Genomic DNA, 57,671 nt, shown 5'->3' with positions numbered 1-57,671 from the left:
CTTCGACCGCGCGCAAGCCGGGATTGCCCTCAGTCGCGTCCTGCACCAGCGTGTCGAGTTGCGGGTCGTTCCATTGACGCCACCAGCCGCCCGCCGGCCATTTCGCGTCGGCTTGCGTGGCGCGCAGCGCGGCGCCTGGATCGAGCGTGGTCGGGTCGATCATCGATTCGTGCGTGTGAATCCCTCCGCTCGTGATGCAGGCCGAGAGCAACAGCGCAGAGGCGAGCGCGGCGGAAAGCGCCCGACAGGTTGCGCGCACAGGCAAGGCCAGACAAGGCGCTTTCATACCTGCACCTCCGGCTTTTGCCACAGCGTCAGGGTCTCGTCACGCAGCGTCAGTTCGGTGAAATGCAGCAGCGCCCGCATCCGGTAGCGCGTGAGCGTCATTGCGTCCACCGCGATGTTTTCGCCGAGCGGCAGCATGTCCAGCGCGCGCCGCGTCGCTGTCAGCGCGCCCTCGGCGGCCTGCGGCGTGGCCGCCGTGAACACCTCGGCGAGCGCCGCCAGCCAGGCGTCCTGCTCCGCGGGCCAGCCCGTCGGCAACGCCGCGCCGAGTTCGTGCGTATCGAGACGCATCTGGATCATCGAACGGCCGATCTCCAGCGCGGCGAACGCCCAGCCGATCAGATGATCGCGATTCACGCGCGCGTCGGCCGGTGCCGACGCGATCTGCAGGATGAAATCCCGCAGGCTCAGTTCGAATGCGTACAGCAGGTCGTCGAGGTCGGCCTCGCGCGCGTCGTGCGTAATCAGTCCACGAATCTGCTTCATGTACTGCGCCGAGATCCAGTCGCCCGCGCGCGGCACGAGAACCGAGAACGCGACGGCGGCCACCGCGATACCGCACAGCAGCGCAAAGCCGGTGTCGAGATACGCGCTCGGGTTGTAGACCGTCGGATTGGTGATGCCGACAGTGAAACAGAAATAGAGGCTGAAGCCGAGCCCCAGAATCGCCGTCTTCGCGAACGTGTTCATATAACTGCCGACCATCACGACGATCGCCATCGACGCAGCCAGCAATTCGAACGTATCGATACGCGGCAGAATGAAGAAATTTAGCGCGAAACCGGCGAGCCAGCCACCGAGGCAACCGCCGAAAATCTGCCAGCTCGCGACCGCGGGATTGGGCGCGAGCGCGAACAGCGCACTCGTAATCGCCACCGCGACGATCGCGGTCGCACCGCCCACCCAGCCTGACGCGATCCACGCCGCACCGACCACGAGCACGGCCACCGCCGCGCGCGCGCCAGCAATCGTCGCGGACGTGCGGTTGGCGCTCGCGCGCGTTCGGCCGATGCGGCTGATCGCCTGAAGCACCGATTGCGGCCACGGCAGACGGCCGACCGTGCGTGCGTCCACGTAGCTTCGGCACATCACCCGCAGATCGGCGATCGAAAAGAACAGCGCGGCACCTGTGGTCGCAACGAACTGACGCTGATGCGGCGAGAGATCCGCAAGGGATTGCAGCAGGCGGCCCAGGTGCGCGGGCAAATCCCGCTCGAAAGCGCCGAGTTGGCGCGACAAAGTCCCGACCTGTTCCGTCGTGATTAGCCCCGATTGCGCCTCGTTCGGCACAATGGCGAGCAAGCCGTCGATCATTTCATCGGCTGCGGCGAGCGCGCGCGGATCGGCTTCGGCGGCGACCCTTGCCTTCAATTGATGCAGCGCATGAATCCACGTGACGGTGTCGAGAAAGCTCCGGTCGAGGTCGAGATAGACATGGTTGTGCAAACGGATCGACGGGTCCTCGAACACCGCCCCGCTGCGCAGACTTTCGACGCCGACTCGCTCGCGAATCAGAACGAGAAACGTGTCGAAACCAGCGACGCTCGTCGCACGGTCGAGCATCGTGTGCATCGCATTCAACAGGTCCGTGAAATTCTTGCGACTCGACGCATAGAGCTCAGGCACGACCGAGCGTGGGAACACCACCGCACTGATCACGCATGCACATGCCACGCCGATCACGACCTCGCTGACGGTGAACACGACGTTGTCGTAGACGCCGTAGGGATTGGACCAGACCGGTATCGCCGTGATCGCCGTGCCGTACCCGGTCAGCACGAAACCGTACGACTGGAAACTGCGGTAGTACGAGGCGCCGAACACACACACGCCGATCCATACGGCCAGTACGCCGAGAAATAGCAGCGGCTGCTGAGGAAAAAACGTGATGAGCAATAGCCCTGCGAAGCTGCCGCACACCATGCCCAGCCCACGATAGAAACCACGCGCGATCACCATGCCGCTTTGCTGATGCATCATCACGATGACGCAGGAGACCATCGCCGTGGCCGGCGTGCGCACTTCGAGGCGCATGCAGAGGCCCATCGCGAGCGTCATCGCGATCGCCACCTTCGCGATATGCCGGAAGCGTGGGCCATCGTCCATCCAGTAGGTCTTGAGCTCCTCCCGCCATCGAGGCAGGGCGGCGCTGCTGGCATCTGCTTGCGGGGTCATAGGGTTCTCGTCTGTCGCTCGTCATGCACTCGTGGGCAGACACGCAGGCACCCTGGCCTCGTGATTACCGCGCTATTTGCTAGGTATAGTCTGCGACAGGAGGAATGGCCGGCTTTGCGGATTCGCACGCTTTTTGCACATGCGCTGGGTGGTGAATGTAGTTGATGCGCCGCCTGCGAGCGCCGTTCGGGCGGGCGCCCGGGATTCCGGGCGCCCTGACATGCCGCAACCGTCCTCGCGCGGTTAGCGCAAGTTGGTGCGCGCCAGTTCGACGATCTCGTCGCCGCGTCCGTTGAGGATCGCGCGCAGCATATAGAGGCTGAAGCCCTTGGCCTGGGCGAGTTCGACGGAGGGCGGCATCGCGAGCTCGTGCTTGGACGTGACGACGTCCACGAGCGCCGGGCCAGGATGGTCGAACGCCTGCTTCAGCGCAGCCGCCACATCTTCCGATTCCTCGACGCGGATGCCGAAAATGCCCGCGCCCTTCGCGATTGCCGCGAAGTCAGTCTTGGCGAGATCGACGTTGCTGTCGAGGTAGCCACCCGCCTTTAACTCCATCGAGACGAAGCCGAGCAGGCTGTTGTTGAAGCAACTGCGCCCCTGCGCATGCCGGAGTGCGCCGAGGCTGGTCGCCGCGCGCAACTGAAACGAACGGCATCCTTGCACGAGCGCCCAGTCCAGCGCCGCGACAGACAGGCGTCTGCGTGCCGCACCACCATCCTGGACAACCCGTCGCGACGCGCGTTTCACACGCACTGCGCCAGCGAACGATACCGCCGCGTCGCCTAGCCAGACCAGGCTAATCTTTGTATGATGCGTCCCAATATACTGGGTACTCAACAAGCCATGCCGAGAAAAGTACGGACGGTCGAGACAGCGCAGAGCGAGATGCATGAGCACGAGAAGCCCGTCACGCGCCGGCTCGCGCCTGAAGTACGGGAACGCCAGATCGTGCTGAAGGCGGTCGACCATTTCGCCACGCATGGCTTTTCCGGCAGCACCCGCGAACTCGCGCGCCAGCTCGGCGTGACACAGCCGCTTCTGTACCGCTACTTTCCCAGCAAGGAAGCATTGATCGACCGTGTGTACGAAGAGGTCTATCAATGGGACTCGAGTTGGGAACGCCTGATCAGGGACCGCTCGGTTCCAATCCAGGAACGTATGGTCAGGTTCTACTCGTCGTATTCCGAGGTGATCTTGCGACGCGAGTGGATCCGGATCTTCATCTTCGCCGGCTTGACGCGTGAAGGCATCAACTCCAAATATCTGGCTCGGCTGCGTGAGCGCGTCTTTCTGCCGGTCATGGCGGAAATCCGCTCGGCCTACGAGCTGCCCGCGCCCACCGGCGCGAAACAACGCGAAATCGATCTGGAGCTGATCTGGAGTCTGCACGCGAGCATCTTCTATCTCGGCGTGCGAAAATGGATCTACGGCCTGCCGGTGACGGACGACATCGAAGACCACATCGCCCGTCAGGTCGACGCATTTCTCAACGGCGTGCCCGCCGCGCTCGGGCACGCTTCGAAAGAGTTCGCCCGCGCGAAAACCAGCTCCAGGGCCTGACTCCGGCCCACCGCGCGGTCCGCATGGCTGCCCGCGCCGGACTCCGCGCCACACCTCGTAGCAACGCCGGCCAGCGGGCCGGCCGTCCCTTTCCGCTCTCATTGCACTCGTGCCGCCCGCGTATTTCAGGGTAAACACCTGCGATACGCCGCTTTCTCCTGCTCGTGCATTCACCTACAATTTATCCATCGATCACTAATCGATCGATAAATAGCAGGAGTCGAAGATGCCCGTTACAAAACTTGCCCACTACTCGATTCGCACCACCGATCTCGAGCAATCCTGCCGCTTCTACGAGCGGATCCTCGGTTTCAGGCAGGGCTACCGTCCGCCCTTCGACTTTCCGGGCGCATGGCTCTACAAAGGCGGCGATGAAGCCGACTTCGGCACGGTCCATATCATCGGTACCGATCCGAACAATCCCGCCGGACTCACCGCATATCTGGGCGACAAGACGTTGCCCACGAGCGGAACCGGCACCGTCGACCACATCGCGTTTCTCGCCACCGGCGTCGAAGCAATGTGGGACACACTGAAGGCCGCAGGCATCGCCTGGCGCGATCGCACGGTGCCGAGCCTCGGCCTGCATCAGGTGTTTATCGAAGACCCGTCCGGCGTGACCGTCGAACTCAACTTCCCCGCCGAAGAAATCAGCCGCCACACCGAAGCACAAGCGGCCATCGCACAATCCGCCATCAACGCAGGAGAATGACCATGACCCAAAGTTCTGCGCGTAAAAGGGCGATCATCGTCGGCGGTTCGCTGGGCGGGCTGTTCGTGGCCAATCTGCTGGTGCGCAACGACTGGGACGTCGACGTGTTCGAACGCGTTCCGGATGAACTGGCCGGGCGCGGCGCCGGCATTGTCACGCACCCCGAACTATTCGAAGCACTCGCGGCAGCCGGTATCGAATGTGACGACTCGATCGGCGTCAAGGTGCAGTCGCGCGTGACCTTCGCCCAGAACGGCGACGTGCTGTCCGAGCGCGATCTGCCGCAAACGCTGACCGCGTGGGGCAAGATGTACCACGTCTTGCGCGCCGCGCTTCCGGATGTTCATTACCACGCTGGGGGCACGGTCGCCTCGGTGCAGGACGGTCCCGATCAGGCGGTCGTCACGCTCGGCGACGGTACGGTACTGCATGCCGACATCGTGATTGCGGCAGATGGTTTCAAGTCGTCGATTCGTGAGCGTTTTCTGCCTGACGTCAGGCTTCAATACGCCGGTTATATCGCATGGCGTGGCCTCGTCGACGAAGCCGCGCTGTCGCGCGAAACCCGCGAAGCGCTGTTCGAGAAGTTCGCGTTTTGCCTGCCGCCGCGCGAGCAGATTCTCGGCTATCCGGTTGCCGGCCAGGGCAACAGCACGACGCCGGGCGAGCGCCGCTACAACTTCGTCTGGTATCGCGCGACCAGCGAAGAAATTCAGTTGCCGAACCTGCTGACCGATGCAGCCGGCAAGCGCTGGGTAGGCGGCATTCCGCCCACACTGATTCGCCAGGACGTACTCGCCGACATGGAAGACGCGGCGCTCACGCTACTCGCGCCGCAATTCGGCGAAGTCGTGACCAAGGTCGCGCAACCGCTCTTCCAGCCCATCTTCGATCTCGAAGTACCGCAGATGGCGTTCGGCCGGATCGCCTTGCTTGGCGATGCCGCATTCGTCGCGCGGCCGCATTGCGGCATGGGCGTGACCAAGGCAGCCAGCGACGCCATGGCGCTCGTCAAGGCGCTCAATGCGCACAGCGGCGTGCAGGACGCGCTCTCGGACTACAGCAATGAACGCACCCAGGTGGGCGCAGCAATCGTGCAGCACGCACGCCATCTCGGCGCGTACATGCAGGCGCAATTGAAAAACGAAGTCGACCGTGAAATGGCCGAGCGCTATCGCACGCCGGACGCCGTGATGCGCGAAACCGCGGTACCTGCGCGCTTCTGATATTCATTGCAGTGACGGCAGCTCCGAGCGGCTGTTGCTGCACCAAAGAGAAGCCGTTTCGAAAGGAGACAAAGTGGAACATGGCGCCCCAACCTATTCGATGAGCGCGCAGTACGCCGCCACCGACCCGCCGCCGCCCGCGGCGAATCCACTGCTCGACGATCCGCGCTTTCGCACGCTCGTCCGCAAGCGCCGCACCTTCTCGTGGATCCTCACGGTCCTGATGCTGGCCGTGTACTTCGCCTTCATCCTCACGCTTGCGTTCGCGCCGGGGCTGCTCGGCCGGCCGATTGTCGAAGGTTATCCCGCGACATGGGGCATTCCAGTCGGCTTCGGCATGTTCGTCTTCACGTTCGTGCTGGTCGCGGTTTATGTAGCGCGCGCCAACACCTTGCATGACCACGCCGTGAATGAAATCCGGCAAGGAGTACAGCAATGAAACGACTTTCTCATTCGCGCAGTCCGCTCGTCAGCGCAATGTTGTCTGGCGCTTTCAGCGCGTTCATCGCATTGCCGGCCGCTGCCGCCGAAAGCGCGGCGCCGACGCGCTCGCACAATCCGATCGCAATCGGTATGTTCCTGCTGTTCGTCGCGTCGACGCTGTTCATCACGCGCTGGGCGGCGAAGAAGAACAACAGCGTATCCGACCACTACGCGGCAGGCGGCAAGATCACCGCGTTCCAGAACGGCTGGGCAATCGCGGGTGACTATATGTCCGCTGCATCCCTGCTCGGCATTTCCGCGCTCGTCTTCACGAGCGGCTATGACGGCCTGATTTATTCGATCGGCTTTCTCGCCAGTTGGCCGATCATTCTGTTTCTGATCGCCGAGCCACTGCGCAATCTGGGCCGCTATACGCTCGCCGACGTGGTGTCGTACCGGTTGCAACAACGGCCGATTCGCGCCTTTGCCGCATCGAGTTCGATCGTGATCGTGCTGCTCTATCTGGTCTCGCAGATGGTCGGCGCCGGCAAGCTCGTCGAATTGCTGTTCGGCTTCAACTACACGGCTGCCGTGGTCATGGTCGGCGTGTTGATGGTGGTGTACGTGTTCTTCGGAGGCATGCTCGCCACCACGTGGATCCAGATCATCAAGGCAGCGCTTTTGCTGGCGGGCGCCGCGTTCATGGGATTCATGGTCATGAGCCGCTTCGGCTTCAGCATGAATGCGCTGTTCTCGCAGGCAATTCTCGCGCACCCGAAACATGCGGCGATCATGAGCCCGGGCGGTCTCGTGTCGGATCCGGTGTCCGCTGTCTCGCTCGGTCTCGCGTTGATCTTTGGCACGGCGGGCCTGCCGCACATCCTGATGCGCTTCTTCACGGTGGGCGACGCCAAAGCCGCTCGCAAGAGCATTCTGTACGCAACGGGGATTGTGGGCATCGGCTACGCGCTGATCATCATCATCGGCTTCGGCACGATCGCGCTGGTGGCTACCGATCCGCAATACCACATCGCCTCGGGCGCGGTGATCGGCGGCGTGAACATGGTGGCGATCCATCTGGCGCATGCAGTGGGCGGCAACGTGTTTCTCGGCTTCATCTGCGCAGTGGCGTTCTCGACGATTCTCGCGGTAGTTGCCGGATTGACGCTCGCCGGTTCCTCGGCGGTTTCGCACGATCTGTACGCCAACGTGATCCGGCGCGGCGCCGCCACGGACCGCGAAGAAATGCACGTATCGCGGATCACCACGCTCGTGCTCGGCGTGCTCGCGATTCTGCTGGGCATCGCATTCGAGAAGCAGAACATCGCGTTCATCGTAAGCCTGACTTTCTCGATCGCGGCCAGCTCGAATTTCCCGGTGCTGCTGCTCTCGATCTACTGGCGCGGACTGACCACGCGCGGCGCGGTGATCGGCGGCTCGCTCGGTCTGATCTCGGCGGTGACCTTGACTATCCTCAGCCCGACCGTCTGGGTCCAGGTGCTCGGTCACGCGCATGCGATCTATCCGTACGAATATCCCGCGCTGTTCTCGATGATCGTCGCCTTCGCCGGCGTGGTGTTTTTCTCGATCGCCGACACCTCGGCACGCGCAGCCCGCGAACGTGCGTTGTACGGCAACCAGCTCGTCGACTGCGAACTCGGCATGGTCAAGCACGGCTGACACCCGACATTCGAAACCTATAACGGAGACTGACGCATGGACTGCAGTTGCTGTATTTCACCGAAGCGCCGGCGCTTGCTCCGAACGATGGCCGCACTCGCCGGCGGCCTCGCCTCGGGCGTGCCGGCCACGGCCGCCACCACGAATCCCGCCGCAGGCGTTGCAGGCAAAGCCGGCGCCGCGGGCAAAGGCCGCTCGATCGATATTCACGCGCACTACTACCCCGACAGCTATTGCGAACTGGTGGGCAGCGAAGGCGCAAAGTTCGGCGGCAAATTCACGTGCGACGCAACCAGCTTCAGCTTCCAGACGCCCGCCGGCGGCCTCGGCCCCCTGCCGCTGAAGTTCATCAAGATCGACGAACGGCTCGCCGACATGGACGCCTCCGGTGTCGATATGCAAGCGCTGTCGTTGAGCGTGCCGATGGTGTACTGGGCCGACCGCGCCTTCAATGCAAAACTCGCGAGAACGTGGAACGCGTCGGCATCCGCGATACATGTGCAGTATCCGAACCGTTTCGTCGTGCTGGCCACGCTGCCGATGCTGAACGCGCACGACGCGATCGACGAACTCGAACGCGCATCCGGGTTGCCGGGCGTGCGCGGCGTCTACATGGGGACCAACATCAACAACCGGGATCTCGACGACCCGCTGTTCGAGCCGGTCTTCGCACGCATCGAACAACTGGACCTGCCGGTGTTTCTGCATCCGCAGCAGACGGTCGGCGGCGCGCGACTCGGCGACTACTACCTGAGCAACCTGCTGGGCAATCCGTTCGACACTGCGATTGCCGGCTCGCATCTGATCCTCGGCGGCGTGATGGACAGGCATCCGAAGCTGAACATCACGTTGCCGCACGCCGGCGGCGCATTACCGATCCTGATGGGCCGCATCGACGCAGGCTGGACGGTGCGCCCCGAAACGCGGCGGCTCGCACAGAAGCCGAGTAGTTACCTGCGCCGCTTCAATTACGACACGGTTTCCCATTCCGGTCCCGTGCTCGACTTTCTGATCCAGAACATCGGCATCGACCGGCTGGTGCTCGGCAGCGACTACTGCTTCGACATGGGCTACGAGCAGCCGGTCACTTTCCTCGATCGCCTCGACCTTCCGTCCGAGCAAAAGAATCTGATTCTCGGCGGCAATGCGGCACACCTGCTGAAGATTTAACGCAGATCGCCCGCCCCTGCGACGGCGGGCATCTGTTCGATTACCGAGGCGGGAAACATGGCGGCGGCATTCGCCGGCGTGCTGATTTTATTAATTGTCCTGAGGCGGGATGCACCCGCCAGTTCGTACAGGCATCATTCGGCGGTGACACGCCAAGGTTCGACCCAACGGAAAGCCACCTTCAAAGGCCCACGGCTCGCGCAATCGTTCGGACCGGGTTCGCCATGACGCGTCAACGGCCGGCGTTTTCCTCCTGCCTCCTGCCAACCGTCGCGAACCCCTATACGTGCGGATGAGAAGCGTGAATGCATGAGTGACAGCGCTAGCCCAATGTAGGGCTAGCGCAAGGCCGCCGCGGATCGTATTGTTTCCACATCAGGCAAGACGTGTTGTCGGAATCAACCCGATCAAGAGGTAACAGCGGCTATGGACAGAATCTTCAGCATGCGCGTGTTTTCGCGAGTCGCGGAAACCGGTAATTTCAGCGCAGTTGCCAAACATATGGACTGCAGCGCCGGTAATATTTCACGCGCCGTGGTATCGCTCGAAGAGCATCTCCACACGCGACTCCTGCAGCGCACCACGCGCAGCGTCTCACTCACCGAGTGTGGCGAGCGCTATTACCAGCGCTGCAAGAAAATCCTCGCCGATATCGACGACGCCGATGCGGAAGCGAGCGACGCGCACACGCTGCCGCGCGGCAAATTGCGGGTGCATGCCGTGCCCGACATCGGCCTGAAACAGTTGACGTCCACTATTGTCGAATACCGGCACGCCTTTCCCGCGGTGTCGGTTGATCTGAAACTGCTGCCGCATATGGCGAATCTGATCGAAGACGAGTTCGACGTCTCGATCGTGTCCGCTTCGTCGTTACCGGATTCGCGCAATGTGAGCCGGCTGATCGGCCGGTGCGAGCGTATTCTGGTCGCCGCGCCGGACTACCTCACGCGGCATCCGATCCGCACCATCGCCGATCTGCCGAACCACGCGCTCATGCAAACCAGTTCGTCCTTCGATCCGCCCGCCGAGTGGCCGTCCGAGCTTGCCGGCGATGCCGTGGGTGAAACGGAGCCGGCCGGGCATTTCGTCGTCAACAATATGCAGGCATTGCGGGTTGCCCTGCTGGCGGGCGCCGGCGTGGGCGCCGTGCCGACCTATTCGGTTGTGGACGAACTCAGGGAAGGCAAACTGGTTCAACTGTTTCCAGAGTATCCGCTTCAGACCACCAATGTGTTTGTGGTTTATTCGTCCCGTCAATTCGTCGATGCGAAGATAAAGACCTTCGTTGAATTTCTGGTCGTGGCTCTCAAACAGAAAATCGATTTGCGAATTACGAATCTGGCGCCGGCGGCCGTGCACACACCCGCTCAACTGGCGCTTCAGCCTTGAAGGACAAGGCTCTGCGAAAACCGCCGAGTTAAATTATCGCTTGCAACGTCCAAACCTGAACGAAAATTAATAACCCTCGTAAATAATTTCCGAGATAATCGCGGTACTCCGCTGGTTATTACCATCTCTTGATTTTGGCAACGCGAACGGGCTTGTGAATTTAGCGCGACGACAGAGGTGACGGATCATGTTGAACCTTACAGAAACTTCAAACGGCACGGCCGCCCGAAAGAAAGACTCGCTTGGATGTCTTTCTAATCAGTTGCATAAAGACATTGAACTCGAGGCAGGCGACTTCACGTTTTATCGCAAGTGCCGCCGCGAAGAGAAAACCAGCGAAGTAGCCACGCCCGCCTCCGATCGAGGCTTCCTGATCGGCGTGTCGCTCACTGCCGGCCACCGCCGGCGCATCATGTCAGGCGCACGCTCGGCATTGCACGACTTCGAGAAAGACTCGGTCTACATCCGCAAATTCGAAGAGGACTACCGTGCCGATCTGCACGGCTCATTCGATTTCGTGCTGGTGGAGTTTTCACGCGTCTTTATCGCGAACACCGGCTACGAGCGAAACGGTTCGACCATCAGAGGCTTTTCCACGCGGCCGGGTCACAAGGACGCCATATTCGGCCATCTTGCGCAGGTGCTCGCACTCAAGTGGCCAGACCGGGCCGGCGGCTTTCGAGTCTGCACGAAGCGCGCGGCAAAGACATACTGCTCGCGAAGACCCACGGCAATGTATCACTCGAAGAGATCGCGAGCGCCTGCAATCTGTCGCGCAGCTACTTCAATCGCGCGCTTCGCGAGACCACCCATTGCACGCCGCATCAGTGCTTGCTGGAGCAGCGCATCGAACGCGCACGCCGTCTGCTGCGCACATCCGATTCGTCGTTGTCCGAAATCGCGATCGCATGCGGCTTCACCGATCAAAGCCATTTCACGCGAACCTTCTCGCAACTGGTCGGCACGCCGCCGGGCAACTGGCGCCGGCACGGCGGCAACTGGGTCTCGCACCAGACACGGCTTGAACACGGCGGACTCCAACCACGCCGATAGACTTTCCTGCAAAGCATCGCACTCGACTGCGCGTTTCCGCCGATGGCGACCCGCTTGCAGAGCAGCCTGCAAAGCCCACACGCAAGCGGGCCACGAAACAACGCGAATCACACACGCCGACGACTACCGCAACGGCGCCGCCGGCCTGCTTGGTTACGACTTGATGAACTCCAGCAGGTCCGCGTTCACGCGGTCCGCGTGCGTCGTGCACATACCATGCGGCGCACCTTCGTAAATTTTCAGCTTCGCATTCGGCATGATTTTCGACGACAGTTTGCCGGAGTCGTCGAGCGGCACGATCTGATCGGCGTCGCCTTGCAGCACTAGTGCCGGCACCGTCACCTTCTTCAGATCTTCGTTGAAATCGGTTTCCGAAAACGCCTTGACGTAGTCGTAGAGACCCTTGATCGAACCGAGCATACCGATCTGCCAGAACGAATCGATCGTGCCTTGCGACACCTTTGCATCCGGACGATTGAAACCGTAGAACGGCACGGCCAGATCCTTGAAGAATTGCGAGCGGTTATTCTGCACGCTCTCGCGAATACCGTCGAACACCGAAATCGGCAGACCACCCGGATTCGCTTCCGTCTTCAGCATGATCGGCGGCACTGCCGAGACCAGCACGGCCTGGGCTGCCGAACGCGCTGGTCATCACTCCGCTGTCGGATCAGTCGGTGTTCGTGAAGTCGGCGATCACCGGTGTGGTGCGCGAGGCAATGATCGCGGCGTGCCTCACAGCCGTGATGATCCTGCTGTTTCTGGGCAGCTGGCGCGCCACGCTCATCATCGCCGTGTCGATTCCGCTTGCCGTGCTGACCTCACTGATCGCACTGTCCGCGCTGGGCGAGACCATCAACATCATGACGCTAGGCGGCCTCGCGCTGGCGGTCGGCATTCTCGTCGACGACGCCACCGTGGCGATCGAGAACATTACCCATCACATCGAGAACGGCGAGCCCTTGCACGATGCAATCCTGAATGGATCGGGCGAAATCGCCGTGCCGACCTTCGTGTCGACCTTGTCGATCTGCACCGTGTTCGTGCCGATGTTTCTGCTCTCCGGCGTGGCGCACTATCTGTTCGTGCCGCTCGCCGAGGCGGTGGTGTTCGCGATGTGCGCGTCGTACTTCTTCTCGCGCACACTGATCCCGACCCTCGCGATGTATCTGATGCGCGCGCCATCGAAAGACGTAAAAGCCGCGCAGGGACGCTTCGGCGCGCTCGTCCGGTTTCAGGCGGCCTTCGAACATCGCTTCGAAAAGCCGCGCGGACGGTATCGCAATGTGCTGCAAGGAGCGATTGCTCATCGCGGCCGCTTCATTTGCATTTTCCTCGTGCTGTGTTTCAGCTCGCTCGCGCTGATCCCGTTCGCGGGCCGCGACTTCTTTCCCGCAGTCGACACCGGCGAAATCCGTCTGCATCTGCGCGCGCCCACTGGCACCCGCATCGAACAGACCGTCCGCATTACCGACGAAGTCGAAGCGACGATCGCCAGCGTGATTCCCAAGCAGGATCAGGCGGCAGTGCTCGACAACATCGGCGTGCCGGTGAGCGGCATCAATCTGACCTACGACTCGTCCGACCCGATCGGCCCCGAGGACGCCGACATCATGCTGACGCTGAAACACGGCATCGGCCCGACTTCTGGTTATGTCGCAAAGCTGCGCAACGTGCTGAACGCGTCGTTTCCCGGTGTGACCTTCTCGTTCCTGCCGGCCGATATCGTCAGCCAGATTCTCAACTTCGGCCTGCCCGCGCCAATCGATATCCAGATTGTCGGCAACAAGCTCGACGACAATCGCGTCGTGACGGATCGCCTGCTGGCGAAACCGCGCAGCGTGCGGGGTCTTGTCGATGCACGCATCCAGCAGCCGGGCGACGAACCCGCGATCGACGTCGACGTCGATCGGACGAAGGCCATTCAGGCCGGCCTCACTCAGCGCGACGTCGCGCAGAATCTGCTGATCGCGCTATCTGGCAGCTCGCAAACCACGCCGAACTTCTGGCTCGATCCGAAGAATGGCGTGAGCTATCCGCTGATGGCCGAAGTGCCGCAGTACGACATTCACTCGCTGCAAACCCTCGCGAACATTCCGGTTACGACATTCGGCCTCACTACAGGCGCGCAGAATCTGCTCGGCACGCTCGGCATGATGTCTCGCAGCACGCAGCAGGCCGTCGTCTCGCACTACAACGTGCAACCGGTGCTCGACATCTTCGCTTCGACACAAGGGCGCGATCTGGGCGGCGTCGCAACAGACGTGTCGAAGCTCGTCGACGAAGCGCGTGCGCAATTGCCGCCCGGTTCGTCGATCGTGATTCGCGGCCAGGTGCAGTCAATGAACGAATCATTCGGCGGCCTCGAGGCCGGCCTTGTGTTCGCTATCGCGCTCGTCTATCTGCTGATGGTGGTGAACTTCCAGTCGTGGCTTGACCCGCTGATCATCGTGAGCGGCCTGCCCGGCTCGCTCGCCGGCATCTCGTGGATGCTGTAGTTGTTTACGATGCAGTGCACGTCGAGTTCAGCCGGTACGGCCTTGTCGATTTCGCGCAGAAACGACAGGAACTCCTGATGCCGATGACGCGGCTTGCAGGTGGCGAGCACTGCGCCGTTGAGTACGTTCAGGGCGGCGAACAGCGTGGTGGTGCCGTGACGAACGTAGTCATGGGTAACGCCTTCGACGTAACCGAAACCCATCGGCAGCATGGGTTGCGTACGTTCGAGGGCCTGACACTGGCTCTTCTCGTCCACGCACAGTACCAGCGCGTTCTCCGGTGGGCTCAGGTACAGGCCGACCACGTCGCGCACTTTCTCGATGAAGAATTGATCGGTCGAGAGCTTGAAGCTTTCGCTGCGATGCGGTTGCAGGCCCAGCAGCTTGAAGTAGCGGTGCACACTCGTCGGCGAGATAGCCGTTTCGGCGGCGATCGTGCGCACGCTCCAGTGCGTGGAGCCATCCGCTGGCTTGGTGTGCAGGGTCTTGTGAATCAGTTGAGCCAGGCGCTCATCGTCAATCGTGCGCGGCTTGCCGGGACGCACTTCGTCATGCAGCCCGTTGATGCGATGCTCCAGGAACCGGATACGCCACTTGCCCACCGTGGCACGCGTGATCTGAAGACGCTGGGCAATTGCGCTGTTGGGTTCCCCGGCAGCAGCAGCCAGCACGATGCGCGCACGCGTCACCAGCGCCGCCGAAATCGAGCGCGAACGCGCTATCGAAGTCAGTTGCGAGCGCTCATCTTCACTCAATACCAGGTCGGCCTTCGGTCGTCCCATGGGCATGCTGGTATCTCCCGTTCCGTTGATACCAGCATGCTACGTGAACATAGATTAGTTAACAACAGAACGGGACACTAGGCCGCTGCCGGCAAAGTGAAAACGAACACCGTTCCGCGTGGCTCGCCCGGGCCGGCCGTCAGTGTGCCGCCGTGCGCTTCGATGATGGATCGGCAGATGGCAAGCCCCATTCCCATGCCGGTTTTCTTCGTCGTGAAGAAGGCGTCAAAAATGCGCGATGCGATGTCCGCATTTATCCCGCTGCCGTTGTCTCTCACGGACACGACCACTGAGCCCTGATCGCCGACGTTCGACGTCACGCTGAGCAGCCGCTGCCGCGCATCGAGATGGCCCATCGCATCCGCGGCATTCATGACCAGGTTGAACAACACCTGCTGCAATTGCACCCGGTCGGCCATCACCGAACGGTTGGCGCCCAGATCGATTCGCACCACCAGGCCGCGTTGCTCGATTTCCGCCGCGGCCAGTTCGAAGACCTCGCGCACCACATTGTCGACATAAGTTGGCACGAAGCTCGGCTTGGCTTCCTTCGCGAGAGACTGCAACGCGCGGATGATGTCGCCCGCCCGCTTGCCGTCCTTCACGATATCGCGCAAGCCGTTCAACGCTTCAGGAATGTCCGGCACCGGCCGGTTGAGCCAGCGCACGCCCGCGCTCGCATTCGACACGATCGACGCCAGCGGCTGATTGATTTCGTGCGCGATCGATGCAGCGAGTTCGCCCATCGTCGTCGCACGCGACGCCTTCGCCAGTTCGAGCTTGGCGTTCTGCAACGCCAGTTCGGTAGTATGCCGGTCGGTCACATCCGTTACCACGCCGACAAAGCTGCTCACGCCCGAGGGCTCGCCGAGCACTTCGAGGTGCTTGAGCGTGCCGTCCGGTGAAACGATCCGGAACTTCTGCCTGAATGACGTGCGATTGCGCGCGGCCGGCTCGACGACTTCCTGATAGAGCGCGACGTCTTCGGGATGAATCCGGTCGAGAATCGTCTGGGTGCCGGGGCTGCCGGCGTCCATCGGCAGGTCGAATACGCTGTAAAGCTCCTTCGACCAGTAGCGTTCGGCTGTCAATGTGTTCCAGATGTAGCTGCCCGAGCGGCCGATTCTTTGTCCGAGCGCGAGGGCCTCCTCACTCATGCGCAAGGCCATTTCCGTTTCCTGGCGCCGCTTGTTTTCTTCGAGCAGTTCCGCGTAAAGGCGCGCCGTTTCGAGCGAAATGGCCGCTTGCGAGGCCAGCAATTCGAGCACAGACGTACGGCTTTCCGTGAACACGCCCGCGGTCAGATTGTTCTCCAGATACAACGCGCCGACGGCATTGCCCTGTTTGACGAGCGGCAAGCAGCACACGGAGCGAACCAGGCGTTTCGCAAAGGCTACGTCGAATGAAAAGCGCGGATCGTGTTGCGCATCTTCCACCACGACCGGCTTGCGCGTGCGCAGCGCCGTATAGAACACCGAAGCCGGCAGATCTTCACGCGTGAGCTGGTCGCCGCCCAGCGCCACCTGAACGCCGTGCGGTGCATCCTGCCCGCTCGCTTCGATAACCGGCACATTGCCCTTCAACAGGATCAGCATCCCGCTCTGCGCGCCAGCGTGCACGATGGCCAACGTCACGAGCGTGCGGATGAGTTTGTCGAGCACGATCTCCTCGGAGAGTGCCTGCGACGACTTTAAAGCGGCGACGAGATCGAACCGCTGTTGCGCATCGGCGATCTCGATCGAGGGACGCGACGCGACCGGCTGCTCGAACGACAATTGCGCTGGACGCCCGCTGCGCTCGAGTAGCTCGACTTTGGCCAGCGCGCCCCAACGCATGTAGCTGTCGATCGCGCGACGGCGATGGTGGCGCGCTGCGCTGAAAAGACCATTCGCCTCGCAGCACAGCGACGCCATCTCGTGAGCCAGCGCATTGCTGTGATTGAAGCCGCTTTCGGATGCCACTGCGGCGGCCTGCTCGTACAGCGCCATGGCCGCAAGCGGCGTGCCGTTCAGGCGCGCCACCTCGGCTTCGACCAGCAGCAGTTTGTCGCGGAAGGTCGCCGGGTTGAGTTGCGCCCAGGTCCTCACTCTCGCGAGATGTGGTTCGATCCGCGCGACGGCGTGAGCCGCCTCGCCTTCGGCGGAATAGACCTTCGCGATAGCGAGCGCGGCGTAGAGGTGATAGTCGAGCAGGTGAATGTGCGCGGGCGTCGCCCACTTGAGTTCGCCCGCTTCGGCAAGGCAATACAACGCGTTCTGATAGTCACCGTGAAAGTAGCAGGAAACCCCTTTCAGCAGCCAGATCCAGAAGCGCAGCGTGGTCATCTGCGTGTCGAGCAGGTCGGAGTCGAACGTCATGCGTCCGTCGACCACGACGCCGAAATTGCCAGGCAGCCCGGGGCCGCCCGTCAAACTGTGCACGTAGCGTTTCTGCAGTTCGAGGATGTCTTCCACGTCCTTGAAGCGCACGCGTCTTGCGAACGAGAGGCCGAGATCGATTTCCCTGTCGACCTGCTCCAGTGGCGCACCGATCGTCAGCAGATCGGAGACGATGTGATTGCACGAGTAGCAGCTCATGGTCAGATCGCCGCTGGGGCGCGCCGACTCGAAAGCGTTGCGCGCGCATTCCAGCACGTAGGGCAGCGGCTGGGTCCAGACGGCGATCGTATCGAGCGCAACCAGCGTGCTCGTGACTACCGCGTTGAAACCTCGCGTTTCGACCAGCGTGCGCGCCAGCCGCGAGAATTCGAAGCCTTCCTCATAGCGGCCGAAAAACTCCCCCACGTAGACGCCGAACCACGAAAGACAATGTGCGGAAGCCGCCGTGATGCCGTGATCGATCGTGAGCTGCACCATATGGCACAGATGCAGGAAGCCGAGCCGTTCGTTCACGAACGACGCCGGCGCATAGACGCTTGCCAGCAGGTTCATCTCCGATTCGATCTTCTCGTCACGCAAGATCGGCAGATCCGCGAGCGAGGCGATCGTGCGCGACGCGAGCGAATCATTGAGCCGGCTATACGCGGCCTCGACATCGGCGGCCTCCGGATAGCGCGGCAGGTAGGTGCCGAACAGCTTGACGCCCTCGAGCGCGGTTTCAACCGCGGCTTCGTAGTCCGACAGATGCTGCTGCATGTCGACTTTCAGCTTGTAGACCGATGCGCGCGCAACGATCGAGAGATCCTGGCGCAGCAGCTTCGCGATCTCCGTGGCGGCTGCATCGAAATTCGCGTTCAGGATGTAGCACTGCACCCGCAGCACGCCAATCTCATAGCCGAGCGATTGCGCGTAGTCTTCGCCGCTCGCGTCGAGCAGCTTTTGCGCGACGTCGAGATAGCTCAGCGCGGACTGCATGGCGATCGCTTCTTTCGCGTGACGCGCCGCCTGCAGACAGATTCTCCCGAATGCCTTCGTCTCGCCCGAATCCAGATCGCGCAACGCGCCGGCTGCCTGAGCCCGTTCGATGTGGTGCGCGATGTCGAACGCCGAATTCTGCACGGCCCGCACGCCGAAATCTTCCATCAGAATGCGGGCGATGCGCGCATGCTCGACACCGCGCTCGTCTGCCGGAGTCAACGCGTACGCCGCCTCCTGAATCCGGTCGTGCGCGAAAGCAAAACCCATCCGGTCGGACACGACGAGACCTGCCTTGATCGCCGGATGCAGACGCCGCTCCAATTCCACGCCGCCGGCACGGTCGATCCGTACCAGCGTCGATCTGTCGAGCCGGCGCCCCATGAACGCAAGCAGCTTGAGCATGGCCTGGGCATCCCGAGGCAGGCGCGACAGGCGCGCTACCATCAGGTCGACTACGTTATCGGACGATTCATATTCGCCGATACGATCGATATCCCACGTCCATCTACCGGCCATGCCATCGTAGGCGATCAACTGCTGGTCGGCCAGCGCAAGCAGCAGTTGCTTGACGAAAAACGGATTGCCACCGGTCTTTTCGTGGACGACCGCCGCCAACGGATAGACGTGCGCGGCGTCGCAATGCAGCGCGTCGGCGAGCAAGGACATCACGTTCGCGGTATCGAGTGGCCCCACGGCGAGCGTGGTGACGCGCGCGCCGGTGCTTGGCGGCGACTTGAGAAAGGCCTTGAACTTGGGCGAGCGGTCAACCTCGTTGTCGCGGTAAGCGCAGATCAGCAGCACGTGCCGGATCTCGACGGTCGCCACGAAGTTCGCAATGAAATTCAGCGTGGCGTCGTCGAACCAGTGCACGTCGTCGAAGAACAGGATCAGCGGGTGCGCTTGAGTCGCGAAGACGGACAGCAGACGCGTGATCAGCGCCTGAAAGCGCAGTTGCGCTTCCACCGGCGGCAGATCCGCCACATCGGGCTGCGCGCCGAGCACCAGCTCCAGTTCGGGAATGAAACCCACGATGAGTTTGCCTTGCAGCCCGATCGCTTCGCGCAGTACCTCGCGCCAGCGGTCCAGATCGCTATCGGTCTCGCCGAGAATGCGCTGGAACAGCGAGCGTATCGCCTGCATCAGCGGTGCGTAGGGCGCATTCTGCCCGTACTGTTCGAGCTTGCCCGAAGCGAAGAGCGTGGAGGTCTGCGCGGTAGCGCGGTGCACGCTGCGTACGAGTTCGGATTTTCCCGCGCCCGAATAGCCGGACACGAAGATGAGTTCGGCCGCGCCCTGCATCGCGTTGCGCTCGAAAGCGCCGAGCAGCGCCTTATATTCGACCGCGCGACCGAACAACCGATGCGTGACGGCGAGATTCCTGACGTTGTCTTCCGCGGCGGGTTCAAACGGAACGATGTGCTGCATCTCGTTCCAGTCGGCGAGACAGCGGCGCAGATCGGCCTCGAGGCTCGACGCGCTTTGATAGCGCTCGCCAGGGCTCTTGGCCAGCAGCCGGAGCACGATCGAACCGAGCACCGTGGGCAAGGACGCGCGATATTGCCGTGGATTGGCGGGCTGACGGGCGACATGGTTATAAACCCATTCGACGGCGTCGGCCGCCTCGAAAGGCAACTGGCCGGTCAGCAGTTCGTAGAGAGTGACGCCGAGCGAATAGAGATCGCTGCGCTCGTCGGCTTGACCTTCCGCACGTCGGGCCTGCTCCGGCGACATATAGGCGAGCGTGCCGTACAGCGTGTCCGACGATTCTGTCGAGGGATCGCCGGCCAGGTTGAATGTGTCGCGAAAGCCCAGCAGGCGCACCGTGCCGTCCGTGCCTTCCAGCAGGTTGGACGGCTTGATGTCGCGATGCAGGACGCCACGCGTATGCGCGAGCCGCAAAGCGTGCGCGGCGCCGACCGCGATCCGCAAAAACCGGCTGAGTGAGATCGTGCCGTCAGCCGGCGGCAGAACCAGCGCACCGCCGTTGTCTTCGTACACGAGTATCGGGCCGCGCGCGAGACGCACGAGCGCGAGCGGCCGCACAGCCCACGCCGAATCGAGTTTGTCGGCCGGGGCGAACTCCTGCTGCAAACGCCGGAATACGGCTTCGGAGGGCAGATCGGTGGGCACGGCAACCACCCACGACTGCGCGCCGTCCGGTGTTCTCGCCCGATAGCGCACGATGTTGCCGTCGACCAGCAGCGCTTCGAGCACGAGCTGATCGAACCAGACCTGATCGAAATGCACAGTGGCGCCGGCCTCAGGGGACGCCCCGCGAAATCCCTCGATAAATGCCTCTGTGCTCACTTCGCTTCTCCATGTCGTTCGATGGCAATCGAAATGGAATCGAGTAACACGTCTTCTGCAAAGGGCTTGCGCAGAAAAGCCACGGCGCCGTGCTGCATCGCGCGGCGAACCGTTTCGTCGTCGCCTTGCGCGGACATGAACACGACAGGAATGTGCCGCTGCTTCTCGATCAGTTGACGGTGCACGTCGACTCCTTGCATGCCTCGCATTCTAAAGTCGAGCAATACGCACAGGGCGTCGTCGTCCACGATACGAACAAAGCTCATTGCTACGGTTTTCCCCTTGCGCCAACGTGACGGTTCGGCTCGGTTTCGGACGCGCTTTCTCCACGGCGTCCGGCGCGTCCGGATCCGGCTCATGCCCGGTTTTCTTTGCATGTTAGGTGCCGCTCCCAGCCTGACACTATCACACTTGGGTATAACGCCGTCATGCGGCGCGGCAGACCTGCCGAGCCCTATGTAGGATGGTCCGCTTGCGCCATATCTCTTACTGTGAGGCCGTGACGCGACGGCCCGACACCGGCCCGCACCGCCTTTGGAATCCGCCATACCGGCCAGCCGGCAGGCGTTTTCGCCACAGCAGCGAAGGGAGTCACAGTGGGCAAGATCGAGCGGAAGAAGACAGGGCACGGCAATTTATCCTGGACGGACGTCCGCCTGACCGAGCTGCTCGTGGACGCCCTGGCGCGGCCGCTCGAGGTTCTGCGCCTTTCGGTGATCGACCAGTGCAACTTCCGTTGCACCTACTGCATGCCGAAAGAGGTCTTCAGGCCGGGCTACCCGTTTCTGTCGGCTTCCGAATGGCTGTCGTTCGATCAGATGCATGCGCTGTGCAAGACCTTTACGCAACTGGGCATCGAGAAGATCCGCCTGACCGGTGGCGAACCGCTGCTACGCAAAGGCATCGAACACCTGATCGAGCAGCGGCGCGTAGTTGGGCGCCTTGGTGTGCCAGTAGAGCTGCATCGTCAGACCGCCCGGCCATTGGATCACCGCGTCCTTGCCGATCGGGTCGTCAAACGAATCGACGAGGACATCGGCGCCGGCCGCACGCGCCGCCTTGACCGCCTGATCGATATCGGTGACCAGATAGCCGGTTCGCTCATTGCCGAACGGATATGGAATCGGCGCTTCGAAGCCGAACACCGACAGCATGCCGACCGGCGTTTGCACGTACTGCGAGGCGGTCTTGCTCGGCGTGGGCGTCACCGTAAACACGGCGCGCGGGGACGCCTTGCCGCCGAACGTCGCAAGGAAGCTGTTGACGAACGCGTCGAGGTCCGCCGAGGCGACATACACGTGAGTCGTGTCGTACTGCGGGCCCACGGACACGTCGGGGTGTTTCACCAGCGCGGCCTTGCCGGCCGGCACTTCCGGCGGCCCCGCATCGGCGAATGCGGATGAAACGGGCGCCAACCCGTGCGGAATTCGGGACCCACATGTTCCGCTCCCGAATTCCGCGCGATGTGTTTAATGCGCTGGTTACTTCACCTTAGCCGGCACCGGCGCCAGGATTTCGTGCTGCTGAGCCGTACGCTGAGCCGCCTTGTGCACCATCGTGTACGTGTAGTCCACGCCCATTCCGTACGCGCCGGAGTGTTCCTTGGCGATTTTCATGACCGCGTCGTAGGTCTCTTTGTGCCGCCAGTCGCGTTGCCATTCGAGCAGCACCTGTTGCCACGTGACCGGCACCACGCCGGCCTGAATCATCCGTTGCATCGCGAAGTCGTGAGCTTCCTTCGAGGTGCCGCCCGACGCGTCGGCGACCATGTAGATTTCGTAGTCGCCTTCGTCCATCGCGCACAGCGCGAACGTGTTGTTGCAGACTTCGGTCCAGAGACCCGCCACGACGACCTTCTTGCGGCCGGCGGCAGCCAGCGAGTCACGGACCTTCTGGTCGTCCCACGAATTCATCGACGTGCGGTCGAGCACCTTGTGATCCGGGAACACGTCCAGCAGTTCGGGGTACGTATAGCCCGAGAAGCTTTCCGTTTCCACCGACGTGATCGTGGTCGGAATGTTGAACACCTTCGCAGCCTTCGCGAGACCGACCACGTTGTTTTTCAGCGCCTGGCGGTCCATCGACTGGACACCGAAAGCCATTTGCGGCTGCTGGTCGATAAAAATGATCTGCGAGTTTGCAGGCGTCAGGACTTCGAGTTTCGGATTTGCCATGGCTTTGTGCATCCTAAAGGGCTGGTTAGCATGGGAGGACATGTCGCACTCGCTTGAAGTGCGAGAAAAACTGAGACTCAGTCTATCGACGGTTTTTCCCAGAGTCCTTGTTGAACTCCTTAATCGTTCTTAAAAAAATAACAACCAGGAAATCGGCGGCATGGCGCGTGGCGAACGGCCGCTCAGAACATTTCATATTTTCTGCAGGACTTTATGTGCGCGGCGTTCCTACACTTCAGGTGCCGGATTCGGAAACACCCGTTTCACCGGCTGACACCTCAAAAGGAAAAGCCATGAAAGACGAACTGAACGCAGCAGCACGTCGCGCGGCGCCGCTAAAAACACCGAGTCGCCTGACCGAAGACGCGACACGTGACATCGCCGCCGCGTTGACCACACTGCTAGCCGACGTGTTCGCGATCTATCTGAAGACGAAAAACTTCCATTGGCACATGTCGGGCCCGTACTTCCGCGACTATCACCTGTTGCTCGACGACCAGTCCGAGCAGATCTTCGCGACCACCGATCCGATCGCGGAACGCGCGCGCAAGCTCGGCGGCCGGACGCTGCACTCGACCGGCCAGATCACGAAGCTGCAGCGCATTCTCGACAACAATGCGGAGTTCGTGACGCCAGCTGACATGCTCGCCGAATTGCGTGAGGACAATCTGGCGCTATCCGGCTACATGCGCGAGACGCATTCGCTATGCGACGAATATGGCGATGTCGCCACGGCGAGTCTGCTCGAAAACTGGATCGACGAAGCGGAGAAACGCGTGTGGTTCCTGTTCGAATCCGGGCGGAATGCGTAAAGCTGTATGACCCGGCATCGCGCACGTGGATAGGCGAACGGTAGTGAGACGTGGCACGTGGGCGCGTCGCCGATCACCCTTCGAGCGTGGCGTGAAGCCGCGCTTCGAGAAACTGAATGAGCGCGTGCACTTTTCTGGAGTGACGGCGATTGGGCAGATACGCTGCATAGACGACTGCATCGCCTTGATGAGGACTCGCTTCGAAGTTCTCGAACAGGCGCAACAGGCGGCCCGCACGAATCTCGGCGTCGACGTGCCATTCGGGCAGCAACGCAATGCCGCGTCCCGCCATCACCGCCTCGAGCAGGACGTCGAGACTGTTCGACAACAGATGACCGCGCACCTCGACGCGCTGCGCCACACCTTCGCGCCGGAAGGCCCAGACCTGGCGAGTGCGATAGCCGCCACCGTAAGCGAAGCGAAGACACTCGTGCGCGTCGAGTGCCTGCGGTGTCCGAGGCATGCCGCATCGTTCGAGATAGTCGTGGCTGGCGACGACGTAGCGCGGATTGTCGGCGAGCTTTCTGACGATCAGATTGGCGTCGCGATCTTGCAGGCCGATCCGGATCGCGACGTCGATCCGCTCGAGCGCGAGATCGACGAAGTGATCCGCGACGACAACGTCGAGGAATACACGCGGATTGTCGGAGAGGAAAGCCGCGAGGTGCGGCGCGAGCCGCAAGCGGCTGTAGGTTGACGGCACCGAGATTCTGAGCGAGCCGACCGGCGACGCGCCGCTGTCGAAGACGCTCTCGTCAGCTTCGGCCAGATCGTCGAGCACCTTGCCGATCTGTTCGACGTACGCAATGCCGGCGTCCGTGAGACTGACCTTTCTGGGCGTACGGGTTAGCAGCGCGGTCCCCAGAGAGGCCTCCAGCGCGTCCATCAGTCGTGTGACCGAGGAGGTGGCCACGCCGAGACGTTGTGCGGCCTTTGAAAAGCCGCCGGCGTCAGCTACTTCCAGCAACGTTTTCACGGCAAGGAACTTGTCCATGTTCGGTCTCGGCGATGTTGCAGTTGCAAAGATGGTTGCGATAAACGCAACACGGGGTTGCATTTTATCCCCATTCACCGAGCCTCACGCAACATATAAGCTGCATCCATTAACTAGCGAGGGGTGCAACATGCAAGCCATTCAAGTCGACGTCTATTACGACTTCATTTGTCCGTGGTGCTGGATCGGCCAACGGAATCTCTCCGCGGCGCTCGCGGAATCCGGCGTCGGCGCGGCTGTTTCGATTCGCTATGTGCCGTTCGAATTGAATCCTTCCATGCCCGTCGAAGGCACGGACCGGCGCGCCTATCGAACCCATAAATTCGGCACCTGGGCGCGCTCGCAAGTCATGGATGCGCAGGTGACGGCCGCCGGTCTGACAGCAGGCGCGCCGTTCGACTATGGCAAGGTGCTGCGCACGCCGAATACACGTCTCGCGCACCGTCTGATGCGGTTTGCTCAGAACCGCAAGGAACCGCTTACGACTGCCGCGCTTTATCAAGCCATCTACGCCGCCTATTTTTCCGAAGGCCGCGACATCGGCTCGCTCGACATGCTCGTCGAGATCGCAACCGAACACACGCTCGATGCGGGCGAGGTTCGCGCGTATCTGCTCTCCGCTGCCGGCAATCCGGAGATCGACGCGGCGCGCGAGCAGGCGGACAAGCTCGGAATTCAGGCCGTGCCGACCATGGTGATCGACGGCAAGGCAATCAGCGGCGCGCAGCCGCCCGTCGTGTTTGCCAATGGGCTGCGCGCGGCGGAACAAAGGAATGCAGCATGAGATCGTTCGAAAAACCACGTGCCGTCGTAATCGGCGGCTCGCTCGGCGGACTGTTCTCGGCCACCGCCTTACGCGCAGCCGGCTGGCAGGTCGACGTGTTCGAGAACTCGTCGAATCAGCTCGAAAGCCGCGGCGGCGGCATCGTACTTCAGCCTGACGTGCTGGACGCACTCCGGTTCGCAGGCGTTGTGTTGCCCGATCCGCCCGGCGTGATGTCAGGCGAGCGCATCTATCTGGACCGCGACGACAATCGCGTCGAACAACTGTATATGCCGCAGATGCAGACGTCGTGGAGCCTGCTGTACCGCGCCATGAAAAATGCGCTGCCCGCGGATTGCCTGCACACGGGCGAGACCTTTGTTGATTTCCGCATGGAAGGCGAGCAGATCGTCGCGCTGTTCGAGAGCGGCCGCAGCGAGCAGGCAGATTTGCTGGTCGGCGCCGACGGCATACGTTCGACGCTCAGACGGCGCCTGCTGCCCGAGGTCGTGCCTGCCTACGCGGGCTATGTCGCGTGGCGCGGACTCGTCGAGGAACCGGACTTGCCGTTGCGTGCAGCGAACATACTGCGTGACCGGTTTACTTTTCAGCAAGGCGACGGGCACTCGGCGCTCGCCTATCTGATTCCGGGCGAACACGACTCGAGCGTGCCTGGCGAACGCCGGTGGAACTGGGTGTGGTATCGCAAATACAGCCGCGAACAGCTCGACGAGTTGCTGGTGGACCGCCACGGCGTGGCGCGCGCGTTTTCGTTGCCGCCAGGCGCGACCAAGCGCGCCGACATCGACCAGTTGCGGGATGACGCGCAGGCGCTGCTCGCGCCGACGTTTCGCGCGCTCGTCGATAGCACCGACGATCCGTTCATGCAGCCGATCGTCGACCTGCGAGCGCCGAAGATGGTGTTCGGCCGCGCGGTGCTGCTCGGCGACGCCGCATCGGTTCCGCGTCCGCATACGGCGGGCAGCACGGCGAAGGCCGCGGCCAATGCCCATGCTTTGGCGCTGGCGTTGTCATCGACATGGCAGAACGGCGCAACGATCGATTCAACCCTCAAGCGCTGGGAGAACCAGCAATTGCAACGCGGCCGGCTCATGACCGATCTGGGCATTTCGCTCGGCGGCCGGCTGATGAACATCGCCCGCTGAGCACACATTTTCCGTTTTTTCTTTTAGGGAGTTGCAATGTCAACCCAACCATCCATCACGGCGGGCGGCGCCGGCCATGTCAAGCTGACACGCGGGCTGATCGCTCTGTTCGCATTCTGCTGCGGCGCGATCGTCGCAAACCTGTACTACGCGCAGCCGATCACCGAATTGATCGCGCCGGACATTCACATGTCCGGCGGCACAGCCAGCCTGATCGTTTCGCTGACGCAAATCGGCTATGCGTTCGGCCTGTTCTTCCTCGTGCCGTTGGGCGACCTGCTGGAAAACCGCAAGCTGATGATCATCACCGCGCTGGTCTCGATTGCAAGTCTCGGCGCCGCGACGGTCGTGCATCAGCCGGGCTGGTTCCTCGTGATTTCCTTGCTGATCGGCTTCAGTTCGGTCGCCGTGCAGATTCTGATCCCGCTCGCCGCGCATCTCGCACCCGACGAGTCGCGCGGCAAGGTGGTCGGCACCATCATGAGCGGCCTGCTGCTCGGCATTCTGCTGTCGCGCCCGATCTCCAGCGTGGTGGCCGGCCACTTCGGCTGGCGCGTGGTGTTCGGTGCCGCGACTGTGCTGATGGCCATCGTCACCAGCGTGCTCACGCTGACCATTCCGCGCCGCCAGCCTGATCACCAGGCCACTTACTTCGAACTGATCGGCTCGCTCGGCCATCTGGTCCGCACGATGCCGGTGCTGCGCCACCGCTCGCTGTATCAAGCGCTGATGTTCGCTTCGTTCAGCCTGTTCTGGACCGCGATCCCCATCGAGTTGACCCGGCAGTTCGGGCTCTCGCAAACCGCCATCGGCATCTTCGCGCTGGTCGGGGCGATCGGCGCAACCTCCGCGCCGGTGGCGGGACGTCTGGCCGACGCGGGGCATACGGTGCGCGCGACGCTGATTGCGCTGGTGGTGGGCGCACTCGCTTACACGCCGGCGTTGATCCATCCGGCCTGGGGCGTGATCGGGCTCGTCGCAACCGGCATCGTTCTCGATTTCGCCGTGCAGATGAATATGGTGCTGGGTCAGCGTGAAATCTACGCGCTGCATGCGGCAAGCAGAAACCGCCTGAACGCGTTGTATATGACCAGCATCTTCGTCGGCGGTGCGTTCGGCTCGGCGCTCGCCAGCCCGCTCTACGAACACGGTGGCTGGACGTTGGTCGCGAGCGTCGCGACGGCCTTTCCGATCATTGCACTGATCCACTATCTCGCGATCGGCCGTCCGCACGCCGCACGCATTGCATGACGGCATTTGGGGCAAACCGGGCGGTATGCCCTCCGGATTAACAAGATTTCAGCCTGGTTTCAGGAATTCCCGTGACGGTCACGATACGCTAGCCAGCATCGTCACGCACCTGAACGACGTTCAATCGTTTAAAAAGGAATCACCATGTCGTCTCTTTCCCCTTTGCTCAACGGCTACGATCTGCCTGGACTGCACTTGCCGAACCGCGTCGTGATGGCGCCCATGACCCGCTCGCGCGCACCGTTGCGCGGCCGTCCGACGGAAATGATGGCGCAATACTATGCGCAGCGCGCGTCGGCGGGGCTGATCATTACCGAGGCGACCAATGTGAGTCCTGCCTCGGCGTCCTTCGAGCTCACGCCGGGCATCATCACGGCCGAGCAGATCGAGGGCTGGCGTCACATCACGAGCCAGGTGCATGCAGCCGGCGGCCGCATCTTCATGCAGTTGTGGCATGGCGGGCGCGTCGGTTCGTTCGCACTGCTTGGCGGCGAGGCACCGCTCTCGCCCTCCGGCGTGAATGACGATCTCGACCAGTTGCAGGTGTGGGCGCAATTGCAGAACGGCCAGTACACCAGAATCCACGCCACGCCGTCGCGCGCCATGTCGCTCGGCGAGGTGAAGCTTGCTATCGGCGCGTTCAGACAAGGCGCGGCCAATGCGATTGCCGCCGGCTTCGACGGCGTCGAAGTCCACGCGGCGAACGGCTACTTGCCGCATCAATTCCTGTCACCGACCACCAATACGCGCGACGACCGATACGGTGGCTCGCTAGCGAACCGCGCCAACTTCCTGCGCGACATACTCACGGAGATCGGCTCGGTGGTTTCGCTCGACCGGGTCGGCGTACGCGTTTCGCCGTATGCGCAGTACAACAATGTGCGCGATGCGGATCCGGACGGCACCTACGACTACGTCGGCAAGATGCTCGACGAGTTCGGCGTCGCCTACGTTCACGCGGCGGACACGAACGCCTGGAGCGGCGCACCGGACCTGCCGCGCATCATCGAGCGTATACGCAAGGCGTTCTCCGGCACGCTGATGGTCAACGGCGGCATTGCCATCGACCAGGCCGACCAACTGATCCGCGACGGCCAGGCGGACCTGGTCGCGTTCGCGCGCGCCTATATCGCCAATCCCGACCTCGTCGAGCGCATTGCGACTCACGCGGCGCTCGCGACGCCCAAGGCGGCCGGCTGGTACGGCGGCGACGACGCCGGCTATATCGACTACCCGTTCGACGGCAGCGCCGGCCAGAACGCACAAGCCGTATAAGCACGCGCCGTGCAGGCATGACGCATCTCCCGGCCGCGCGCACAGCCTGTGCGTGCGGATTCTTCGATTCATGACTTCAGTGACAGGTACGTGATGACGCACAAGTCTGGACTGTTGGCGATGGGCGGCGTGATCGTCGTGGCCGCGCTAACCGGCGCGCTGCTGTTGATGTGGAAGCCCGCCATTGCCCCGGTCAATCCTCCGGCGCCTGCGTCGTTCGACACGCGGACGAAGCTCGCGGGCGCGCGCGTGGTGGCGCTCGGCGACTGCATTGTCTGTCACACCGCGAAGGGCGGCAAACCGTTCGCCGGCGGCCTGCCGCTTGCCACGCCGTTCGGCACCATTTACGCGACCAACATCACGCCCGATGTCGAAACGGGCATCGGCAGCTGGTCGCTCGAAGCATTCACGCGAGCTGTGCGTTACGGCGTGGCCCGCGACGGGCACTTGTTGTACCCCGCGTTTCCGTACATTCACTTTACGCGTATGTCCGATCGTGACATTGCCGCGGCCTACGCATACCTGATGACGCGCGAGCCGGTCAACGCGACCACGCCCGCGAACGAGCTAATCTTTCCGCTGAACTTCCGGCCTCTACTGGCCTTCTGGAACGTGTTGTTCCTGCATCCCGGCGAGCAGGTGGCAGGCGCGTCGAAAGACGCCGAGTGGAACCGCGGCAAGTTGCTGGTGGATGGCCTCGGGCACTGCGCGTCGTGTCATTCGCCGCTCAATATGATCGGCGGCGAAAAGTCGGCACACGCATTCGACGGCGGTATCGTCGACGGCTGGGAAGCGCCCGCGCTCAATGCGCTCGGCGCGGCGCCGAAGCCGTGGACCCAGGAACAGCTCGTGACCTATCTGCGCAGCGGCCGCGCCAGCGAACACGGCGCGGCGGCCGGCCCGATGCTGCCCGTCACGCGCGACCTCGCTACCGTGCCTGAAGAGGATGTGCAGGCCATCGCCACCTACATCCTGTCGATTCAGAAGCCGCAGCCGGCCGTCGCCGGTGTGTCGTCCAACGCAGCAGCGCAAGGCGAGAAGTCACCGGAGGCCCAGCGCGGCGCACTGCTGTTCGCGGCATCGTGCGCCCAGTGCCACGGTCCCGCTGCACCGATGCAATCGATTGGCGAGCGCCCCACGCTCGCGTTCAGCACCGCCATCAATGCAGCGACGCCGCGCAACGCGGCTCAGATGATTCTCAGCGGCAACGGCTGGCACGGCGAGGACAGCATGAACTACATGCCGTCCTTCAGCGAAATCTACAGTGACCAGCAGATCGCCGACCTGGTGTCCTATATCCGCGCGACCTATTCGCAGCGCGGCGAGTGGAAGGACGTCGAGGAAACGGTGGTCAAAGTCAGAAAGGAGAATAACGCGCGATGATCAACCTTACCGTCAATGGCGTGCAGCACGTGCTGGATATCGATCCGTCGACGCCACTGCTCTACGCACTGCGCAATGACCTGCACCTGCACGGCGCGAAGTTCGGCTGCGGTCTTGGACAATGCGGCGCGTGCACGGTGATCGTGGGCGACAAGGCTGCATTTTCCTGCCTCATTCCCGTGTCGTCGATCGGCAGCCGCCCCGTGCGCACGATCGAAAGTCTCGGCACGGTCGAACATCCCGGCCCGCTGCAGAAGTCCTTCATCGAACATCAGGCCGTGCAGTGCGGCTATTGCATCGCCGGCATGATCATGCGCGCCCAGGCCCTGCTCGAGCGCAACCCGCGGCCGACCGAGAATGAACTGCGCGAACACATGGAGCCGAATCTTTGCCGTTGCGGCACCCAAATGCGCATCCTCGCTGCGATCCGCGAAGTCGCGCACCTGCCCGCATCCGACGCTACGCCCACCCCGCCTCAAGGCGCGGTGACCCACGGAGGCACGCAATGAGCGTCAACGAAGACGATATTAACGAGGGACGCCGCCGCTTCATGATGTCCGGCGCGCTCGTGGTGAGCTTCAGTCTGTTCCCCGGTATCAAGGCCATGGCGCAGGAGGTGATCGCGGACGAAGGCGCTGCGGTACACGTGGCGAAAGCGACCGAAACGCTCGCGGGCAGTCTGAAGACCAATCCGTTCCTCGATGCATGGATCAAGATCGATCCCGCGGGCAAGGTGACTGTCTACACCGGCAAGGTGGAATTAGGCACCGGGGTACGCACCGCGCTGCTGCAGATCGCAGCCGAGGAGCTGGACATGGCGCCCTCGCTGATCACGTTTTTGACCGCCGATACGGGCGCCTCGCCGGACGAGGGACTCACGGCAGGCAGCCACACCATCGTCGACAGCGGCAGCGCCTTGCTGAACGCGTCTGCCCAGGTCCGCGGCCTGCTCGTCGATGCTGCGGCCAAACATTTCGGTGTCGAGAGCAGCGTGCTGACCGTTCAGGACGCCATCATCAAGGCGCCCGACGGCCGCACGATGACTTACGGTCAGGCGGTCGGCGCGGTGGATCTCCATCGCATGGCGACGCCGGTGTCGCCGTTGAAAGACCCAGCCAGATTCGTGACGATCGGAACGTCATTGCCGCGCCTGGACATCCCGGGCAAGGTGACGGGCGGCCCGAGCTATGTGCAGGACATGTCGATGCCGGGCATGCTGCATGCGCGAGTGGTGCTCCCGCCGGTCTATGCTGCGAAGTTGCTGAAGACCAATACGCCCGACATTCTGAAGATGCCGGGCGTCGTCAAGGTGATCAGGGACGGCAGCATGCTGGCGGTGGTCGCCAAAGGCGAATGGCAAGCGGTGCAGGCGCAGCGCGCGCTGGCCGCGGGAAGTCAGTGGAGCGCCGGACGCACATTGCCCGACCCGGCTGCAGTACACCGCGATCTGAAGACGATTTCCACGCAACACATCGAGATCGCGAATACGCACAATGCGGCCGGCACACCCGCCAAAACGCTGAGCGCGAAGTACACCAAGCGCTACATGATGCACGGTTCGATCGGCCCGTCCTGCTCAGTCGCGCAGTTCAAGGACGGCACCATGACGGTCTGGACGCACTCGCAAGGCGTCTATCCGCTGCGCGATGCGCTCGCCGAAATGCTGTCGCTGCCGAAAGAGAATGTGCGCTGCGTTCATGTCGAAGGATCGGGCTGCTATGGGCACAACGGCGCGGACGACGTAGCATCGCACGCCGCCTTGATCGCCCGCGAGATGGCGGGCCAACCGGTTCGTGTGCAATGGATGCGCGAACAGGAACATACCTGGGATCACTTCACACCCGCGATGGTCACCGAAGTGAGCGCGTCGCTCGACGCGAGCGGCAGCATCGTCAACTGGGACTACGCGCTGTGGAGCAGCTCGCACAACGAGCGGATCGTCAACGCGGGCCGGCTCCTTCCCGCGCGAATGCTGGAGAAACCGTTCGTGCCGGCGCCGTCGGTGCCGATGATGCAGCCCGAAGGCGGCGGCGACCGCAACGCGATTCCGCTGTACGCGTTCCCCAACATGCATGTGATGAACAACTTCTCGCCGACCATGCCGTTGCAAACGTCGGCGATGCGCTCGCTCGGCGCGCACATGAACGTCTTCACGATCGAGACGTTCATGGACGAGTTGGCCGCCGCAGCCGGCGCCGACCCCGTCGCGTTCCGGCTCAAGCATATGCAGGATCCGCGCGCCCGAGACGTGATCCGGCTCGCGGCCGAGAAATTCGGCTGGCCGCGCGCGCCGCGCAAGGCCAATCACGGCGTCGGCTTTGCGTTCGGCAAGTACAAGAACCTGATGTCGTATGTGGCGATGGCCGTGGAGATATCCGTGGTGCCCGAGACGGGCCAGGTGATTCTCGAACACGCCGAAGTCGCGGTTGACGCGGGGCAGATCGTCACCCCCGACGGCATCCGCAACCAGATCGAAGGCGGCGTGATTCAATCCGCAAGTTGGACACTCTATGAAGAATTGCGGTTCGACACATCTCGAATCCGCAGCTTCGACTGGAGCAGCTACCCGATCCTGCGGTATTCCGCCGTGCCGCGCAGTTTGAACGTGCATCTGATCAATCGGCCGGGTGCGCCCTTTCTCGGCGCCGCAGAAGCGTCGATGGGGCCGACCGCCGGCGCGCTCGGCAACGCGTTGTTCGACGCGACCGGAAAGCGCTTGCGCGACATGCCGCTGGGTGGCGATAGCCTGCGCCGGCTGACCGACGTTTAGAGAGCCCGCACGGCGCCGCCTGCAGCAACGGATGAATCTGCCTCGCGGACATAAGCACATGAAGTTTCTACAAGGAGCAAGCCAGTGATCATCGATCTATCGGGCAAGACCGCCATTGTGAGCGCGTCCACCGGGGGTATCGGCATCGCGATCGCTACTGGGATCGCAACGGCCGGCGCGGACACCATTGTCAATGGACGCAAACAGGAAGCGATCTGCATGTAGAGACCACCGCCGTCGGCGTAATGGCCCGGGGCCACCTCCTTCGCGATCCGCAGTGCGCTGAGCCGGTGCAACTGTCGTCCTGACATGATTCCCTCCTACCCACTTACCCATCTTCCTACCCATACTTCGTGTGTAAATTGTGTGGGACCTTACCGGAATCAGCAAGCACGCCGTTACCCATAAACCGCTTTAAAATCAGCGGCCTAGAGGACGTTTTCGGAAGATATCGGAATGCCCGGGAAGGCCTATGGGGCGGAAGGCAGCCGGAGTCGAACCGACCCGAGAGCGTCTGACGCCCTCAACTGGGTTTGAAGCCCAGCCGCACCACCGGATACGAATGCCTTCCTACGGTGATTGAATGACGCGTGCCCGATAGAAACAGACCGCCAGCCAGATCAAGGCAGATCGAGCCAGCGGCTATCCGTGCGCACGAGGTGCAGGCCGCGGTGGAAGCGAGTATACCCAACCCGGTCGAAGAACTCCAAAAGCTGGATCGCGCGTTTTCGGCCAAGCCCGGTCGCGTCGCGAAACGGCGCGGCCGCCACGGTGCCGCCGTTCTTGTGCGCCTCCGCCGCCGCGATCGACGCAAGTTCGCGAATCACCTGCTGGTGATAGAACAGGTCATGCACGACCTGGAACAGCTCGCCCTGACGCGCGAGCTTGCGCAGCAACTGACGCACGCGCTCCTCCGGCACACCGTGCGCGTTCGCGAGCTCGCGCACCCACGGCGGATCGAAACGCCCCGCCTCGATCTCGGGCAGTAGCGTCGCGGCAAGCGCCTGATCGGCAGCGTCGAGCGTCACGGCGTGGCCGGGCAAATGCAGCCACGGTCCGAGTCTGACGAGCTCGCCACGCGCCGCCGCATCGTCGACCAGCGCGCGCCACAGGGCGTCGTCGACCAGTGGCGCCGCGATGCGCCGCAAGCGCGACACGTCCGGGCCGAGTTCGTCGGGCGAGTGCTCGTGATATTGCGCGAGCGCACTCGTCAGGCGCCCCTCGAGCGCGTGCCATGTCGCGTCCGCGACCAGCAGCGCGTCATGGCCCGGCAGTTCGATCGTGCGTGTCGCGGCGGGCAACGCGAGCGCCGCCGCCGGCATCCCCGTGAGGCGCTCCAGCAACGCCCGCGACAAACCGTGCGGCGCGCGCGCGAACAGCGCGTCGAGTGAGCCGGTGTCGAGCAGCGTCTGCATCGCGTCCAGCCAGCCGAAGCGCTCCGGCGAGCGCCGCTTGCGCGCCGGAGCGAACGCATCGAGCACGTGCCCGCCGCCCACCGTGCGATTGGCCTGAGCGTTACGCACGACGAAGCGATCGCCCGGCACCGTGCACAGCGGCAGCTCGAACACGAGTTGCACGCGCGCGCGCTGACCGGGCGCGAGCGTGTCGCCTTCGAGCAGCGCGACATGCGCAACCTGATGCTGCGTGCCGAGATGCACGTGCAGCGGCTCCCAATGTTCGAGCGCGTGCGGCGCGTCGGCGAGCAGCGTCAACGCGACGTCGATGCGCTCGCTCGCTTGCGACAGTCGCGGATCGACGATCCAGTCGCCGCGCTCGATCGCACTTTTCTCGATGCCCGCCAGATTCAGCGCGCAACGCTGGCCGGCGCGACCGGTTTCGGCGGGGCGATTCTGCGCGTGGATGCTGCGCACGCGCACCGATTCGTTTTTCGGCGCGAGCAGCATCGTGTCGCCGACGCTCACGCTGCCCGCCACCACGGTCCCGGTGACGATCGTGCCCTGCCCCGCGAGCGTGAACACGCGATCGACGGCGAGGCGGAACAGGCCGTCGTCGCGCTTCATGCGCCATGCGGCGGCCTGCTCGTGCAGATGCGCGTTCAGCGCGGCGACGCCCGCATCGCCCGCGCGCGTCGCGCAGGTATCGAATACCGGCGCGTCGCGCAGCACGCTGCCAGCGACGAACACACTCACTTCATCGCGCACTTCGCGCAGGCGCTCGTCGTCGACGCGATCCACTTTCGTCAACGCGATTGCGCCGCGCCGGATGCCGAGCAGTTCGACGATCGCCAGATGTTCGCGCGTTTGCGGCATCACGCCGTCATCGGCGGCGATGACGAGCAGCGCGAAGTCGATGCCGCTCGCGCCTGCGGTCATCGTATGCACGAGCTTTTCGTGGCCCGGCACGTCGATCAGACCGAGCACGTCGCCGTTGTCGAGCGGTACGTACGCGTAGCCGAGCTCGATCGAAATGCCGCGCGCTTTTTCTTCCTTGAGCCGGTCCGTGTCGACGCCGGTGAGTGCCTTCACGAGGCTCGTTTTGCCGTGGTCGATATGCCCAGCAGTACCGACGATCATGCGTGCCCGTCCTTCAGCTGCTTTTCGGTTGCGCGATCAGCTGTGCGATCAATTGCGCTTCGTCGGCGGCTTCGAGGCAGCGCAGATCGAGCCGCAACGCGTCGTCCGCGATCCGGCCGAGCACCGGCCGCGCCATCTCGCGCAACTGCTTTTCGAGCGCGAGCAGATGACGGCCGCCGCGCTTGCCGTCGCTCATCCTGATGACGAGGCCATAGCTCGGCAGCACGTCGACGGGCAAGGCGCCGCTGCCGATCTGGCTGAACATCGGCTCCGCGGCCACGCTGTAGCGCGCGTCGATCGCCTGCTGTAACGCCGGTAACACGCGCTGCGCGGCGCCGTGAATATCTTCGGCGGGCCGCGTGAGGAGCCGTAGCGTGGTCAGCCGCTCCGTCAACTTCTCCGGCGCGCGATACAGCTGGAGCACAGGCTCCAACGCCGCGAGTGTCAGCTTGCCGACCCGCAGTGCGCGCTTCAGCGGATGCTTCTTGATCTTCGCGATCAGATCGCGCCGCCCGACGATCAACCCGGCCTGTGGGCCGCCGAGCAGCTTGTCGCCGCTGAACGTGACCAGATCGGCGCCGGCCGCGACGGTCTCGCGCACCGTCGGCTCGCGCGGCAAGCCCCATTCGGCGAGATCGACGAGCGTGCCGCTGCCGAGATCGACGGCGACCGCAAGCCCGCGCGCGTGCGCGAGCGGCGCGATCTCTTCGATGCCGACTTCCTTCGTGAAGCCGCTGATCGCATAGTTGCTCGCATGGACTTTCATCAGCAGCGCGGTACGCGCGTTGATCGCCTGTTCATAGTCCTTCAGATGGGTGCGGTTCGTCGTGCCGACTTCGCGCAGCTTCGCGCCCGCGCGGCTCATGATGTCGGGAATGCGAAACGCGCCGCCGATTTCGACGAGTTCGCCGCGCGACACCACCACTTCCTTCTTCGCCGCGAGCGCGGACAGCGTGAGCAGCACCGCGGCGGCGTTGTTGTTGACGATGGTCGCCGCTTCGGCGCCGGTCAGCTCGCAGATCAGATCGTCGATCAGATCGTCGCGGTCGCCGCGCGTGCCGGTGGCGAGATCGAACTCGAGGTTGGCCGGTTGCGTGAGCGCGCTCATCACGGCGCGCACCGACTCATCGGGCAGCAGCGCGCGGCCGAGGTTCGTGTGCAACACGGTGCCGGTCAGATTGAACACGCTGCGCAGCCGCGACGCGTTACGCGCGAGCAGCGCCGCGGCGACCGTCGCATGCAGCTGCGCGGTATCGAGCGCGCTCACCGCCGGGTTGGCCGCCGCATCGCCCGATTGCGCGCTGATGCGCCACGCATCGAGCGCGTCGCGCAGCGCGTTGAGTACCTGGGTGCGGCCGTATGCGCCGATGAGCGGCACGAATTCTTCCGACGCCAACACCTTGTCCACCGACGGCACGCGCGCCATCAGCGCGCGCAATGCCGAGCTGCTCACATCGCTCACGAGCAATCCTTATGTCGTTTTGAACTTGGCTCCGGTCAGGTCGCCGTCAGGCCGACTCGTCGCCCTCCGTTTCGGCCGCGTCGGCCGTCTGCTCCGGCCACAGCCATGGATGCGGCGACGCGCGCCGGTAACCTTCCGCGCCCATCAGCAGATCGAGCGTGAGGCTCGCGAGGTCGTCCGCGAATGGATCGAACTCGTAGTCCTTCGCCTGAATGCCGATCTTGCGGTAAGTATGGCATTCGTCGCACGACTCCGCCTTCAGCGCGGCGTTTTTCGATTCGGCCTCGCGCGCGGCTGCGTCGGCGTCGGGCGAGCCGGCTACCTGGTACGCGATGCCCTTCGTCGAATCGCAGTTCGAGCATTTGCTACGGACCATATGCCATTCGGTCGCGCACAATCCGCATTGCAGATAGCGATAGTTGTCGTACGCGCCGCCGATGCGCAGCGTGCTCGCCACCGGATGCGAGCCGCACACCGGGCACAGGCCCGGTGTGTCGAGGTACGGTACGGCGCGCTTGTCGATGTCGGCGGCGAGGTCGGTCCATACGACCTGCAGCGCGGCCATGATGAACGGCGCGCTCGCCGGATCGACGTCGGCGAAGCGCTGCGCGAAGATCGCGTCGGCCTGCGCTTCGAGCGCGGCGACGTCGAGCGAGCGCAGGCGCGCGAACAACGCCACGAGCGGCGGCGTCAACGGGGGACCCGCCGCTTCGATCCTGTCGAGCAGTTGTAGCAGCACGTCGCGCCACGCCGGATCGCGCGCGCCGGACAGCGCCGGAATCAGCGGCATCGAATACTGCTGCGCGCTCGCGATCAGCTCGGGGCTCGGTGGCTGGGCCTTGAAGTGCGCGAGCACCGCCTGCTGCGCATCGGCGAGCGCCGCCATCAGCCGCAGGTAGCCGGCGATCGGATTGCCGCGCGAGGCGAGCTGACGCAGGCGCGCGGCGCGCGGCGCGAACACCGCGAGTCGCTCGGGCATGCGGATGCGGGGTATTGCCGAGGGATCGAGCGACTCGATGTCGGCGGCTTCGAGAATGCGTTGAGTCAAGATATCGACCTCTGAAAACTGAAGGGCCGCCGCCCGTCATCGACGAGGCGCGGCGGCCCGGTGCGAGGGGCGCTGCGTGCGGCGCATTGAAACATGCGCTGGGGCAGCGCCGATTGAGCATACTTTACTTGCCGATGATTTCCCTGAACCAGTTTGGATGATGCTTGCGCGCCCAGCCATAGGTAACGGTGCCGCGCGTCATCGCACCTATGGAGCCCTTGACCCACAGCGCCGCATAGATATGTACGATGATGCCGACGATCAGCAGGAATGCCGTCACGGCATGCACGAGCGCCGAGAGCCGGATCACACCAATCGGGAAATAGAACGAAAAGTAGCGCCGCCAGATCACGATGCCGCTCAGCAACAGCAGCAGCATACAGATCACCATCACGAAGAACAGCAGCTTCTGCCCGGCGTTGTACCTGCCGATTGCGGGCAGGCGTTCCTCGCGATTGTTCAGCACGTCGCCGATCTGCTTCATCCACTGGATATCCGCCTGGTCCAGATAGTTGTGATGCCAGAAGCGCAACGCAAGAATCAGGAACGAGATGAACATCACGCAGCCGATGAACGGGTGCAGAATCCGCGTCCACTGCCCGCCGCCGAGTACCACGTACAGAAACGCCATCGACGGATGGAACAACGCGAGACCGGACAGCGCAAGCAGGATGAAACAGATCGCGGTGATCCAATGATTCGTGCGCTCGTTCGGCGTATAGCGCACGATCAGTCGGTTGCCCTTCAGGTCCGTGAAATCGGTGTGCTCAGAGTGGTTCATTGCGTACCCTCCCGCGAACGGCGTGCTTCTTCGGCTTCCTTGACGGCTGCGGCTTCGTCGGCCTCGGACACCTCGTTCGGGCCGACGCGCGTGTAGTGGAAGAAGCCCGCGAGCGCGGCGATCCCCATAATGGCGAGCCCGATCGGCTTGGCGATGCCCTTCCACAAGGAGACCAGCGGACTGATGCGGGGATCGTCCGGCAGGCCGTGATACAGCGACGGCCGGTCGGCGTGGTGCAACACGTACATCACATGCGTGCCGCCGACCTTGGCCGGGTTATACAGGCCAGCGTTCTGAAAACCGCGCTCCTTCAGATCGACGATACGGTCCTCGGCCTGCTGCTTCATGTCCTCCTTGGTGCCGAACATGATCGCGCCGGTCGGGCAGGTCTTCACGCAGGCCGGCTCCTGGCCGACCGCCACACGATCCGAACACAGCGTGCACTTGTATACGCGGCGATCCTGCTTCGACATACGCGGTATGTCGAACGGGCAGCCGGCGATGCAGAAGCCGCAGCCGATGCAGTTCTCCTGGTGGAAATCCACGATGCCGTTCGTGTACTGCACGATCGCGCCCGGCGCCGGACAGGCCTTCAGACAGCCCGGGTCCTCGCAGTGCATGCAGCCGTCCTTGCGGATCAGCCATTCGATATCGCCGGCGGAATTCTCGTACTCGGCAAACCGCATGACGGTCCACGAATGCTCGGTGAGATCGGGCGGGTTGTCGTAGACGCCCACGTTCACGCCGATCTCGTCGCGCAGATCGTTCCACTCCATGCAGGCCGTCTGACACGCCTTGCAGCCGATGCACTTCGACACGTCGATGAGCTTCGCGACCGTGCCCGTGGCCGGCTCGCGAATCACCGGCGGCTGCGTGGTGGTGGCCGAAACGCGTCTGATGTCCAGTGATTGCAGTGCCATCTCTTTTCCTTATGCCTTTTCGACCTTGACGAGGAACGACTTGAATTCCGGTGTCTGCGAATTCCCGTCGCCCACCGGGGGCGTCAGCGTATTGATGAGATAGCCCGGCCTCGCGACACCCTTGAAGCCCCAATGGAGCGGCAGCCCGACGGTCTGCACCTTCTTGCCTTCGATCATCAGTGGTTTGATCCGCTTCGTCACGACCGCGACGGCAACCAGGTGCCCGCGGTTCGAGCTCACCTTGACCCGGTCGCCGGCTACCACGCCGATCTCCTTCGCGAGGTCTTCGCCAATCTCGACGAACTGCTCGGGCTGGATGATCGCGTTCAGACGCGCGTGTTTGGTCCAGTAGTGGAAATGCTCGGTCAGACGATAGGTGGTCGCCGTATGCGGGAAGTTCTCGTGCGTGCCGAACGTGGCCATGTCGTCCGGGAACACGCGCGCCGCAGGATTGCTGACGACCAACTTGTTGTCCGGATGCAGCGGGTTGTAGCCGAGCGGCGTTTCGAACGGCTCGTAGTGCTCGGGGAATGGCCCTTCCACCATAGCTTCGCGCGCGAAGAAGCAAGCCACGCCTTCCGGATTCATGATGAACGGATTCATGCCGTCTTCGGGCGGCTCGTCGACCTTGAAGTCCGGAATGTCGGCACCCGACCACGTGCTGCCGTTCCACGCGATCAGCTTGCGCGTCGGATCGAACGGCTTGCCGCTGAGATCGCACGACGCGCGGTTGTACAGAACCCGCCGGTTCACCGGCCATGCCCAGGCCCAGTTCAGCGTGTTGCCGATGCCGGTCGGGTCCGAGTTGTCGCGGCGGCCCATCTGGTTGCCCGCCTGGGTCCACGCGCCGCAGAAGATCCAGCAGCCGCTCGAGGTCGAGCCGTCGTCGCGCAGCAGCGCGAAACTCGCGAGCTGCTCGCCCTTCTTCGCGAGCACCTTGGTCGTGTCCTTCGGATCGGTAACGTCCGCGAGCGCCTTGCCGTTGAACTCCATCGCGAGTTCTTCGGGCGTCGGGCTTTCCGGGTTCGCATACGGCCAGCTCATGTTCAGGATCGGATCGGGATACTTGCCGCCGTCCTTGCGATAAGCGTCGCGAATACGCAGCCACAGCCCCGCCATGATATCGAGGTCGCTCTTCGCTTCGCCGGGACCGTCCGCGCCCTGCCAATGCCACTGCAGCACCCGGCTCGAACTAACGAGCGAGCCGCGTTCCTCGGCGAAGCAGGTGGTCGGCAGACGGAACACCTCTGTCTGGATCGAGCCGCTGTCGACGTCGTTGAACGGGCCGTGGTTCTTCCAGAACTCCGACGTTTCGGTCGCGAGCGGATCCATGATCACGAGCCACTTCAGCTTGGCCAGCGCCGCGCCGTTCTTCGCCTTGAACGGCGCGGCGGCAAGCGGGTTGAAGCCCTGCGCGAGGTAGCCGGTCATTTTGCCCTGATTCATCAGCTCGAAGACCTGCAGCAGGTCGTAGGACTTGTCGAGCTTCGGCAGATAGTCGAAAGCGAAGTTGTTGTCGGCGGTCGCCTTGTCGCCCCACCACGATTTCATGAGGCTCACGTGGAACGCGCGATAGTTGCGCCAGTAGCTCAGCTGGTTCGGCCGCAGCGGCTGTTTGGCGCGCGTCGCGATGTAGGCGTCGAAGTCCTGCTCCGCTTCCATGGGCAGCGTCATGTAGCCCGGCAGCAGGTTCGACATCAGGCCGAGATCCGTCAGGCCCTGGATGTTCGAATGGCCGCGCAGCGCGTTCATGCCGCCGCCCGCGATGCCGATGTTGCCGAGCAGCAGCTGCACCATCGCGCCGGTGCGGATGATCTGCGAGCCGACCGAGTGATGCGTCCAGCCGAGCGCGTACATGATCGTGGCCGCGCGGTTCGGCACCGACGTCGACGCGAGCATCTCACACACGTGCTGGAACTTCTCCTTCGGCACGCCGCAGATTCTCTCGACCTGCTCGGGCGTGTAGCGCGAGTAGTGCTGCTTCATCAGCTGATAGACGCAGCGCGGGTCCTGCAGCGTCGGATCGACCTTGGCGAAGCCGTCATCGCCGCGCTCGTAGTCCCACGAGGCCTTGTCGTAGCTGCGCGTGTCGGCGTGGTAGCCGGAAAACAGGCCGTCCTTGAACGCGAAATCCTCGCGCACGATGAACGGCACGTCCGTGTAGTTCTTCACGTACTCGTGCTGGATCTTGTCGTTCGTCAGCAGGTAATTGATCACTCCGCCGAGGAACGCAATGTCCGTACCGGTGCGGATCTGCACGAAGTAGTCCGCGACCGACGCCGTACGCGTAAAGCGCGGGTCGACCACGATCAGGCGCGCCTTGCGGTGCGCCTTGGCTTCGGTGACCCATTTGAAACCGCATGGGTGGGCCTCGGCCGCATTGCCGCCCATCACGAGAATCACGTCCGCGTTTCTGATGTCGACCCAATGGTTCGTCATCGCTCCACGGCCAAACGTCGGGGCAAGACCTGCCACCGTCGGGCCATGTCAGACACGCGCCTGATTGTCGAATCCGAGCATGCCAAGACTGCGAACAGTCTTGTGCGTCAGATAACCCACCTCGTTGCTGCCGGCCGATGCCGCGAGCATGCCGGTAGTCAGCCAGCGGTTGACCTTCTTGCCGTCCGCGTTCGTCTCGACGAAGTTCGCGTCGCGGTCTTCCTTCATCAGCTTCGCGATGCGGTCTAGCGCGTCTTCCCACGAGATGCGCTTCCACTCGCTCGCCCCGGCCGCGCGGTACTCGGGATTGCGCAGACGGCTCGGGCTATGGATGAAGTCGATCAGGCTCGCGCCCTTCGGGCACAGCGTGCCGCGATTGACCGGATGGTCGGGGTCGCCCTCGATGTGGAAGATGCTCGTCTTCACATTCTTGGCCTCGTCGCCAAGACCGTACATCAGGATGCCGCAGCCCACCGAACAGTACGGGCAGGTGTTGCGGGTTTCAGTCGCACGCGACAATTTGTACTGACGGACTTCGGCCAGCGCGGGTGTCGGCGAGAAGCCCATCAGGGCCAGGCTCGATCCGGCAAGTGTCGTGGCAGAGACCTTCAGGAATTGTCGCCGAGTCATTTGCGTCATTGCATGGCCTCGGCTCTTTGGGGACAAAATTGATTATAGGTGCCGTTTCGCGACCTGCATCGTAGTGCATTCGCCACCCCGGTAGATGGGACATGCGAAAGTCACTTGAAAGGGCGGCACCCTGCTGGCACGATTTATTCCCGGTGCTGGGCACCGTTCATGCTGCATCCGCGAATAGTGACTCCCACTGACCTCGTCGGCGGACTATTGCGCTCCTATTAACTACCCAGGCGCCGCGGAATTGCGTTGTAGCGTAAAGAATTCGTTTCATCGCGCGTACATGCCGCTTGCATTTCCTTCGGCATTAGTATTTTTTACGCAGCCGTTTATCGCTCGGCAAAACGGGGTTCGAAACGGGTTCGGCATAGAGCCGGTTTGTGCCCGTGCCGACGCTGCACAGGGTGAAAACAACCCTCATAATGCGGTCATTCGACGAACCCCAACTCTCGCCCCCATGACCCAAGTCCAAGCAAGCCAGTCGCCCCGCCTGACGAGCCTGTCGCACGGCGGCGGCTGCGGCTGCAAGATCGCGCCCGGCCTGCTCGCCGATCTGCTCAAGCGCAGCGCGCCGCTGCCATTCTTCCCCGACCTGCTGGTCGGCAACGACACCGCCGACGACGCCGCCGTCTACAAGCTCAACGAAGACCAGGCGATCGTCGCGACCACCGATTTCTTCATGCCGATCGTCGACGATCCCTTCGACTTCGGCCGCATCGCCGCGACCAACGCGATCTCCGACGTCTACGCGATGGGCGGCAAGCCGATCATGGCACTCGCGATCGTCGGCATGCCGATCAACGTGCTGCCGCACGACGTGATCGCGGCCGTGCTGAAAGGCGGCGAATCGGTCTGCGCGGAAGCAGGCATCCCGCTCGCGGGCGGGCATTCGATCGATTCCGTCGAGCCGATTTACGGCCTCGTCGCGCTGGGCATCGTCGATCCGAAGCGCGTCAAGCGCAACGCGGGCGGCCAGGCCGGAGACGTGCTGATCCTCGGCAAGCCGCTCGGCGTCGGGATTCTGTCCGCGGCACTGAAGAAAGACCGGCTCGACGCGGCCGGCTACGCGGCAATGATCGGCGCGACCACCAAGCTGAACCGGCCGGGCGCCGAGCTGGCGCGGCTCGGCGGCGTGCATGCGCTGACCGACATCACCGGCTTCGGCCTGCTCGGCCACACGCTGGAACTCGCACGCGGCTCGAAGCTGACCGCGCGCGTGCGCTACGCGGACCTGCCGTGGCTGCCGAACGTCGCGAGCCTCGCGCAAGCAGGCATTTTCACCGGCGCATCGGGCCGCAACTGGGATGCCTACGGCCACGACGTGGTGCTGCCCGCTACCTTGCCGTCCGCCGGTCGCGCGTTGTTGACCGATCCGCAGACGTCGGGCGGGCTGCTGGTGTCGTGCTCGCCCGAAGCGGTAGACGAAGTGCTCGCGCTGTTCCGCGCCGATGGCTTTGCCGACGCACGGGTGATCGGCGAGCTGGTGAGCGGGAAAGCGCGGGTCGAAGTCATCTGAGGTAGGCGGCCGAAGGACGTCGCTGGAGAACCCCGGGAAGGACGCATATAACCGGCCCGAACGAGCCGCCCATGCGATAATTTCGGTCTTCCCGCGGTCCGTTTTGTCCCTACTCCCTTGAAAAGTTTTCTAGTCAGCCTCGACAAAGCCGGCGATTTCGATGAAATCGTCGACGTTCGCACTCCGCTCGAGTTCGAGGAAGACCATATTCCGGGCGCGACCAACGCGCCAGTGCTGAGCAACGAGGAACGCGTGCTGGTCGGCACGACCTACACGCAGGTGTCGCCGTTCGAGGGCACGCGGCTCGGCGCGGCGTTAGTCGCGCGCAACATCGCGCATCATCTGGAAACCACGTTCGCCGACCGGCCGCGCAACTGGCGCCCGCTGATCTACTGCTGGCGCGGCGGCAAGCGTTCGGGCTCGGTCACGACGCTGTTCAACATGATCGGCTGGTCGGCGCGGCAACTCGACGGCGGCTACAAGAGCTACCGGCGCGCCACGCTGGAGAGGCTCGAAACCCTGCCGCGCCGTTTCAGCTATATCGCGCTCGTCGGCCCGACCGGCAGCGGCAAGACGCGGCTGCTGTCGGCGCTGCATGAGGCCGGCGCGCAGACGCTCGACCTCGAGGCGCTCGCCTCGCATCGCGGCTCGCTGCTCGGCGCGTATACGGGCGTGGCGCAGCCGTCGCAAAAGCGTTTCGACACGCTGCTCGTCACCGCGCTGCGCGACTTCGACGTGAACCGGCCGGTGTTCGTCGAGGCGGAAAGCCGGCGTATTGGCTCCGTCACGCTGCCGCCCGCGCTGCTCGAAACGTTTCATCGCGGCGCGTGCGTCGAGGTGCGCTCGAGCAGCGAGGACCGCGCGGCGTTTCTGTTGCAGGATTACGCGCATCTGTTCGAGCATCCCGATTACTTCAAGGGACAGCTGGAACGGTTGATCGGTCTGCACAGCCGCGAGCGGGTCACGGGCTGGCTGCGGCTCGTCGACGAGAACCGGCGCGCCGAGCTCGCGCGCGAACTGATCGAACGGCACTACGATCCCGCATACGCGCGCAGCAGCGGCCAGCATTTCGAGCAGTTGCCCAACGCGCTGCAACTCGATTTCCGCCCGAACGACGCCGACATCGTCGAGCAGGCGAGAATGCTGCTCGCGCAGCTCGATACCCGCACGCTAGTCGTCGGTTGATCCACAACGACATTCAACAACCATCATGCAATCAACCCTTCGGCAACCCCGCGTCACGCTTGGCTGGATCGTGTTCCTGCTGATCGCCGTCGTCGGCCTCTTCTATGTGAAGTGGTTTCCGTACTACAACCGCGCGTTCGTCGCCGCGAGCCAGCATTCGATCGGCAAGTCGATCCTGATGGGCACGTCCGCGAGCGCGCCGGCGGCCTCATGGCAGGCCGCGATCGACTTCGCGCTCGCTTACGGCAAGGCAATCTGGCAGGCGATGGTGCTCGGCCTGCTGCTCGGCTCCGCGGTACAGGCGCTGATTCCGCCGCAATGGGTCGCGCGCGCGCTCGGCCGTGCCGACTTCAACAGCGTCGTCAAAGGCGGCCTGATGTCGTTGCCGGGCATGATGTGCACCTGCTGCGCGGCGCCGGTCGTCGCGGGCCTGCGCGCGCGTGAAGCGGCGCCGGGCGCGGCGATTGCTTTTTGGCTCGGTAATACCGCGCTGAATCCCGCTACGCTGATCTTCATGGGCTTCGTGCTCGGCTGGCAGTGGATGGGCCTGCGCCTCGCGCTCGGCATCGTGATGGTGTTCGGCCTTGGCTACGTCGTGAACCGCATGGTCACGCCGCAGGAAGCGCGAGCGTCGCGAGAGGCCGTCGCGCAACTGGTCAGCGCCGACGATCCAGGCACCCCGTTCTCGCGCTGGATCACGATTCTGGGGCGCATGACGCTGCGGCTCGTGCCGGAATACATCGCGCTCGTGCTGATTCTCGGCGCGGCGCGCGCGTGGCTGTTTCCGCACATCGGCCCGGACGTCGACAACAGCCTGCTGTGGATCATCGCGCTGTCGATCGCCGGCACGCTGTTCGTGATTCCGACCGCGGGTGAAGTGCCGATCATTCAGGCTATGCTGTCGTTCGGCATGGCCGCCGGCCCCGCCGGCGCGCTGCTGATGACGCTGCCGCTCGTCAGCGTGCCGTCGCTCGCGATGCTCGCGCGGTCGTTTCCGCGGCGCGTGCTGACGGTGGTGGCCTGTGCAGTGGTGGTGGGCGGTGTCGTCAGTGGATTGCTGGCCGTTACGCTGGGCTTCTGAGTTGGTTTTTGAGTTCGAGTCGTAGAAGAAGGAAGCATGAAACGTATTGCCGCATTCGCTGTCACGTGTTGGTCCGCTGCCGGGCTGCTGTACCTTGGACAGCACTCGGTGGCGCTGATCGCACTGAGCGGCGTCGTGGCGTTCGCGGGATTCGATCTGCTGCGGCCGTGACGGCGGCGTAGTTTTTCCCCGCTGCGAAAGTGCGCTCGTCCCTTGCGTTCGCCGTATCGTTCGCGTCCGCCTGCGCCTAACCGGGAAGCGCGTCGCGAATCGCCGCGAGCCACAACGCGACCGCATGCGCGCCCGGGTCCATATGACCGAGCGCGCGCTCGCCGACATAGCTCGAACGCCCGCGCCGCGGATGCATCGATGCGGTACGAGACGTGCCGTCGCTTGCCGCAGCGGCGGTGGCCTGCAATGCGGCATCCGTCGACGCTCTCTGAGCGAGTGCGTCGTGCAGCGCGTCGGCAGCGGGCCTCAGCGCATCGACCATCGTCCGATCGCCCGGCCGCGCGCCCCCCAGTTCCATCAACCCATCGACACCGGCGCTGAACGCCGTCGCCCATTGCCGTGCGGTGGTCCCGCCCGACTGTTCGAGCGCGGCCGCCGCGCGCAGCAGCATCACCGCGTACAGCGGACCCGACGTGCCGCCCACCACGCGCCGCAGCGTCGCCGACATGCCGCGCAATACCGCGCCCGGGGTGGTTGCGCACGCGTAGGAATCGAGCTCGAGCTGCACCGCGCGTGCGCCGCGCGCGAGGCTGATGCCGAGGTCGCCGTCGCCGACGCGCTGGTCCATTTCGGTCAATGTCAGCTCGGCTGCCAGCAGGCACTCGCAGACCGCTTCGATCGCGCGCCGCAGCGTCGCGTCACGCGCGAGCGTCGCGCCGCTCGCGCTTTGCGGCGCGGGTGGCGCCGCACGCACCGCGACCTGCGCGACGCGGCCGCTCAGCGCAGGCCATGCGCTCGTCTGTGAGGCGGCGTCGAGCAGGCTCAGCCGTTCGTCATCGATACGCAGCAGCGTCAGCGAGACGCCGGCCATTTCGAGCGCGCTCAGGAACGTGCCGGCCCACGCGCGCGCGACTTCGATGCCGCGCCCGGCAAGCTCGCGCAGCGCGGCACCAGCCACCACGTTGAGTTCGCTCGGCGGCGTGCCACCCAGATTGTTGACGAGCAGCGCGACGCGCTCGCCCGCCTGCAACGCGAGATCGTCGACGATCTTTGCAAGCAGCTTGCCGACGATCGCGTCGGCCGGCTCCAGCGCGCCGCGCGCCACGCCGGGTTCGCCATGAATGCCGAGGCCCCATTCGATTTCGCCATCGCCCAGCACGAAGCCCGGCTTGCCCGCAGCCGGCACCGTGCACGGCGTCAGCGCGACGCCCATCGTGCCGAGCGACGCGGCCGCTTCCCGAGCGAGCCGCGCGACCTCGGCCAACGGCAAACCGCGCGCGGCCGCCGCGCCCGCGATCTTGTGAACCAACACTGTGCCCGCGAGTCCGCGACGGCCCGCGTGATCGCCGCTCGCGCTCAGCGCGACGTCGTCGGCGACGATCATCATCTCAACGAGGATGCCCTCGGCGCGCGCGATTTCGGCCGCGAGGCCGAAGTTGAAGCGGTCGCCGGTGTAGTTCTTGACGATCAGCAACGCGCCCGCGGGGCCGGCCACCGCGCGTATCGCGTCGAGCACGGCGTCGGTGGAGGGCGAGGTGAAGACCTCGCCGGCTACCGCCGCGCTCAGCATGCCGTGGCCCACATAGCCGCCGTGCGCGGGCTCGTGGCCCGAGCCGCCGCCCGAGATCAGCGCGACCTCGCCGCGCGCGGCCACGGCCTGGGCATCGGCGCGCAAGACGCTCGTGCCGCCTTGCAATAGCGAGAGTTGGGGATTGAGCGCGATGAGCCCGTCGAGCATCTCGGAGACCACGGTGGACACATCGTTGATGAGCTTCTTCATTGCGTCAGCTCCGTTGGATGCTGCCGGCATCGCATGATCGAAGATGCGATGGGAACGGCAGTCGGGTCGGCGGCGAAAGCGGAAGGTCTAACTGTACCGCGCATTGTCGAACGACGACGCAACGGCGAGAGCGCGCGCGTGAACGTGCACGAGCCTCGAGCCACGAGCGGACAACAACAACGAAGGGGACATGATGCCGAACGGCGAAACTGAGGGAACGACTGGATCGATTTGACAGGACCGTAGACGAAAGCGGAACCGCTTTCGTCTACGTCACAGATGCGTTGGTAGGCTCGATTGGATTCGAACCAACGACCCCCACCATGTCAAGGTGGTGCTCTAACCAACTGAGCTACGAGCCTTTAGAGGCGCGAATTATAGAGACTCAATGCGGACTGCACAAGCGCTTGCCGCGACTTATCGAAACGCATGCATGTTGATCAGTTCGTCGCGGTCCATTCGGTGTGAGGGTCCAATGGATAAACCGGCCGCTTCACGTGCTCGAAGCTGAACAGACCATAGTCCGAACTCGTGACGCCGCGGCTATCGCATTCGACGAGTGCCTCCGCGATCGGCACGAAAACCGGCCGGCAATACATGCGTGATTTGAGCAGCAGAAAACGCGCGCGGCGCGGATCGATGCCGACGCTCTCGAACACGCCGAGATCCCACGGCTCATGCGTTCGTTCGGTCACGACGAGTTTCACCGTGCCGGTGTCGAGCACTGCCGCGCGCCCCATGTACGCGCGCTGGCCGGTGTAGGTCGGGCCGCTGATCACGTATTCGCCGTCGGTCAGCGCGCGCACGACGCCGGTCAGGGCAAGCGGCGAACGCGAGGGCAATGCATCGTTTGTGAGCTTGTTGCCGATCGCGAGCGTGACCGTGCTACCGACACCCGAGGCCGCCAGGGCCGCGACCGCCTGCGGATCGCACAACGGCCCGCTGACGATGCCTTCGAGGCCCTGCCTCAACGCTTCCTCGAGCAAATCCATCGTGTCGCACGTGCCGCCCGACATGCAGTTGTCGCCGTGATCGAGCATTAGCACCGGTTTATCGGCGGCGCGTGCCAGCGACGCCGCCCGCGCGACCGATTCGGCAAGCGGCGCGCTGCGATAGACGAAATCGTCGCGCTCGTCCCAGATCTGCCGCGCGATGCGCCCGGCGACCGCCTCCGCATCCGCGCGCTCGCCATTGCCCACGACGACGACGCTAATGCATGGCGCTTCGATATCGGCGAGCGAGAAGCCCGCCAGCACCGACACCGCGAGCATGCCGTCGGCCTCGGCGGCGCGCGCGGCATCGAGCGCGCGTTTCATCGCGCCGTCAACGCTCGCGCTGCGCAGCGTGTGCGTGAGCAGCGGCGGCTGACGCCACGCGATCACCGGCTTCGCGTGGCCCTCGATCATGTCGAACAGCAAGCGCGCTGCATGTGCGCCAGTCTCGTACATGTCGACGTGCGGATAGGTCTTGAAGCTCACGATGACGTCGGCGTTGTCGATCATTTTTTGCGTGACGTTGCCATGCAGATCGAGCGCGACCGCGATCGGCGCGTGCGGCAGCGACGCACGCACGCGCCCGAGCAGATCGCCTTCACCGTCGGTCGAGTTCTCGGCGACCATCGCGCCGTGCAGATCGAGCATCACCGCGTCGCAGCCCGTCGCGGCTGCCACGATCGCGTCGCAGATCGTATCGTAGGCGGCGGCGTCGACCGGCCCGCTCGGATTCGCCATGGCGGAGATCGGCGTCACGATTTCGGCATGCACGCGCTCGGCGGCGTCGATGAACGCGGCCATCGCGGTTTGCATGCCCTTGTTTTCGTCGAACGCGGCGCGGCCGTAGCTCGGACCGTTGCGGCCGAATGCGGCCAGCGGGGTCTCTACTGGCGAGAACGTGTTGGTCTCGTGGTTCATTCGTGCGATCAGGACCTTCATGCGCGCATGCTCCCCGTTCTCGACGCCGCGCTCGGCATCACCTGCAGCAGCATATTGCAGCCGGCTTCCAGATGATCGGCGCGCGCGTCCTCGATTTCGTTGTGGCTAATGCCGTCCTTGCAGGGAACGAAGATCCCCGCGCTGGGTGCGCCGCGCGCGAGATAGGCGGCGTCGTGGCCCGCGCCGCTGATCACGTCCATCGACGACACACCGAGCCGCTCCGCGCTCTGCCTGACCTCGGCGATCCATTGCGCGGCGAATCGCGCGGCGGGAAGAAGACGACCTGCTCGATGTCGATAGTGATGGGGGCGTCCAAGCTGCTGCTCGCGCGGGTGGCGGCGGCGTTGGTGGCGGCGTTGCCCCCATCGCTGCCCGCCTGCGCGCACGCTGCACGCCATGCGAGGTCCATCGCAGTGAGCGACGCGTCATCGGCTGCGCGCAGGTCGACGCTGAATTTCACGCGGCCCGCAATGACGTTGCGCGAGTTTGAATGCACGTCGAGCCAGCCGACCGTGCTACGGCCATGCGGCGCGTGATCGAGTGCGATACGGTTCACCGCATGGATCGGATCCGCGGCGACGAGCAGCGCGTCGCGGCGCAGCGCCATCGGCCCCGCGTGCGCTTCCATGCCGTGCACGATCAGGTCGTACCAGCGCTGCCCGAGCGCGCCCTGCACGACGCCGATGACCTTGTCGTGCGCTTCGAGCACGGACCCCTGTCCGATATGCACCTCGAAATATGCGCCGACAGCGTGCGACTTGCGATGCTCGCCGGCATAGCCGATCGCCGCTAGCGCGTGGCGCACCGCTACGCCGTCGCGATCGCGTTGCGCTAGCGCGTGCTCGAGCGTGAATGCGCCGGCGAACACGCCGGAGCCCATCATCACCGGCGAGAGTCGCGAACCCTCCTCGTTGGTCCACATGGCAACCTCGAGCGGCGCGATGGTCTGCACGTTGGTCTCGGCCAGCGGGCGCAGCACCTCCAGCCCTGCCAGCACACCATAATTGCCGTCGAATTTGCCGCCGGTCGGCTGCGTGTCGAGATGGCTGCCCGTCATTATGGGCGGCAGATCGTCACGCAGCCCCGTCCTCCGCGCGAAAATATTGCCGATCGCGTCGACCGGCACCGTGCGGCCGATCTCCTTCGTCCACGCGATGAACTGATCGCGTGCCTCACGGTCGAGTTCGGTCAGTGCTGGACGGCAGACACCGCGTTTGTCGGTCGCGCCGATCCGCACGAGCTGCATGAGACAGTCCCACAGCCGCGCGCCGTCGATCCGCAAATCGGCGGGCGTCGAGACAACGTTGGATGAATGAGTCTGCATCGATGCAATCTCGGGTCGAAGACAGCTGGATGGCGCTTGCCGGCGGGACTTGCTCCGTTCCGGCTTGCTGGCCGAAGTTGTTCCAATCGTCATGATAGAGAGGTTTCGCCGAGGTAGATGGCCGGACGCGAGCGAGGTGGCAATGCGGCGCGACGCCTTTCCGTGGGCAAGCATAGGAAGCAAAGCCGCTGGATTCGTGGGGAGTGAACGGCGCATCGCGGGCGATGTAGGTGCCAATTCGCTCGACGACGGACGCCGCGACGTGCCGGCAATCTGCGCGCAAGTGGCCGCCAGCAAACGTTTTCGTCGAAGGAAGCGGCTAAAACGCAATGAAGGCTCAACCTTTTGCGAAGCGCGCCGTTATTGCATGTGCTCAGGCAAACCCCTCGGATCTCCATGGCACAACCAATTCCTTTCCGCAACACTGGCGCCGCCCGCGCGCGGCATGCCAAAGCCATGCTGTTGCCCATCGCGCGCCAGATCGCCGACGATCTCGCGTTGCGAGTTCATCTGTCGCTCGACGCACTGCGCCGCGGCCTCGGTACGAAGAGCGATGCGCAGACGGTCACGCAGATCATGCTGTTGACCAGCTACCTCGCTGATGCTGGCTTTGGCTCGATGAGCCACGAAGAGCTCCACGCCGCGGACCGCGCCTCGGCGATGGTGTTCGACGCAGGTCGGGAACGCAACGAATGGAAACTGGACGAAGCGGGATTCGCGCTCTTTGCATCGATCGCAACGAGCTACGATCGGCAGCTGCATCGCGCTCCGCTTTGGGCGATTACGGAGGCCAGCGAAAGACTCGACCGCTTTATCGCAGGGGGATCCGATCGAGCGCCGGCGCGTAAGCGGGCTTAGCGTGTTTGGAGGAGGTGCTGACCGGCTGAGCCAGAAGGACACGGATTTTGGACGACCGCGTCGGAAGTCGCCGGATTACGAGGATGCGTCGCGGATCGGAAAGTAGTGAAGCGCGCAGAGTCGGCCGCGTAAACGCAGAAACCCCACCGCGGCGGGTGGTGGTTTCTGACTGGGGAGGAGCCTGACGATTACCTACTTTCACACGGGCAATCCGCACTATCATCGGCGTGGAGTCGTTTCACGGTCCTGTTCGGGATGGGAAGGGGTGGGACCGACTCGCTATGGTCATCAGGCATGACGGGTTGCTGCGTCGCAGGGTTGGAGCCAACCCTGCGACGCAGCCAATCGGGAAGAAGCGTAAAGGATTCGGGTGTGGGGGGTTGTGTTGTTTCTGGCACAACACTGAATCCCAACCGTGCGTTTCTGCTGGCTCCCGCGGGAGTTCACACCAATCCCCTTCGGGGATCGGACCGGCGCAAGTGCTCAAGCACTCACGCGGGTCGAGACACACCTGTTATAGGATCAAGCCTTACGGGCAATTAGTATCAGTTAGCTCAGTACATTACTGTACGTGCACACCTGACCTATCAACGTCCTGGTCTTGAACGACCCTTCAAGGGGCTCGAAGCCCCGGGGATATCTCATCTTAAGGCGAGTTTCCCGCTTAGATGCTTTCAGCGGTTATCTCTTCCGAACATAGCTACCCGGCGATGCCACTGGCGTGACAACCGGTACACCAGAGGTTCGTCCACTCCGGTCCTCTCGTACTAGGAGCAGCCCCCTTCAAATATCCAGCGCCCACGGCAGATAGGGACCAAACTGTCTCACGACGTTTTAAACCCAGCTCACGTACCTCTTTAAATGGCGAACAGCCATACCCTTGGGACCGGCTACAGCCCCAGGATGAGATGAGCCGACATCGAGGTGCCAAACACCGCCGTCGATATGAACTCTTGGGCGGTATCAGCCTGTTATCCCCAGAGTACCTTTTATCCGTTGAGCGATGGCCCTTCCATACAGAACCACCGGATCACTATGACCTGCTTTCGCACCTGTTCGACTTGTCAGTCTCACAGTCAAGCACGCTTATGCCATTGCACTATCAGCACGATTTCCGACCGTACCTAGCGTACCTTCGTACTCCTCCGTTACACTTTGGGAGGAGACCGCCCCAGTCAAACTGCCTACCATGCACTGTCCCCGACCCGGATCACGGGCCAAGGTTAGAACCTCAAACAGATCAGGGTGGTATTTCAAGGACGGCTCCATTGAGACTGGCGTCCCAACTTCATAGCCTCCCACCTATCCTACACAGACCGGTTCAAAGTCCAATGCAAAGCTACAGTAAAGGTTCATGGGGTCTTTCCGTCTAGCCGCGGGGAGATTGCATCATCACAAACACTTCAACTTCGCTGAGTCTCGGGAGGAGACAGTGTGGCCATCGTTACGCCATTCGTGCAGGTCGGAACTTACCCGACAAGGAATTTCGCTACCTTAGGACCGTTATAGTTACGGCCGCCGTTTACCGGGACTTCAATCAGGAGCTTGCACCCCATCATTTAATCTTCCGGCACCGGGCAGGCGTCACACCCTATACGTCCACTTTCGTGTTTGCAGAGTGCTGTGTTTTTATTAAACAGTCGCAGCCACCAGTTTATTGCAACCCTTTCACCCTTCTGGCGCAGGCCAGTCAGGCTATGAGGGCGTACCTTATCCCGAAGTTACGGTACCAATTTGCCGAGTTCCTTCTCCCGAGTTCTCTCAAGCGCCTTAGAATACTCATCTCGCCCACCTGTGTCGGTTTGCGGTACGGTCACTGTGAAACTGAAGCTTAGAGGCTTTTCCTGGAACCCCTTCCAGTTGCTTCGCCACCGAAGTGGCTCGCCTCGCACCCTTGAATTGCGCGCCCGGATTTGCCAAAGCGCCTTCTCCAATGCAAGGACCGGGACTTCCAACACCCGGACAACCTTCCGCGATCCGTCCCCCCATCGCATTTCACAATGGTGCAGAAATATTAATCTGCTTCCCATCAGCTACGCATTTCTGCCTCGCCTTAGGGGCCGACTCACCCTACGCCGATGAACGTTGCGTAGGAAACCTTGGGCTTACGGCGAGGGGGCCTTTCACCCCCTTTATCGCTACTCATGTCAGCATTCGCACTTCCGATACCTCCAGCACACTTTCCAGTGCACCTTCGCAGGCTTACGGAACGCTCTCCTACCATGCACATTACTGTGCATCCGCAGCTTCGGTATATGGCTTAGCCCCGTTACATCTTCCGCGCAGGACGACTCGATCAGTGAGCTATTACGCTTTCTTTAAAGGGTGGCTGCTTCTAAGCCAACCTCCTGACTGTTTTAGCCTTCCCACTTCGTTTCCCACTTAGCCATATTTGGGGACCTTAGCTGGCGGTCTGGGTTGTTTCCCTCTTGACACCGGACGTTAGCACCCGATGTCTGTCTCCCGTGATTGCACTCTTCGGTATTCGGAGTTTGCTATGGCGTAGTAATCCGCAATGGACCCCACAACCATGACAGTGCTCTACCCCCGAAGGTGAGACACGAGGCACTACCTAAATAGTTTTCGGAGAGAACCAGCTATTTCCAGGTTTGTTTAGCCTTTCACCCCTATCCACAGCTCATCCCCTAACTTTTCAACGTTAGTGGGTTCGGTCCTCCAGCACGTGTTACCGTGCCTTCAACCTGGCCATGGATAGATCACCTGGTTTCGGGTCTACACCCAGCGACTGGACGCCCTGTTCGGACTCGCTTTCGCTACGCCTGCCCTAATCGGTTAAGCTCGCCACTGAATGTAAGTCGCTGACCCATTATACAAAAGGTACGCCGTCACCCCGCTTTAAGCGCTCTCGCGCTTAAATCCACTTCAAGCGCGCAGTGGTCATGTTTCAGACTTGATGTCTTTTGACGCATTCATTTCATGAATGCGCCGAAAGCGCTTAAAGCGGGGCTCCGACTGTTTGTATGCATGCGGTTTCAGGATCTGTTTCACTCCCCTCCCGGGGTTCTTTTCGCCTTTCCCTCACGGTACTGGTTCACTATCGGTCGATCACGAGTATTTAGCCTTGGAGGATGGTCCCCCCATCTTCAGACAGGATTTCACGTGTCCCGCCCTACTTCTCGTACACCCAGTTCTTCCATGCTGTTTTCGTCTACAGGGCTATCACCTGCTATGGCCGCACTTTCCAGAGCGTTCGACTAACAATACGGATAACGTGTACCGGCTGATCCCATTTCGCTCGCCACTACTCTGGGAATCTCGGTTGATTTCTTTTCCTGCGGTTACTTAGATGTTTCAGTTCACCGCGTTCGCTTCACGTAGCCTATGGATTCAGCTACGGATACTCCATTAGGAGTGGGTTTCCCCATTCGGACATCTCCGGATCAATGCTCGTTTGCCAGCTCCCCGGAGCTTTTCGCAGGCTACCGCGTCCTTCATCGCCTGTGATCGCCAAGGCATCCACCACATGCACTTGTTCGCTTGACCCTATAACGGGTGTGTCTCTGTGTCGACCCACGTTAGCGCTTTAGCGCTTACGTGGGTCCCATCCCCGGAGGGGATAGACGCACTCGCTACAGGTTGAGTATTCGTGTTGCGCCGTATTCCAAGGCAATCTTTCGATCACCTTTAAAATACATCGATACAATCACAACCCTGATTCACCTACTCGGCACCCATCTCCAGGTGCCTTTCGTGAATCTCTTTACTACTTCTTCCTGATTGTTAAAGAACGGCAGCCGGTATGAAGCCTGTGCCTCATACCGCTCTGACTGGCTCAATCGCCAATGCGCAACGCTCTGCCTTCATGCAGAACCCTGCGCATTGAGGATTGGTGGAGGATGACGGGATCGAACCGACGACCCCCTGCTTGCAAAGCAGGTGCTCTCCCAGCTGAGCTAATCCCCCAGTCCCACAGATATTCCAGCGGCCCCAGCCCTTCAGCTCACCAGACAAGACCGTGGTGGGTCTGGATGGATTCGAACCATCGACCCCCGCCTTATCAAGACGGTGCTCTAACCGGCTGAGCTACAGACCCCTGCGTCTGCCTGCGTTTCTTCTAACCACAGCCGATAAGCGTGAGCACTTGAGTGCAATGAATGCACAGCTCTGGAAAGGAGGTGATCCAGCCGCACCTTCCGATACGGCTACCTTGTTACGACTTCACCCCAGTCATGAATCCTACCGTGGTGACCGTCCTCCTTGCGGTTAGACTAGCCACTTCTGGTAAAACCCACTCCCATGGTGTGACGGGCGGTGTGTACAAGACCCGGGAACGTATTCACCGCGGCATGCTGATCCGCGATTACTAGCGATTCCAGCTTCACGCACCCGAGTTGCAGAGTGCGATCCGGACTACGATCGGTTTTCTGGGATTGGCTCCACCTCGCGGCTTGGCAACCCTCTGTTCCGACCATTGTATGACGTGTGAAGCCCTACCCATAAGGGCCATGAGGACTTGACGTCATCCCCACCTTCCTCCGGTTTGTCACCGGCAGTCTCCCTGGAGTGCTCTTGCGTAGCAACTAGGGACAAGGGTTGCGCTCGTTGCGGGACTTAACCCAACATCTCACGACACGAGCTGACGACAGCCATGCAGCACCTGTGTTATGGCTCCCTTTCGGGCACTCCCGCCTCTCGGCAGGATTCCATACATGTCAAGGGTAGGTAAGGTTTTTCGCGTTGCATCGAATTAATCCACATCATCCACCGCTTGTGCGGGTCCCCGTCAATTCCTTTGAGTTTTAATCTTGCGACCGTACTCCCCAGGCGGTCAACTTCA

At 63.0% G+C, this 57,671-nt stretch carries 35 protein-coding genes, 4 tRNA genes, 3 rRNA genes and 8 pseudogenes (2 of these 50 only partly in view); 24 read left to right on the top strand and 26 right to left on the bottom strand.

What is annotated here, in order from left to right:
* From OKW30_RS25005 to OKW30_RS24995, 3 genes and pseudogenes are all read right to left on the bottom strand, one after another.
* Positions 1–286 carry the 5' portion of an efflux transporter outer membrane subunit gene (locus tag OKW30_RS25005; protein WP_429347899.1) on the bottom strand. Its footprint begins 1,220 nt before the window's first position, so only the first 286 of its 1,506 coding nucleotides appear in the window; the start codon lies at positions 284–286; the stop codon falls past the left edge of the window.
* Positions 283–2,460: an FUSC family protein gene (locus OKW30_RS25000; protein ID WP_429347898.1), complete on the bottom strand. Its 2,178-nt coding sequence runs from the start codon at positions 2,458–2,460 to the stop codon at positions 283–285. The genes OKW30_RS25005 and OKW30_RS25000 overlap by 4 nt, the downstream gene beginning before the upstream one ends.
* A 243-nt stretch (positions 2,461–2,703) precedes the next feature.
* Positions 2,704–3,048 (bottom strand): annotated as a pseudogene (locus tag OKW30_RS24995) (thiamine pyrophosphate-dependent enzyme); the annotation flags it as partial.
* Positions 3,049–3,306: 258 nt separating this feature from the next.
* Here OKW30_RS24995 and OKW30_RS24990 point away from each other — a divergent pair.
* From OKW30_RS24990 to OKW30_RS24955, 8 genes are all read left to right on the top strand, one after another.
* Complete coding sequence (locus tag OKW30_RS24990; protein ID WP_184073698.1) at positions 3,307–4,023, top strand: TetR/AcrR family transcriptional regulator; 717 nt, start codon at positions 3,307–3,309, stop codon at positions 4,021–4,023.
* Between the two features lie 226 nt (positions 4,024–4,249).
* On the top strand, positions 4,250–4,735 hold the full coding sequence (locus OKW30_RS24985; protein WP_184073700.1) for a VOC family protein: 486 nt from the start codon (positions 4,250–4,252) through the stop codon (positions 4,733–4,735).
* On the top strand, positions 4,732–5,961 hold the full coding sequence (locus OKW30_RS24980) for an FAD binding domain-containing protein (protein ID WP_409340071.1): 1,230 nt from the start codon (positions 4,732–4,734) through the stop codon (positions 5,959–5,961). The genes OKW30_RS24985 and OKW30_RS24980 overlap by 4 nt, the downstream gene beginning before the upstream one ends.
* Positions 5,962–6,061: 100 nt before the next feature.
* Complete coding sequence (locus OKW30_RS24975) at positions 6,062–6,400, top strand: DUF485 domain-containing protein (RefSeq protein ID WP_184073748.1); 339 nt, start codon at positions 6,062–6,064, stop codon at positions 6,398–6,400.
* Positions 6,397–8,064, top strand: coding sequence for a cation/acetate symporter ActP (actP, locus tag OKW30_RS24970; protein WP_429347897.1), 1,668 nt, complete (start codon positions 6,397–6,399; stop codon positions 8,062–8,064). The genes OKW30_RS24975 and actP overlap by 4 nt, the downstream gene beginning before the upstream one ends.
* Positions 8,065–8,151: 87 nt before the next feature.
* Entirely contained in the window at positions 8,152–9,234 is a 1,083-nt protein-coding gene (locus tag OKW30_RS24965; protein ID WP_260336680.1) for an amidohydrolase family protein, read from the top strand.
* Positions 9,235–9,678: 444 nt separating this feature from the next.
* The gene (locus tag OKW30_RS24960; protein ID WP_311540533.1) at positions 9,679–10,623 is read left to right on the top strand and encodes a LysR family transcriptional regulator; all 945 of its coding nucleotides are present in this window, start codon (positions 9,679–9,681) and stop codon (positions 10,621–10,623) included.
* 654 nt (positions 10,624–11,277) lie between these two features.
* On the top strand, positions 11,278–11,676 hold the full coding sequence (locus OKW30_RS24955; RefSeq protein WP_429347896.1) for a helix-turn-helix transcriptional regulator: 399 nt from the start codon (positions 11,278–11,280) through the stop codon (positions 11,674–11,676).
* A gap of 153 nt (positions 11,677–11,829) precedes the next feature.
* Here the strand turns inward: OKW30_RS24955 and OKW30_RS24950 are convergent.
* Positions 11,830–12,312 (bottom strand): annotated as a pseudogene (locus OKW30_RS24950) (alpha/beta hydrolase); the annotation flags it as partial.
* On the opposite strand from OKW30_RS24950, the pseudogene OKW30_RS24945 reads away from it, so the two are divergent.
* A pseudogene (locus OKW30_RS24945) lies at positions 12,282–14,174 on the top strand (efflux RND transporter permease subunit); the annotation flags it as partial. The pseudogenes OKW30_RS24950 and OKW30_RS24945 overlap by 31 nt on opposite strands.
* Here the strand turns inward: OKW30_RS24945 and OKW30_RS24940 are convergent.
* The 3 genes and pseudogenes from OKW30_RS24940 to OKW30_RS24930 form a co-directional block, all read right to left on the bottom strand.
* Positions 14,153–14,962 (bottom strand): annotated as a pseudogene (locus OKW30_RS24940) (IS630 family transposase); the annotation flags it as partial. The pseudogenes OKW30_RS24945 and OKW30_RS24940 overlap by 22 nt on opposite strands.
* A 71-nt stretch (positions 14,963–15,033) precedes the next feature.
* The gene (locus OKW30_RS24935) at positions 15,034–20,619 is read right to left on the bottom strand and encodes a trifunctional serine/threonine-protein kinase/ATP-binding protein/sensor histidine kinase (protein ID WP_184073710.1); all 5,586 of its coding nucleotides are present in this window, start codon (positions 20,617–20,619) and stop codon (positions 15,034–15,036) included.
* Positions 20,616–20,996, bottom strand: a complete 381-nt coding sequence (locus tag OKW30_RS24930; protein WP_260336681.1) for a response regulator transcription factor — start codon at positions 20,994–20,996, stop codon at positions 20,616–20,618. The genes OKW30_RS24935 and OKW30_RS24930 overlap by 4 nt, the downstream gene beginning before the upstream one ends.
* A gap of 372 nt (positions 20,997–21,368) precedes the next feature.
* Between OKW30_RS24930 and OKW30_RS24925 the strand changes: the two are divergent.
* Positions 21,369–21,494 (top strand): annotated as a pseudogene (locus OKW30_RS24925) (GTP 3',8-cyclase MoaA); the annotation flags it as partial.
* Between the two features lie 45 nt (positions 21,495–21,539).
* On the opposite strand, the pseudogene OKW30_RS24920 reads toward OKW30_RS24925, so the two are convergent.
* Positions 21,540–22,046: pseudogene (locus OKW30_RS24920) on the bottom strand (glyoxalase); the annotation flags it as partial.
* Between the two features lie 54 nt (positions 22,047–22,100).
* Positions 22,101–22,793 carry a hydrolase gene (locus OKW30_RS24915; RefSeq protein WP_184073712.1) on the bottom strand — a complete coding sequence of 231 codons (693 nt, stop codon included), beginning with the start codon at positions 22,791–22,793 and terminating at the stop codon, positions 22,101–22,103.
* Positions 22,794–23,086: 293 nt separating this feature from the next.
* On the opposite strand from OKW30_RS24915, the gene OKW30_RS24910 reads away from it, so the two are divergent.
* Positions 23,087–23,605 (top strand): Dps family protein, encoded by a 519-nt coding sequence (locus OKW30_RS24910; RefSeq protein ID WP_184073713.1) that lies wholly within the window; start codon positions 23,087–23,089, stop codon positions 23,603–23,605.
* A gap of 73 nt (positions 23,606–23,678) precedes the next feature.
* Here the strand turns inward: OKW30_RS24910 and OKW30_RS24905 are convergent, their stop codons facing one another.
* Entirely contained in the window at positions 23,679–24,599 is a 921-nt protein-coding gene (locus tag OKW30_RS24905) for a LysR family transcriptional regulator (protein WP_184073715.1), read from the bottom strand.
* A gap of 130 nt (positions 24,600–24,729) precedes the next feature.
* Here OKW30_RS24905 and OKW30_RS24900 point away from each other — a divergent pair, with 130 nt between their 5' ends.
* From OKW30_RS24900 to OKW30_RS24865, 8 genes and pseudogenes are all read left to right on the top strand, one after another.
* The gene (locus OKW30_RS24900) at positions 24,730–25,383 is read left to right on the top strand and encodes a DsbA family oxidoreductase (RefSeq protein WP_429347895.1); all 654 of its coding nucleotides are present in this window, start codon (positions 24,730–24,732) and stop codon (positions 25,381–25,383) included.
* Positions 25,380–26,528, top strand: a complete 1,149-nt coding sequence (locus tag OKW30_RS24895) for an FAD binding domain-containing protein (RefSeq protein WP_429347894.1) — start codon at positions 25,380–25,382, stop codon at positions 26,526–26,528. The genes OKW30_RS24900 and OKW30_RS24895 overlap by 4 nt, the downstream gene beginning before the upstream one ends.
* Positions 26,529–26,564: 36 nt before the next feature.
* Positions 26,565–27,779 (top strand): MFS transporter, encoded by a 1,215-nt coding sequence (locus tag OKW30_RS24890; RefSeq protein WP_429347893.1) that lies wholly within the window; start codon positions 26,565–26,567, stop codon positions 27,777–27,779.
* Positions 27,780–27,923: 144 nt separating this feature from the next.
* Positions 27,924–29,054 carry an alkene reductase gene (locus tag OKW30_RS24885; protein WP_184073721.1) on the top strand — a complete coding sequence of 377 codons (1,131 nt, stop codon included), beginning with the start codon at positions 27,924–27,926 and terminating at the stop codon, positions 29,052–29,054.
* A 93-nt stretch (positions 29,055–29,147) separates the two neighbouring features.
* Positions 29,148–30,437 carry a c-type cytochrome gene (locus OKW30_RS24880; protein WP_429347892.1) on the top strand — a complete coding sequence of 430 codons (1,290 nt, stop codon included), beginning with the start codon at positions 29,148–29,150 and terminating at the stop codon, positions 30,435–30,437.
* Positions 30,434–30,946, top strand: a complete 513-nt coding sequence (locus tag OKW30_RS24875) for a (2Fe-2S)-binding protein (RefSeq protein WP_429347891.1) — start codon at positions 30,434–30,436, stop codon at positions 30,944–30,946. The genes OKW30_RS24880 and OKW30_RS24875 overlap by 4 nt, the downstream gene beginning before the upstream one ends.
* Positions 30,943–33,207 (top strand): molybdopterin cofactor-binding domain-containing protein, encoded by a 2,265-nt coding sequence (locus OKW30_RS24870; RefSeq protein ID WP_429347890.1) that lies wholly within the window; start codon positions 30,943–30,945, stop codon positions 33,205–33,207. The genes OKW30_RS24875 and OKW30_RS24870 overlap by 4 nt, the downstream gene beginning before the upstream one ends.
* A gap of 84 nt (positions 33,208–33,291) precedes the next feature.
* Positions 33,292–33,423: pseudogene (locus tag OKW30_RS24865) on the top strand (oxidoreductase); the annotation flags it as partial.
* 262 nt (positions 33,424–33,685) lie between these two features.
* Here OKW30_RS24865 and OKW30_RS24860 read toward each other — a convergent pair.
* From OKW30_RS24860 to fdnG, 7 genes are all read right to left on the bottom strand, one after another.
* Positions 33,686–33,778 (bottom strand) — tRNA-Sec (locus tag OKW30_RS24860).
* A 49-nt stretch (positions 33,779–33,827) separates the two neighbouring features.
* Complete coding sequence (gene selB / locus OKW30_RS24855) at positions 33,828–35,741, bottom strand: selenocysteine-specific translation elongation factor (protein WP_429347889.1); 1,914 nt, start codon at positions 35,739–35,741, stop codon at positions 33,828–33,830.
* 13 nt (positions 35,742–35,754) lie between these two features.
* Entirely contained in the window at positions 35,755–37,203 is a 1,449-nt protein-coding gene (gene selA / locus OKW30_RS24850) for an L-seryl-tRNA(Sec) selenium transferase (protein ID WP_184073735.1), read from the bottom strand.
* 46 nt (positions 37,204–37,249) lie between these two features.
* Positions 37,250–38,251 carry a formate dehydrogenase accessory protein FdhE gene (gene fdhE / locus OKW30_RS24845; protein ID WP_429292080.1) on the bottom strand — a complete coding sequence of 334 codons (1,002 nt, stop codon included), beginning with the start codon at positions 38,249–38,251 and terminating at the stop codon, positions 37,250–37,252.
* Between the two features lie 124 nt (positions 38,252–38,375).
* Positions 38,376–39,032: a formate dehydrogenase subunit gamma gene (locus OKW30_RS24840; protein WP_184038987.1), complete on the bottom strand. Its 657-nt coding sequence runs from the start codon at positions 39,030–39,032 to the stop codon at positions 38,376–38,378.
* On the bottom strand, positions 39,029–39,952 hold the full coding sequence (fdxH, locus tag OKW30_RS24835) for a formate dehydrogenase subunit beta (RefSeq protein ID WP_184073737.1): 924 nt from the start codon (positions 39,950–39,952) through the stop codon (positions 39,029–39,031). Before fdxH ends, OKW30_RS24840 begins: the two co-directional genes overlap by 4 nt.
* A gap of 9 nt (positions 39,953–39,961) precedes the next feature.
* On the bottom strand, positions 39,962–43,030 hold the full coding sequence (gene fdnG / locus OKW30_RS24830; RefSeq protein ID WP_429347888.1) for a formate dehydrogenase-N subunit alpha: 3,069 nt from the start codon (positions 43,028–43,030) through the stop codon (positions 39,962–39,964).
* A gap of 454 nt (positions 43,031–43,484) precedes the next feature.
* Here fdnG and selD point away from each other — a divergent pair, with 454 nt between their 5' ends.
* The 4 genes from selD to OKW30_RS24810 all read left to right on the top strand — a co-directional run bounded on the left by selD (position 43,485) and on the right by OKW30_RS24810 (position 46,980).
* Entirely contained in the window at positions 43,485–44,543 is a 1,059-nt protein-coding gene (gene selD, locus OKW30_RS24825; RefSeq protein WP_429347887.1) for a selenide, water dikinase SelD, read from the top strand.
* Positions 44,544–44,660: 117 nt separating this feature from the next.
* Positions 44,661–45,728, top strand: a complete 1,068-nt coding sequence (gene mnmH, locus OKW30_RS24820; RefSeq protein ID WP_429347886.1) for a tRNA 2-selenouridine(34) synthase MnmH — start codon at positions 44,661–44,663, stop codon at positions 45,726–45,728.
* 25 nt (positions 45,729–45,753) lie between these two features.
* Positions 45,754–46,809 carry a permease gene (locus OKW30_RS24815; protein ID WP_429347885.1) on the top strand — a complete coding sequence of 352 codons (1,056 nt, stop codon included), beginning with the start codon at positions 45,754–45,756 and terminating at the stop codon, positions 46,807–46,809.
* 36 nt (positions 46,810–46,845) lie between these two features.
* The gene (locus OKW30_RS24810; protein WP_143037237.1) at positions 46,846–46,980 is read left to right on the top strand and encodes a hypothetical protein; all 135 of its coding nucleotides are present in this window, start codon (positions 46,846–46,848) and stop codon (positions 46,978–46,980) included.
* 76 nt (positions 46,981–47,056) lie between these two features.
* Here the strand turns inward: OKW30_RS24810 and dhaL are convergent, their stop codons facing one another.
* From dhaL to OKW30_RS24790, 4 genes and pseudogenes are all read right to left on the bottom strand, one after another.
* Complete coding sequence (dhaL, locus tag OKW30_RS24805; RefSeq protein ID WP_429347884.1) at positions 47,057–48,760, bottom strand: dihydroxyacetone kinase subunit DhaL; 1,704 nt, start codon at positions 48,758–48,760, stop codon at positions 47,057–47,059.
* Positions 48,761–49,045: 285 nt separating this feature from the next.
* Positions 49,046–49,122, bottom strand: a tRNA-Val gene (locus tag OKW30_RS24800).
* A gap of 78 nt (positions 49,123–49,200) precedes the next feature.
* On the bottom strand, positions 49,201–50,691 hold the full coding sequence (locus tag OKW30_RS24795) for a M81 family metallopeptidase (RefSeq protein WP_429347883.1): 1,491 nt from the start codon (positions 50,689–50,691) through the stop codon (positions 49,201–49,203).
* Positions 50,688–52,015, bottom strand: a pseudogene (locus tag OKW30_RS24790) (Zn-dependent hydrolase). The gene OKW30_RS24795 and the pseudogene OKW30_RS24790 overlap by 4 nt, the downstream one beginning before the upstream one ends.
* Positions 52,016–52,411: 396 nt before the next feature.
* Here OKW30_RS24790 and OKW30_RS24785 point away from each other — a divergent pair.
* The gene (locus OKW30_RS24785) at positions 52,412–52,873 is read left to right on the top strand and encodes a hypothetical protein (RefSeq protein ID WP_184039035.1); all 462 of its coding nucleotides are present in this window, start codon (positions 52,412–52,414) and stop codon (positions 52,871–52,873) included.
* A 179-nt stretch (positions 52,874–53,052) separates the two neighbouring features.
* Here the strand turns inward: OKW30_RS24785 and rrf are convergent.
* The 5 genes from rrf to OKW30_RS24760 form a co-directional block, all read right to left on the bottom strand.
* Positions 53,053–53,166, bottom strand: a 5S ribosomal RNA gene (gene rrf, locus OKW30_RS24780).
* 225 nt (positions 53,167–53,391) lie between these two features.
* A 23S ribosomal RNA gene (locus OKW30_RS24775) occupies positions 53,392–56,377 on the bottom strand.
* Between the two features lie 344 nt (positions 56,378–56,721).
* A tRNA-Ala gene (locus OKW30_RS24770) sits at positions 56,722–56,797 on the bottom strand.
* 53 nt (positions 56,798–56,850) lie between these two features.
* Positions 56,851–56,927: transfer RNA gene (locus OKW30_RS24765), tRNA-Ile, on the bottom strand.
* A 75-nt stretch (positions 56,928–57,002) separates the two neighbouring features.
* Positions 57,003–57,671, bottom strand: a 16S ribosomal RNA gene (locus OKW30_RS24760); it runs 864 nt beyond the window's last position.
* The 16S, 23S and 5S rRNA genes sit together here with 2 tRNA genes alongside, the layout of an rRNA operon.

It is taken from the genome of Paraburkholderia sp. Clong3 (assembly GCF_050436485.1).
Lineage (GTDB): Bacteria > Pseudomonadota > Gammaproteobacteria > Burkholderiales > Burkholderiaceae > Paraburkholderia > Paraburkholderia tuberum.
Note: the sequence above shows the minus strand (reverse complement) of the source record. Positions and strands in the feature narration are given on the sequence as shown.

Coding starts and splice junctions, on each gene's coding strand:
- OKW30_RS25000 (WP_429347898.1), bottom strand. CDS start 2,460: ATGACCCCGCAAGCAGATGCCAGCAGCGCCGCCCTGCCTCGATGGCGG.
- OKW30_RS24990 (WP_184073698.1), top strand. CDS start 3,307: ATGCCGAGAAAAGTACGGACGGTCGAGACAGCGCAGAGCGAGATGCAT.
- OKW30_RS24985 (WP_184073700.1), top strand. CDS start 4,250: ATGCCCGTTACAAAACTTGCCCACTACTCGATTCGCACCACCGATCTC.
- OKW30_RS24980 (WP_409340071.1), top strand. CDS start 4,732: ATGACCATGACCCAAAGTTCTGCGCGTAAAAGGGCGATCATCGTCGGC.
- OKW30_RS24975 (WP_184073748.1), top strand. CDS start 6,062: ATGAGCGCGCAGTACGCCGCCACCGACCCGCCGCCGCCCGCGGCGAAT.
- actP (WP_429347897.1), top strand. CDS start 6,397: ATGAAACGACTTTCTCATTCGCGCAGTCCGCTCGTCAGCGCAATGTTG.
- OKW30_RS24965 (WP_260336680.1), top strand. CDS start 8,152: ATGGCCGCACTCGCCGGCGGCCTCGCCTCGGGCGTGCCGGCCACGGCC.
- OKW30_RS24960 (WP_311540533.1), top strand. CDS start 9,679: ATGCGCGTGTTTTCGCGAGTCGCGGAAACCGGTAATTTCAGCGCAGTT.
- OKW30_RS24930 (WP_260336681.1), bottom strand. CDS start 20,996: ATGCAAAGAAAACCGGGCATGAGCCGGATCCGGACGCGCCGGACGCCG.
- OKW30_RS24915 (WP_184073712.1), bottom strand. CDS start 22,793: ATGGCAAATCCGAAACTCGAAGTCCTGACGCCTGCAAACTCGCAGATC.
- OKW30_RS24910 (WP_184073713.1), top strand. CDS start 23,087: ATGAAAGACGAACTGAACGCAGCAGCACGTCGCGCGGCGCCGCTAAAA.
- OKW30_RS24905 (WP_184073715.1), bottom strand. CDS start 24,599: ATGGACAAGTTCCTTGCCGTGAAAACGTTGCTGGAAGTAGCTGACGCC.
- OKW30_RS24900 (WP_429347895.1), top strand. CDS start 24,730: ATGCAAGCCATTCAAGTCGACGTCTATTACGACTTCATTTGTCCGTGG.
- OKW30_RS24895 (WP_429347894.1), top strand. CDS start 25,380: ATGAGATCGTTCGAAAAACCACGTGCCGTCGTAATCGGCGGCTCGCTC.
- OKW30_RS24890 (WP_429347893.1), top strand. CDS start 26,565: ATGTCAACCCAACCATCCATCACGGCGGGCGGCGCCGGCCATGTCAAG.
- OKW30_RS24885 (WP_184073721.1), top strand. CDS start 27,924: ATGTCGTCTCTTTCCCCTTTGCTCAACGGCTACGATCTGCCTGGACTG.
- OKW30_RS24880 (WP_429347892.1), top strand. CDS start 29,148: ATGACGCACAAGTCTGGACTGTTGGCGATGGGCGGCGTGATCGTCGTG.
- OKW30_RS24875 (WP_429347891.1), top strand. CDS start 30,434: ATGATCAACCTTACCGTCAATGGCGTGCAGCACGTGCTGGATATCGAT.
- OKW30_RS24870 (WP_429347890.1), top strand. CDS start 30,943: ATGAGCGTCAACGAAGACGATATTAACGAGGGACGCCGCCGCTTCATG.
- selB (WP_429347889.1), bottom strand. CDS start 35,741: ATGATCGTCGGTACTGCTGGGCATATCGACCACGGCAAAACGAGCCTC.
- OKW30_RS24840 (WP_184038987.1), bottom strand. CDS start 39,032: ATGAACCACTCTGAGCACACCGATTTCACGGACCTGAAGGGCAACCGA.
- fdxH (WP_184073737.1), bottom strand. CDS start 39,952: ATGGCACTGCAATCACTGGACATCAGACGCGTTTCGGCCACCACCACG.
- selD (WP_429347887.1), top strand. CDS start 43,485: ATGACCCAAGTCCAAGCAAGCCAGTCGCCCCGCCTGACGAGCCTGTCG.
- OKW30_RS24815 (WP_429347885.1), top strand. CDS start 45,754: ATGCAATCAACCCTTCGGCAACCCCGCGTCACGCTTGGCTGGATCGTG.
- OKW30_RS24810 (WP_143037237.1), top strand. CDS start 46,846: ATGAAACGTATTGCCGCATTCGCTGTCACGTGTTGGTCCGCTGCCGGG.
- dhaL (WP_429347884.1), bottom strand. CDS start 48,760: ATGAAGAAGCTCATCAACGATGTGTCCACCGTGGTCTCCGAGATGCTC.
- OKW30_RS24795 (WP_429347883.1), bottom strand. CDS start 50,691: ATGAAGGTCCTGATCGCACGAATGAACCACGAGACCAACACGTTCTCG.
- OKW30_RS24785 (WP_184039035.1), top strand. CDS start 52,412: ATGGCACAACCAATTCCTTTCCGCAACACTGGCGCCGCCCGCGCGCGG.